The sequence below is a fragment of the Streptomyces sp. NPDC006430 genome, assembly GCF_040612395.1.
Lineage (GTDB): Bacteria > Actinomycetota > Actinomycetes > Streptomycetales > Streptomycetaceae > Streptomyces.
The window spans coordinates 11,359-66,428 of the sequence record NZ_JBEXQA010000017.1 but is presented as its reverse complement, the minus strand read 5'-3'; the positions used below and the strand labels follow the sequence as shown (position 1 = coordinate 66,428).

Annotated in this window: 55 protein-coding genes and 1 pseudogene (1 of these 56 running past the window's edge); 24 read left to right on the top strand and 32 right to left on the bottom strand. The window is 71.5% G+C overall.

What is annotated here, in order from left to right; all coding sequences use genetic code 11:
- The 3 genes from ABZZ20_RS23295 to ABZZ20_RS23285 form a co-directional block, all read right to left on the bottom strand.
- On the bottom strand, positions 1–135 hold the beginning of the coding sequence (locus ABZZ20_RS23295; RefSeq protein WP_356872496.1) for a nuclear transport factor 2 family protein. It extends 309 nt beyond the left edge of the window; the window shows 135 of its 444 coding nt (coding positions 1–135); its start codon is at positions 133–135; its stop codon lies beyond the left edge, outside the window.
- 43 nt (positions 136–178) lie between these two features.
- Positions 179–1,051 carry a dihydropteroate synthase gene (gene folP, locus ABZZ20_RS23290; protein ID WP_356872494.1) on the bottom strand — a complete coding sequence of 291 codons (873 nt, stop codon included), beginning with the start codon at positions 1,049–1,051 and terminating at the stop codon, positions 179–181.
- 154 nt (positions 1,052–1,205) lie between these two features.
- A complete protein-coding gene (locus ABZZ20_RS23285; protein WP_356872492.1) occupies positions 1,206–3,065 on the bottom strand; it encodes a phosphatidylglycerol lysyltransferase domain-containing protein in 1,860 nt (619 codons plus the stop codon).
- Positions 3,066–3,218: 153 nt separating this feature from the next.
- On the opposite strand from ABZZ20_RS23285, the gene ABZZ20_RS23280 reads away from it, so the two are divergent.
- The gene (locus ABZZ20_RS23280; protein ID WP_356872490.1) at positions 3,219–4,328 is read left to right on the top strand and encodes an alpha/beta hydrolase-fold protein; all 1,110 of its coding nucleotides are present in this window, start codon (positions 3,219–3,221) and stop codon (positions 4,326–4,328) included.
- A gap of 92 nt (positions 4,329–4,420) precedes the next feature.
- On the opposite strand, the gene ABZZ20_RS23275 is transcribed toward ABZZ20_RS23280, so the two are convergent.
- On the bottom strand, positions 4,421–5,383 hold the full coding sequence (locus ABZZ20_RS23275) for an ATP-binding cassette domain-containing protein (RefSeq protein ID WP_356872488.1): 963 nt from the start codon (positions 5,381–5,383) through the stop codon (positions 4,421–4,423).
- Between the two features lie 162 nt (positions 5,384–5,545).
- Here ABZZ20_RS23275 and ABZZ20_RS23270 point away from each other — a divergent pair.
- The 6 genes and pseudogenes from ABZZ20_RS23270 (at position 5,546) to ABZZ20_RS23245 (ending at position 11,453) form a co-directional block, all read left to right on the top strand.
- A pseudogene (locus ABZZ20_RS23270) lies at positions 5,546–6,120 on the top strand (IS607 family transposase).
- The gene (locus tag ABZZ20_RS23265; RefSeq protein WP_356872486.1) at positions 6,113–7,759 is read left to right on the top strand and encodes an IS200/IS605 family accessory protein TnpB-related protein; all 1,647 of its coding nucleotides are present in this window, start codon (positions 6,113–6,115) and stop codon (positions 7,757–7,759) included. The pseudogene ABZZ20_RS23270 and the gene ABZZ20_RS23265 overlap by 8 nt, the downstream one beginning before the upstream one ends.
- Before the next feature lie 69 nt (positions 7,760–7,828).
- The gene (locus ABZZ20_RS23260; protein ID WP_356872484.1) at positions 7,829–8,506 is read left to right on the top strand and encodes an ABC transporter permease; all 678 of its coding nucleotides are present in this window, start codon (positions 7,829–7,831) and stop codon (positions 8,504–8,506) included.
- Positions 8,507–8,510: 4 nt separating this feature from the next.
- Entirely contained in the window at positions 8,511–9,176 is a 666-nt protein-coding gene (locus tag ABZZ20_RS23255) for an ABC transporter permease (protein ID WP_356872482.1), read from the top strand.
- Positions 9,177–9,266: 90 nt separating this feature from the next.
- The gene (locus tag ABZZ20_RS23250; RefSeq protein WP_356872480.1) at positions 9,267–10,247 is read left to right on the top strand and encodes an ABC transporter substrate-binding protein; all 981 of its coding nucleotides are present in this window, start codon (positions 9,267–9,269) and stop codon (positions 10,245–10,247) included.
- Positions 10,248–10,379: 132 nt separating this feature from the next.
- Positions 10,380–11,453: a hypothetical protein gene (locus ABZZ20_RS23245; protein WP_356872478.1), complete on the top strand. Its 1,074-nt coding sequence runs from the start codon at positions 10,380–10,382 to the stop codon at positions 11,451–11,453.
- Positions 11,454–11,556: 103 nt separating this feature from the next.
- Here the strand turns inward: ABZZ20_RS23245 and ABZZ20_RS23240 are convergent, their stop codons facing one another.
- From ABZZ20_RS23240 to ABZZ20_RS23225, 4 genes are all read right to left on the bottom strand, one after another.
- Positions 11,557–11,901: a hypothetical protein gene (locus tag ABZZ20_RS23240; protein ID WP_356872476.1), complete on the bottom strand. Its 345-nt coding sequence runs from the start codon at positions 11,899–11,901 to the stop codon at positions 11,557–11,559.
- Between the two features lie 70 nt (positions 11,902–11,971).
- Positions 11,972–12,187: a hypothetical protein gene (locus ABZZ20_RS23235; RefSeq protein ID WP_356872475.1), complete on the bottom strand. Its 216-nt coding sequence runs from the start codon at positions 12,185–12,187 to the stop codon at positions 11,972–11,974.
- Positions 12,188–12,215: 28 nt separating this feature from the next.
- The gene (locus tag ABZZ20_RS23230) at positions 12,216–13,088 is read right to left on the bottom strand and encodes an arylamine N-acetyltransferase (RefSeq protein ID WP_356872474.1); all 873 of its coding nucleotides are present in this window, start codon (positions 13,086–13,088) and stop codon (positions 12,216–12,218) included.
- A 46-nt stretch (positions 13,089–13,134) separates the two neighbouring features.
- Positions 13,135–14,277, bottom strand: a complete 1,143-nt coding sequence (locus ABZZ20_RS23225; protein ID WP_356872473.1) for an NADH-quinone oxidoreductase subunit D — start codon at positions 14,275–14,277, stop codon at positions 13,135–13,137.
- 31 nt (positions 14,278–14,308) lie between these two features.
- Here ABZZ20_RS23225 and ABZZ20_RS23220 point away from each other — a divergent pair, with 31 nt between their 5' ends.
- Together ABZZ20_RS23220 and ABZZ20_RS23215 are read left to right on the top strand one after the other, a co-directional pair.
- Positions 14,309–14,800, top strand: a complete 492-nt coding sequence (locus ABZZ20_RS23220; protein ID WP_356872471.1) for a PH domain-containing protein — start codon at positions 14,309–14,311, stop codon at positions 14,798–14,800.
- 152 nt (positions 14,801–14,952) lie between these two features.
- Positions 14,953–16,227 carry a PH domain-containing protein gene (locus ABZZ20_RS23215; RefSeq protein WP_356872626.1) on the top strand — a complete coding sequence of 425 codons (1,275 nt, stop codon included), beginning with the start codon at positions 14,953–14,955 and terminating at the stop codon, positions 16,225–16,227.
- Positions 16,228–16,260: 33 nt separating this feature from the next.
- Here ABZZ20_RS23215 and ABZZ20_RS23210 read toward each other — a convergent pair whose 3' ends face one another.
- Complete coding sequence (locus tag ABZZ20_RS23210) at positions 16,261–16,929, bottom strand: response regulator transcription factor (protein WP_356872469.1); 669 nt, start codon at positions 16,927–16,929, stop codon at positions 16,261–16,263.
- Between the two features lie 17 nt (positions 16,930–16,946).
- The gene (locus ABZZ20_RS23205; RefSeq protein WP_356872467.1) at positions 16,947–18,149 is read right to left on the bottom strand and encodes a sensor histidine kinase; all 1,203 of its coding nucleotides are present in this window, start codon (positions 18,147–18,149) and stop codon (positions 16,947–16,949) included.
- Positions 18,150–18,256: 107 nt separating this feature from the next.
- On the opposite strand from ABZZ20_RS23205, the gene ABZZ20_RS23200 reads away from it, so the two are divergent.
- Positions 18,257–19,249: an SAM-dependent methyltransferase gene (locus tag ABZZ20_RS23200; RefSeq protein WP_356872465.1), complete on the top strand. Its 993-nt coding sequence runs from the start codon at positions 18,257–18,259 to the stop codon at positions 19,247–19,249.
- A 141-nt stretch (positions 19,250–19,390) separates the two neighbouring features.
- Here ABZZ20_RS23200 and ABZZ20_RS23195 read toward each other — a convergent pair whose 3' ends face one another.
- From ABZZ20_RS23195 to ABZZ20_RS23175, 5 genes are all read right to left on the bottom strand, one after another.
- Entirely contained in the window at positions 19,391–20,947 is a 1,557-nt protein-coding gene (locus tag ABZZ20_RS23195) for a M28 family metallopeptidase (RefSeq protein WP_356872463.1), read from the bottom strand.
- Positions 20,948–21,126: 179 nt separating this feature from the next.
- Positions 21,127–22,248: a DUF5937 family protein gene (locus ABZZ20_RS23190; RefSeq protein WP_356872461.1), complete on the bottom strand. Its 1,122-nt coding sequence runs from the start codon at positions 22,246–22,248 to the stop codon at positions 21,127–21,129.
- A complete protein-coding gene (locus tag ABZZ20_RS23185; protein WP_356872459.1) occupies positions 22,245–22,529 on the bottom strand; it encodes a DUF397 domain-containing protein in 285 nt (94 codons plus the stop codon). The genes ABZZ20_RS23190 and ABZZ20_RS23185 overlap by 4 nt, the downstream gene beginning before the upstream one ends.
- Positions 22,530–22,592: 63 nt before the next feature.
- On the bottom strand, positions 22,593–22,775 hold the full coding sequence (locus tag ABZZ20_RS23180) for a DUF397 domain-containing protein (RefSeq protein ID WP_356872457.1): 183 nt from the start codon (positions 22,773–22,775) through the stop codon (positions 22,593–22,595).
- 13 nt (positions 22,776–22,788) lie between these two features.
- Positions 22,789–23,640: a helix-turn-helix transcriptional regulator gene (locus ABZZ20_RS23175; protein WP_356872455.1), complete on the bottom strand. Its 852-nt coding sequence runs from the start codon at positions 23,638–23,640 to the stop codon at positions 22,789–22,791.
- 184 nt (positions 23,641–23,824) lie between these two features.
- On the opposite strand from ABZZ20_RS23175, the gene ABZZ20_RS23170 reads away from it, so the two are divergent.
- Entirely contained in the window at positions 23,825–24,262 is a 438-nt protein-coding gene (locus tag ABZZ20_RS23170; RefSeq protein ID WP_356872453.1) for an ATP-binding protein, read from the top strand.
- A gap of 90 nt (positions 24,263–24,352) precedes the next feature.
- On the opposite strand, the gene ABZZ20_RS23165 is transcribed toward ABZZ20_RS23170, so the two are convergent.
- Genes ABZZ20_RS23165 through ABZZ20_RS23145 form a run of 5 tightly spaced genes read right to left on the bottom strand, consistent with a single transcriptional unit; the run spans position 24,353 to position 29,838 of the window.
- On the bottom strand, positions 24,353–25,162 hold the full coding sequence (locus ABZZ20_RS23165) for a type III pantothenate kinase (protein WP_356872451.1): 810 nt from the start codon (positions 25,160–25,162) through the stop codon (positions 24,353–24,355).
- Positions 25,162–26,160 carry a carboxylating nicotinate-nucleotide diphosphorylase gene (nadC, locus tag ABZZ20_RS23160; RefSeq protein ID WP_356872449.1) on the bottom strand — a complete coding sequence of 333 codons (999 nt, stop codon included), beginning with the start codon at positions 26,158–26,160 and terminating at the stop codon, positions 25,162–25,164. The genes ABZZ20_RS23165 and nadC overlap by 1 nt, the downstream gene beginning before the upstream one ends.
- The gene (locus ABZZ20_RS23155; protein WP_356872447.1) at positions 26,157–27,890 is read right to left on the bottom strand and encodes an L-aspartate oxidase; all 1,734 of its coding nucleotides are present in this window, start codon (positions 27,888–27,890) and stop codon (positions 26,157–26,159) included. Before ABZZ20_RS23155 ends, nadC begins: the two co-directional genes overlap by 4 nt.
- Positions 27,887–28,891 carry a pantoate--beta-alanine ligase gene (panC, locus tag ABZZ20_RS23150; protein WP_356872445.1) on the bottom strand — a complete coding sequence of 335 codons (1,005 nt, stop codon included), beginning with the start codon at positions 28,889–28,891 and terminating at the stop codon, positions 27,887–27,889. The genes ABZZ20_RS23155 and panC overlap by 4 nt, the downstream gene beginning before the upstream one ends.
- A complete protein-coding gene (locus ABZZ20_RS23145) occupies positions 28,888–29,838 on the bottom strand; it encodes a DUF2520 domain-containing protein (RefSeq protein WP_356872443.1) in 951 nt (316 codons plus the stop codon). The genes panC and ABZZ20_RS23145 overlap by 4 nt, the downstream gene beginning before the upstream one ends.
- A gap of 96 nt (positions 29,839–29,934) precedes the next feature.
- On the opposite strand from ABZZ20_RS23145, the gene ABZZ20_RS23140 reads away from it, so the two are divergent.
- From ABZZ20_RS23140 to ABZZ20_RS23110, 7 genes are all read left to right on the top strand, one after another.
- Complete coding sequence (locus ABZZ20_RS23140; RefSeq protein ID WP_356872441.1) at positions 29,935–31,050, top strand: beta-eliminating lyase-related protein; 1,116 nt, start codon at positions 29,935–29,937, stop codon at positions 31,048–31,050.
- Positions 31,051–31,215: 165 nt separating this feature from the next.
- Positions 31,216–31,407, top strand: coding sequence for a DUF397 domain-containing protein (locus tag ABZZ20_RS23135; protein ID WP_356872439.1), 192 nt, complete (start codon positions 31,216–31,218; stop codon positions 31,405–31,407).
- 58 nt (positions 31,408–31,465) lie between these two features.
- On the top strand, positions 31,466–32,113 hold the full coding sequence (locus ABZZ20_RS23130) for a hypothetical protein (RefSeq protein ID WP_356872437.1): 648 nt from the start codon (positions 31,466–31,468) through the stop codon (positions 32,111–32,113).
- 13 nt (positions 32,114–32,126) lie between these two features.
- Positions 32,127–32,300 (top strand): hypothetical protein, encoded by a 174-nt coding sequence (locus ABZZ20_RS23125; protein ID WP_356872435.1) that lies wholly within the window; start codon positions 32,127–32,129, stop codon positions 32,298–32,300.
- 135 nt (positions 32,301–32,435) lie between these two features.
- Positions 32,436–32,990: a BlaI/MecI/CopY family transcriptional regulator gene (locus ABZZ20_RS23120; protein ID WP_356872433.1), complete on the top strand. Its 555-nt coding sequence runs from the start codon at positions 32,436–32,438 to the stop codon at positions 32,988–32,990.
- 9 nt (positions 32,991–32,999) lie between these two features.
- Positions 33,000–33,530, top strand: a complete 531-nt coding sequence (locus tag ABZZ20_RS23115) for an amino-acid N-acetyltransferase (protein WP_356872431.1) — start codon at positions 33,000–33,002, stop codon at positions 33,528–33,530.
- Between the two features lie 164 nt (positions 33,531–33,694).
- A complete protein-coding gene (locus ABZZ20_RS23110; protein ID WP_356872429.1) occupies positions 33,695–34,033 on the top strand; it encodes an Lsr2 family protein in 339 nt (112 codons plus the stop codon).
- Here the strand turns inward: ABZZ20_RS23110 and ABZZ20_RS23105 are convergent.
- Positions 34,012–34,605, bottom strand: coding sequence for an SCO3374 family protein (locus ABZZ20_RS23105; protein ID WP_356872427.1), 594 nt, complete (start codon positions 34,603–34,605; stop codon positions 34,012–34,014). The genes ABZZ20_RS23110 and ABZZ20_RS23105 overlap by 22 nt on opposite strands.
- 451 nt (positions 34,606–35,056) lie before the next feature.
- Between ABZZ20_RS23105 and ABZZ20_RS23100 the strand changes: the two genes are divergently transcribed.
- Positions 35,057–37,582, top strand: coding sequence for an ATP-dependent Clp protease ATP-binding subunit (locus tag ABZZ20_RS23100; protein ID WP_356872425.1), 2,526 nt, complete (start codon positions 35,057–35,059; stop codon positions 37,580–37,582).
- 435 nt (positions 37,583–38,017) lie between these two features.
- On the top strand, positions 38,018–38,668 hold the full coding sequence (locus ABZZ20_RS23095) for a M23 family metallopeptidase (RefSeq protein WP_356872423.1): 651 nt from the start codon (positions 38,018–38,020) through the stop codon (positions 38,666–38,668).
- Between the two features lie 70 nt (positions 38,669–38,738).
- On the opposite strand, the gene ABZZ20_RS23090 is transcribed toward ABZZ20_RS23095, so the two are convergent.
- The 7 genes from ABZZ20_RS23090 to ABZZ20_RS23060 form a co-directional block, all read right to left on the bottom strand.
- Positions 38,739–40,046, bottom strand: a complete 1,308-nt coding sequence (locus ABZZ20_RS23090; RefSeq protein WP_356872421.1) for a LamG-like jellyroll fold domain-containing protein — start codon at positions 40,044–40,046, stop codon at positions 38,739–38,741.
- Between the two features lie 180 nt (positions 40,047–40,226).
- Entirely contained in the window at positions 40,227–41,540 is a 1,314-nt protein-coding gene (gene cseC / locus ABZZ20_RS23085) for a two-component system sensor histidine kinase CseC (protein WP_356872419.1), read from the bottom strand.
- Positions 41,537–42,250 (bottom strand): two-component system response regulator CseB, encoded by a 714-nt coding sequence (gene cseB, locus ABZZ20_RS23080; RefSeq protein WP_356872417.1) that lies wholly within the window; start codon positions 42,248–42,250, stop codon positions 41,537–41,539. The genes cseC and cseB overlap by 4 nt, the downstream gene beginning before the upstream one ends.
- A 38-nt stretch (positions 42,251–42,288) precedes the next feature.
- Positions 42,289–42,921 carry a hypothetical protein gene (locus ABZZ20_RS23075; protein ID WP_356872624.1) on the bottom strand — a complete coding sequence of 211 codons (633 nt, stop codon included), beginning with the start codon at positions 42,919–42,921 and terminating at the stop codon, positions 42,289–42,291.
- Positions 42,922–42,986: 65 nt separating this feature from the next.
- A complete protein-coding gene (locus ABZZ20_RS23070) occupies positions 42,987–43,559 on the bottom strand; it encodes a SigE family RNA polymerase sigma factor (protein WP_356872415.1) in 573 nt (190 codons plus the stop codon).
- Between the two features lie 173 nt (positions 43,560–43,732).
- Positions 43,733–44,650, bottom strand: coding sequence for an A/G-specific adenine glycosylase (locus ABZZ20_RS23065; protein ID WP_356872413.1), 918 nt, complete (start codon positions 44,648–44,650; stop codon positions 43,733–43,735).
- On the bottom strand, positions 44,647–45,288 hold the full coding sequence (locus ABZZ20_RS23060) for a phosphatase PAP2 family protein (protein WP_356872411.1): 642 nt from the start codon (positions 45,286–45,288) through the stop codon (positions 44,647–44,649). Before ABZZ20_RS23060 ends, ABZZ20_RS23065 begins: the two co-directional genes overlap by 4 nt.
- Before the next feature lie 221 nt (positions 45,289–45,509).
- On the opposite strand from ABZZ20_RS23060, the gene ABZZ20_RS23055 reads away from it, so the two are divergent.
- Positions 45,510–46,256, top strand: a complete 747-nt coding sequence (locus tag ABZZ20_RS23055; protein WP_356872409.1) for a hypothetical protein — start codon at positions 45,510–45,512, stop codon at positions 46,254–46,256.
- 91 nt (positions 46,257–46,347) lie between these two features.
- On the opposite strand, the gene disA is transcribed toward ABZZ20_RS23055, so the two are convergent.
- Positions 46,348–47,472, bottom strand: a complete 1,125-nt coding sequence (disA, locus tag ABZZ20_RS23050) for a DNA integrity scanning diadenylate cyclase DisA (RefSeq protein ID WP_356872407.1) — start codon at positions 47,470–47,472, stop codon at positions 46,348–46,350.
- 340 nt (positions 47,473–47,812) lie between these two features.
- Positions 47,813–49,216 carry a DNA repair protein RadA gene (gene radA / locus ABZZ20_RS23045; protein ID WP_356872405.1) on the bottom strand — a complete coding sequence of 468 codons (1,404 nt, stop codon included), beginning with the start codon at positions 49,214–49,216 and terminating at the stop codon, positions 47,813–47,815.
- A gap of 361 nt (positions 49,217–49,577) precedes the next feature.
- Here radA and ABZZ20_RS23040 point away from each other — a divergent pair, with 361 nt between their 5' ends.
- A complete protein-coding gene (locus ABZZ20_RS23040; RefSeq protein ID WP_356872404.1) occupies positions 49,578–51,299 on the top strand; it encodes a hypothetical protein in 1,722 nt (573 codons plus the stop codon).
- Positions 51,300–51,535: 236 nt separating this feature from the next.
- Positions 51,536–52,462 carry a hypothetical protein gene (locus ABZZ20_RS23035; protein WP_356872402.1) on the top strand — a complete coding sequence of 309 codons (927 nt, stop codon included), beginning with the start codon at positions 51,536–51,538 and terminating at the stop codon, positions 52,460–52,462.
- Between the two features lie 200 nt (positions 52,463–52,662).
- On the opposite strand, the gene ABZZ20_RS23030 is transcribed toward ABZZ20_RS23035, so the two are convergent.
- Complete coding sequence (locus ABZZ20_RS23030; protein WP_356872400.1) at positions 52,663–53,490, bottom strand: hypothetical protein; 828 nt, start codon at positions 53,488–53,490, stop codon at positions 52,663–52,665.
- A gap of 63 nt (positions 53,491–53,553) precedes the next feature.
- On the opposite strand from ABZZ20_RS23030, the gene ABZZ20_RS23025 reads away from it, so the two are divergent.
- Complete coding sequence (locus tag ABZZ20_RS23025) at positions 53,554–54,501, top strand: Ppx/GppA phosphatase family protein (RefSeq protein WP_356872398.1); 948 nt, start codon at positions 53,554–53,556, stop codon at positions 54,499–54,501.
- 370 nt (positions 54,502–54,871) lie between these two features.
- Here ABZZ20_RS23025 and ABZZ20_RS23020 read toward each other — a convergent pair.
- A partial coding sequence (locus ABZZ20_RS23020) for a hypothetical protein (RefSeq protein ID WP_356872396.1) occupies positions 54,872–55,070 on the bottom strand: 199 nt, incomplete at its 5' end.

Genomic DNA, 55,070 nt, shown 5'->3' with positions numbered 1-55,070 from the left:
CGGCCAGCCCGGGTGCACGCAGGAGATCTCGTCGTTGAGCCAGAGCGCCGACAGCGCGTCGAAGTCCCCCCGCTCCATCGCCTCGTAGAAGGCCGTGTTGACCTCTTCGACCGCTTCGATGTCGGTACGGCTCACCGTGCCCCTTTCTCGGCTGTACGGACCCCGGGTGCGGGGCGGATCACAGGGCCCCTTCCACGGCGCGGGCCACCCGAACCGCGTCGGCGGTGGCCCGTACCTCGTGGACCCGTACGGCCCAGGCGCCCTGATGGGCGGCGATGGCGGAAACGGCAGCGGTGGCCGCGTCGCGCTCGCGGGCCGGGGGCGGGGCGGCGTCGGCGGCACCGGCCAGGACCCGGCCGAGGAATCGTTTGCGCGAGGCGGCGACCAGCAGCGGGAAGCCGAGGGCGCGCAGCTCGGGGAGGTGGGCGACGAGGGCCAGGTCGTGCTCGGCGTTCTTCGCGAAGCCGAGGCCGGGGTCGACGACGAGCCGTTCCGGGGCGATCCCGCCGGCGACGACGGCGTCGATGCGGGCTCGGAGCTCGGAGGTGACCTCCGCGAGGACGTCCCCGTAGACGGCGAGGCTGTTCATGCCGTCGCTGAAGCCGCGCCAGTGCATCACCACGAACGGCACCTCGGCGGCGGCGACGGCCGGGATCATCTCGGGGTCGGCGAGCCCGCCGCTGACGTCGTTGACCAGCAGGGCGCCGGCGGCGACGGCCCGTGCGGCGACGGAGGCGCGCATGGTGTCGACGGAGACGGTGACCCCTTCGGAGGCCAGACCGCGCACGACGGGGACGACGCGGCGCAGCTCCTCCTCCTCGTCGACGCGGGAGGCGCCGGGCCGGGTGGACTCGCCGCCGACGTCGACGAGGTCGGCGCCCTGGGCGACGAGGTCGAGGCCGCGCTTGACGGCGGCGGTGGTGTCGAACCAGCGGCCCCCGTCGGAGAAGGAGTCGGGGGTGACGTTGACGACGCCCATGACTCCGCAGCGGTCCCATTCCGGCAGGCCTGCGACCCGGCCCCTGCCGGCGGCCCCGTGCGTGATGTTCATGGTTCCAGGGTAGGGCCGTGGCCCTGGCCGGGCGGTACGAGGGGAACCGACCCTTGCCCAGGCCCGGGTCTCGGCCACCGCCGGCCCGTGGGCCGGGAGGGAGAACGGCAAAGCCCGGCACGTTCGTGCCGGGCTTCGGGGGGTGTGGTCGCGGTCAGGCGACCTGGACCTCGCGGTCGGGCTGGGCCTGGGCCGGGATGCTGGCCTTCACGTGGGTGTGGGCGCAGGTGCGGACCGGCTTGGGCGGGCGGCGGCTGGCGAACAGCCGCGGCAGGGCCAGGGTGACGAAGCCCTCGGCCTGCATCACGGCGAAGCCGATGCGGGGCAGGTCGCGGTGGGTGCGGTAGACCATGAAGCGAGGCTCCCAGCGGGGGCGGAACTTCGCGTTGAACTTGTAGAGCGACTCGATCTGGAACCAGCGCGACAGGAAGACCAGCAGGCCGCGCCACATCCGCAGGACCGGACCGGCGCCGATCTTCTCGCCGCGGGCGAGTGCGGAGCGGAACATCGCGAAGTTCAGGGAGACCTTCTCGATGCCCAGGCCCGGGCAGGCCTCCAGGGAGGCGACGATCAGGAGCTCGTTCATGCCGGGGTCGGCGGCGCGGTCGCGGCGCATCAGCTCCAGCGACATGCCGTCCTCACCCCAGGGGACGAAGTGCAGGACGGCCTTGAGGTCGCCGAAGGGGCTGGTGTCGCCCTCCTCGATCCGGTGGGCGGTGGCGATGAAGCAGTCGCCGTCGCCCTCCTCGCCGACCCGGCCCAGGGCCATGGAGAAGCCGCGCTCGGTGTCGGTGCCGCGCCACGCCTCGGCGGCGCCGCGGACCTGTTCCAGCTCCTCTTCGGTCAGCTCGCTGACGCGGCGGACCTTGGTGGTGTAGCCGTTGCGCTCGATGCGCTTCACCATCTGTCGGACGTTGCGCATGGGGCGTCCGGAGAGGGAGAAGTCTTTGACGTCGACGATCGCTTCGTCACCGAGCTCCAGAGCGTCCAGACCGGTCTCGCGGGTCCACACCTCGCCGCCGGTCTCGCTGCAGCCCACGACGGCGGGGGTCCAGGAGTGGGCCTTGGCCTCCTCCATGAACCGCTCGATGGCGCCGGGCCAGGCCTCGACGTCACCGATGGGGTCGCCGGAGGCGAGCATCACGCCGGAGACGACGCGGTAGGTGACGGCCGCCTTGCCGCTGGGGGAGAAGACGACGGCCTTGTCGCGGCGGAGCGCGAAGTGGCCGAGGGAGTCGCGACTGCCGTGCTTGGAGAGCAGGGCGCGCAGCTTGGCCTCGTCGTCGGCGGTGAGCTGAGCGGCCGGGTGCTCGGGGCGGAAGGCCAGGTAGGTCGTGGTGAGCGCGGTCAGCATGCCGAGGGCGCCGAGGGAGTAGCCCACGGTCCAGGACACCTGGCCGGCGTAGTCGACGGGCCCTTCGAAGCCGAAGAGGCCGTACACGACGTGGCTGATCTGTTCGTAAATACCCGGATGGCCGACGACGCGGCCGGGGTGGGAGTTGACGATGACGAGACCGAGCCCGATGGAGCCGGCGCTCATCAGCACGAAGTTGGCGAGGGCCTTCCAGCGGCTGCGCGGGTCCGGCAGCGCCTTGAATTCACCCTGGTGGCGCACGATCAGCGCGAGGAGGACCGCCGCGATGACGACGCCGATGACGGAGTGCCGGTACGTGAACTGCGCCACGGCACCCGCCGGGAGCAGGACGACCGCGGCCCGCCAGGCACGGCGCTTGCGGCGCTTGAGGCCGTGGGCGAGCAGCAGGAGCAGGACGCCCGCGCTGATGGCGAGGGCGGCTGCGAACGGGCCCAGCGAGCCGGGCAGCACCTCGGTGACCGCGTGGATCCGGCTGTGCCGGAACCGCGGGAACACGCCCGCCGCGATGTCCAGAAGGCCGACGATCGTGACGGCCGTACCTACCAGGCCGGGCACCGACTCCGGTCGTGGTCCGCGGAAGATTCGGCGGACCTGCTCCGGAACCTGTCCCGACTTATCGCCATCTATCCTGCTAGACATCGCTTCCCGTTGCTCCGCGAGAGATCATGTGGCCGAAGGCCGCGACAGCCTCCGGAGTGTGGTGCGTCCACTAGGACGACATCCGGGCCGAGCGGGTTCACTCTTTCGCCGAGAAAAAACTAGCCCTGCCATCAGAAAGTCGACTGACTGCTCATGGGTCTCACCAGTAATACGGTTCTGGCGCTGGCCATCATCGCCGGTGTGCTGCTGTTCGCAGCCACGGTGTGGTTCTGGCCCCGTCTCTCGGGCCGCACCTGGCGCGCGCTGCTCGGCCGGGTCGGGCTCCTGCTCGCGACCCAGCTGGCGCTGTTCTCGGCCGTCGGCCTCGCGGCGAACAAGTCCTTCTCCTTCTACGGCTCGTGGGCGGACCTGTTCGGCCAGCAGACCTCGGTCGGCAAGGTCGTGGACCACTCGATGAGCAGCAAGGACATCAAGGTCGTCGACAAGCAGAAGCTCGACGTGCCGGGTGGCGCCCAGCCCCAGGTGGGCGGGCAGATCCTGAAGGTCGCCATAACCGGGCAGAAGTCGAAGATAACGAGCCCCGGGTACGTGTGGCTGCCGCCGGAGTACTTCCAGCCCCAGCACAAGGACAAGAACTTCCCCGCGTCGATCGTGCTGACCGGGTATCCGGGCACCGCCGAGAACCTGATCAAAGGGCTGAACTACCCGATGACGGCCTTCAAGCAGGCCAAGTCGGGCAAGATGAAGCCGATGATCCTGGTGATGCTGCGCCCGACCATCGCGCCGCCGCGCGACACCGAGTGCGTGGACATACCCGGGGGGCCGCAGACGGAGACCTTCTTCGCGCAGGACCTGCCGCAGGCGATCCAGGACACCTTCCGGGTCGGCAAGAAGCCGCAGAACATGGGCTTCATCGGCAACTCCACGGGCGGCTACTGCGCCCTGAAGATCGCCGCGCACTACCCGCAGACCTTCGGTGCAGCCGCGGGTCTGTCCGCGTACTACGACGCCGCGAACGACGCGACGACCGGCAACCTGTTCCAGGGCGACGACAAGCTGAAGAAGCGCGCCGACATCCTGCACAGCATCGAGAACAAGAAGCCGACCGGTACCTCGTTCCTGGTCACCAGCAGCGAGCAGGGCGAGCCGAACCTCGGTGACACCAAGAAGTTCATCAAGCTGGTCAAGGGCCCGGACCGGGTCTCCTCGATCATCCTCGACAGCGGCGGCCACAACTTCAACACGTGGCGCCGCGAGATCCCGCCGATGCTGGTGTGGATGAGCAACCGGATGCAGGCCTGACCCCGCAGACCGACCCGACAGATGATCCGTGACCGGCCCGACGAGGCCGGTCACACGTCTTTCCGGGCCCGGTGCGCCGGGCCCCGGACCGCCTACGCCTCCTGCAACTGGGCCCGGCGCAGGGCCCGGTGGACCCCCTCCGGGGTCAGTACGCCGACCAGCGCCCCGGTGTCCGCATCCGTCACCCCGATCCGGCCCGAGTCCTCCTGGAGCAGCGCCGCCAGCGCCTCGCGCAGGGTGGCGCCCAGCGCCACCGTGGCAGCCGGGGCCGGCCCGTCCAGCGCCGTGAGGTCGGCAGCCCCGACGGGGGTGACCGCGAGCCGTTTGAGTCCCCGGTCCGCGCCGACGAAGGAGGCCACGTACTCGGTGGCCGGGGTGCCCAGCACGGCGGCCGGGCGGGCGAACTGCTCGATGGTGCCCGCCCCGTAGACGGCGATGCGGTCGCCGAGTCGGATGGCCTCTTCCAGGTCGTGCGTGACCAGCAGGATCGTCTTGCGCACCGTCTTCTGCAGGGCGAGGAACTCGTTCTGGAGGCGTTCGCGGACGACCGGGTCCACCGCCCCGAACGGTTCGTCCATCAGCAACACCGGTGGATCTGCGGCGAGCGCGCGGGCCACGCCGACGCGCTGGCGCTGCCCGCCGGACAGCTGCTCGGGGTAGCGGCTGCCGTGCACGGCCGGGTCCAGCCCCACCAGTTCGAGGAGTTCGGCGGCCCGGGCGCGGGCCTTGGCCCGGGGAGTGCCGATCAGCTGCGGCACGGTGGCGGTGTTCTCCAACACCGTCTTGTGCGGGAACAGTCCGACCTGCTGGATGACGTACCCGATGTGCCGGCGCAGCTCGACCGGATCGGCGGTCGCGATGTCCTCGCCGCCCAGCAGGATCCGGCCGGAGGTCGGCTCGATGAGCCGGTTGACCATCTTCATCGTGGTGGTCTTGCCGCACCCGGACGGGCCCACCAGCGTGACCAACTCGCCCTCCGCGACCTCGAAGGACAGCTCCTCGACGGCCGTGGTCCCGTCGGGGTAGCGCTTGGTCACATGCTCGAATCGGATCACACCGCCATCCTTCCCTACCCGCGGCGCGGTTGTGTGAAGGGCGTGTTGCCCGACTGCGGAGGATTGAGCCCAGCGTCGGTGCCGGGGGTGGTGGACTGCTGGCTTGTTGGTTCACTCTTGCGAGTTATGGTGCGTTTGGGTGAATATCGTTACGGTCGTGTGATGAACCTCAAGGAGTGGGCGAAAGCGCAGGGTGTGCATCCGCAGACTGCGTATCGCTGGTTCCGTGAGGGCACTTTGCCGGTGCCGGCCCAGAGGGTCGAAACACGCGTGATCCTGGTGAATGTGGCGGTCGACACCGCTCCTGAAGTGGTCGATGGTCGTGGACTGTATGCCGGTGTCTCCTCTGACGACCAGAAGCCGGATCTGGAACGCCAGGTCGCCAGGCTGTCGGCGTGGGCGGGGAAGGCCGGTCATCGGGTTGTGCGGGTCGAGTCGGAGATCGCTTCGGGTATGAACGGCTCGCGGTGCAAAGTCCGGCGGTTGCTTGCTGACCCGGGTGTGACCACGTGGTCGTGGAGCACAAGGACCGGCTCGGACGGATGAACGTGGAACTGGTCGAGGCCGCGTTGTCCGCACCCGGCCGCCGTCTGGTTGTTCTCGATGACGGCGAGGTCGAAGACGACGTGGTGCGGGACATGGTGGAGGTGCTGACCTCGTTCTGCGCCCGTCTGTGTGGGCGGCGCTTCGCGAAGAACCGGGCCCGCAGGGCGTTTGAGGCGGCCGAACATGGCTGAGCCCAAGAAGCAGCTCCGCGCCATCGACGCGCCGTTCGTGGCGCTCGGCCCGTCCGGTGTCGCGATACGTGACCGCCTCAAGGGCTTGACCGCCCAGGAGGAGACGGTTCTGCGTGGCGTGGGGGAGCACCTGGGCGTTCTCGCGTCCCGTGACCTCAAGCAGCGGTGCGCGGACGGCCTGGAGCACTCCACGCACACGTGGGCGGCCCGGAAGCGGGCGCTGACAGCCCAGTCGTCCTCGCGCTGGGCCGGGTCGATCACGAAGGCCACCCACGATCAGTGGGCGCTGTCCCGCCGCTGTCAGCTCGCGCACATCCAAAACCTTGAGGCTGGTGTCCGAACGCTGACGCACCGCCTGTCCCAGCCCATCGGGGAGAAGGGCAGCAAGCGGGCGCCGGGCGGATACCGCTCCAAGGGCGAGTGGTTCCACAAGTCCCGGCGTCTGCACATCCTGGAGCACCGTCTCGACGTCGCCCGGGCCGACCGGGACAACGGCGTCGTGCACGTCGTGCGCGGCGGCCGGCGGTTGCTCACCAACCGGCACAACCTCGAAAAGGCGCAGCTCACCGAGGCCGAGTGGCGCCAGCGGTGGGAAGCAGGACGCTGGTTTCTGGCCGCTGACGGTGAGTCCGGCAAACGCTTCGGCAACGAGACCATCCGAGTCACCCCCGGCGGTGAGGTGTCCCTCAAGCTGCCCGCGCCGCTGACACACCTGGCGAACGCCAAGCATGGCCGGTACGTGCTGAGCGCCCGTATCGCTTTCGCGCACCGGGGCCAGGAATGGCGGGACCGGATCGACGGCAACCGGGCCGTCGCCTACCGCATCCACTACGACGCCCCGCGCGGGCGCTGGTACCTCACCGCATCCTGGCAACGCCCCGTGGTCCAGACGATGCCGTTGGAGACGGCACGGGCCAAGGGCGTGATCGGCGTGGACACCAACGCCGACCATTTCGCCGCCTACCGGCTCGACGTGCACGGCAATCCGACCGGCGAACCGCGCCGCTTCTCCTATGACCTCAGCGGGTCGGCGGACCACCGGGACGCACAGATCCGGCACGCCATCACCCAAGTACTGCACTGGGCCAAGCGGGTCGGCGTCAACGCCATCGCGATCGAGGACCTGGACTTCACCGCCGAGAAGACCCGCGAGAAGCACGGCCGCAAGAAGCAGTTCCGGCAGCTCATCTCCGGTATGCCCACCGGCAAGCTCAAGGCCCGACTCGTCTCCATGGCCGCCGAGACCGGCCTTGTGATCGTCGCGGTCGATCCCGCCTACACCTCCAGGTGGGGCGCCCAGCACTGGCGCAAGCCGCTGGCCACCCCACGACGTGAGATGTCCCGTCACGATGCCGCTGGTATCGCGATCGGACGACGCGCCCTCGGGCACCCGATCCGGCGACGGACGGCACCGCCCCGCGACGACCAGAGTGATCGTCGCGGGCATCGGACCGTCCAGGCCGACCATGGTGCCCAAGAGCGTGAGGAAACCCGCCACCCCGTCACGGAGCGCGCACACGATGCACGTGCCCGAACGGGGACAACACAAAGAACGCGGGCGACCAGTGCACCCAACACCGTTCGGGATGCGCGCAGTGCCAGGACGTGGATCCAAGACCCACTCCTGCTCACTGATTAGGAACGGTTATGGTCGCCCTTGACCGCGCCCCTTCGGGCGGGTGTACGCATGGCGGCAGGGGGTGCGGGGATGGCCGGGCAGAACTGCCTGGTGGCGAACGACTGGATCTGCTGGGACTACGTCACCTCCCGGTCCCAGGAACTCACCGACGCCACGCTCGAACACGTCTGGATCACGGGCGCGTCCGTGTCCATCGGGCTGGTGGTGTCCCTCCCATTGGCGCTGCTGGCCCGCCGCGGACGGCACTGGGCCGCGCCCGTGCTGGGCCTGACCACCCTGCTCTACACCGTCCCCTCACTGGCCATGTTCTCCCTGCTACTTCCGCTGTTCGGCCTGTCGGCCTCACTGGTGGTGACCGGCCTGGTGCTGTACTCGCTGACCATCCTGGTCCGCAATGCGATGGCCGGCCTGGAAGCGGTCCCCGAGGACGTACGGGAGGCGGCGCGCGGCATGGGGTACGGGCCTGCGCGCCTGCTGTGGCAGGTCGAACTGCCCCTGGCGCTGCCCGCGCTGCTCGCCGGGGTGCGGATCGCCACCGTGTCCACGGTCGCGCTGACCACCGTCGGCTCCATCGTCGGCAAGGGTGGCCTCGGCAACCTCATCGCCCCTGCGGTCAACAGTTCCTTCAAGGCCCAGGTGCTCACCGCCTCCGTGCTGTGCGTGCTGCTCGCGCTGGTGGCGGACCTGCTGCTGCTCGGCCTCCAGCGCCTGCTCACGCCGTGGACGCGTACGACGAAGGAGGCGTGAGTCGATGGGCGTGCTGGGACAGGCCTGGGACTGGCTGGCGAACGGCGCCAACTGGGCCGGGGAGAACGGTGTGTGGCACCGGCTCGGCGAGCACGTGTACGTCAGCGGGATCTCCCTCGCCGTCGCCTGCGCGGTGGCGCTGCCGCTCGGCCTGTGGCTCGGCCATCTCGGTAGGGGCGGGGCGCTCGCCGTGAACGTCTCCAACGTCGGGCGGGCCGTCCCGGTCTTCGCCGTGCTGGCGCTGTTCATGGTCTCGCCGCTGCGCAGCGCGGGCTACCTGCCCACCGTCGCCGCGCTCGTGCTCTTCGCCGTGCCGCCGCTGTTGACCAACGCGTACGTCGGCATGCGCGAGGTGGACCGCGCGGTGGTGGAGGCCGCCCGGGGCATGGGCATGTCCGGCGGCCAGCTCTTCTGGCGGGTCGAACTGCCCCTGGCACGCGCACTGGTGATGACGGGTCTGCGCTCGGGCGCGGTCCAGGTGATCGCCACGGCCACGATCGCAGCCATGGTCGGTCAGGGCGGCCTCGGCCGCATCATCACCGCCGGTTTCAACACGTACAACACGCCACAGGTCGTCGCGGGAGCCCTGCTGGTGGCGGCGCTAGCCCTGCTGGTCGAGGGGGCCCTGGTGGCCGCGGACCGGCTGTTCCTGCGTCCGGCGGTGCGCTGATCCGTCGCCGGTCCGTCCGTCCGGGCGGCCGGACGATCCCGGCCCGTCCTTTCCCGTCGTTCGTCGTTCCCACTTCCTTGGAGGAGCAACATGAGCAAGTCCACGCGCGTCTTCGGCGCGGTACTGGGGGCGGTGGCCCTGACCGCTTCCCTCGCCGGGTGCAGCGGCGACAGCCTGGAGAAGAGCAAGGACGCCGGCGCGTCCGGGCCCGCTGCCGCCGGTGCGGACAAGGGCAAGGTGGTGATCGGCGCGGCCGGGTTCACCGAGTCCAACGTGCTGGCGGAGCTGTACGCGCAGGTGCTCCGGGACGCCGGCTACAGCACGTCGATCACGACGGTGAACAACCGCGAGCTGTACGAGCCCTCGCTGGAGAAGGGCGAGATCGACATCGTCCCGGAGTACGCGGCCACGCTGGCGGAGTTCCTCAACGCGAAGGTGAACGGGCCGAAGGCCCCGCAGGAGAAGCCGGTCGCGTCGAGCGACGTGGTGGCGACGACGGCGGCGCTGGAGAAGCTGGCGGGCCCCCTCGGCCTGAAGGTGCTGCCGGCCGGCCAGGCGGTCGACCAGAACGCGTTCGCGGTGTCGAAGGAATTCGCCCAGAAGAACAACCTGAAGACCCTCTCCGATCTTGGAAAGTCTGGACTGAAGGTGAAGATCGCGGCGGGTGACGAATGCGCCGTGCGGCCCTTCTGCGCACCGGGGTTGAAGACGACATACGGAATCGATGTTTCCGGTATTGACCCCAAGGGCGTCGGCACTCCGCAAGCCAAGCAGGCGGTCAAGGACGGGGTGGACCAGCTGGTGCTCACCACGACCACGGACGCCACGCTCGACAGCTTCGGCCTGGTCCTGCTGGAGGACGACAAGAAGCTCCAGAACGCCGACAACGTCCTGCCGGTGGTCAACGCCAAGGACGCCGGATCCCCAGAGGTGGCAGCCGCTCTGGACAAGGTGACCAAGGCCTTCACGACCGCCGAGCTAACGGATATGAACCACCGGGTGGACGCCCTGCGCGAGAAGCCGGCGGACGTCGCAAAGGCCTATCTCAAGGCGAAGGGCCTCACGAAGTAGGAGCGGTACGGGGTTTTTGGGTGGGGAAATGACGGGTGACTGCCATGGCGGTCCCTCCCGGCGGTAACGGGGGGACCACAGATTGCCGGTCAGTTACCCCACTGGACCGCCACGCCCTGTAAATTTCGGGCCATGCCCCGTGGACGCCACCGCAATCCCGAACCCCTGCACCGGCTGCTCACGCCGACGACCGTGGCCGGAGTCTCCGTCGCCAGTGCGGCCGCGGCCTGGCTGGTGGCGGAACCCGTTCCGCTACGCCTGCTCGTCGCCCTCGCGGCGACCGCGGGCGTGGCCGGCGCCGTGGTCATGCGCGCCTGGGACCGCGCGGCCGGGCGCCGTGTGGCGGAGCTCGCGCGCGAGCGGGTCAAGGACGAGTGGAAGACGGAAGAGCGAATAGCCGAGCTTGAGTCCGACCTCGAAGAGGCCCGGGTGCTGCGCGGCAAGCTCGATGCCAAGCTGCGGGCCAAGCGGGTCGAACTCGCGGGACTGCGCGGCGAACACGCCGCGCTGCTGCGGCGGTACGCGACCGCAGAGACCGAGCGGGCCAGTGCGCTGGAGCGCCGCCGGCTGCTCGCCATCGAGGCCGCCGCGGCCCCGGCCGCGGCGAAGGAGCTCCCGCCGGTGTCCGAGGAGCGCACGTCCAGCGGTGCGCCCACCTCGGTCGGCTACGCCCGGGCCCATGCGGCCCTGGTGGCGCTCGCCCGGAAGGCGGGGGCGGAAGCGGAGGCTGCCCGGCCGAAGGTGCTGGAGGGCACGGGCCCGGCGCCCAAGGCGCTGGAGGCCGGTACCCCGGCGGGGACTCCGGCCGGCGAGCCGCACGTCCGTACGGGCGCCGCCGCAGCCGGCCCGGCGTCCGCGCTCCCGGCACGTCGGCCGGCCGCGGCCGTGGCCCCGTACTCCGCCGCGCGGCGTCCGGCCTCCCGCGTCGAGGGCGGTTTCGACTTCTTCGGTACCAAGACCGCGGCCCAGGCCCGTGCGGTGATCGAGTCGGTCCAGAACGAGGACCTGGCCGACGTGGTCGGTGCGGAGGCCCTCGCGGTCCACAAGGCGGAGGCGGCCGGGCCCGCCACCGAGCCGCCGGTCAAGGAGCAGGGCTTCAAGCCGGCTACTCCCGAACAGCGCGCGGTCGGTCAGGTCATCGACCTGACGGCCCACGACGAGACCGAGCCGATCGACGTCGGCCGGCTGCGGACCGCCATCTCCTAACCGCGGAACCGCTGGGTCGCGGGGTCCCGGGGTCTTGGGGTCCCCGGGCCGTGAGATCCGGGGGCCGGCTCCTGACGCCGGCCCCGGGCGCAGCGCCGCCGGTTCACGGGTAGGCCAGGACGAGGCCCACGCCGACGGCCTCCAGCAGCAGTTGAGCGGTGAGTGCCGGGCCCTGGAACCGGCGGGGCGCGGCCATCGTCACCGCGAACGCCGCCACCGCGCCGACGATCAGCGCCACGAACAGCGCGAACGGGAAGGCCCTGCAGCCGCCGTACATCAGGCAACGGCTGCCGGTCTCCGACATGAGCACCAGGATCTTCGCCGCCACGAGGGCGGGCAGGAAGAGCACCGCGCCGATCCCAGCGCACCCGCGCATCCCCATCGAGGGGGCGAGCGCCGGCGCGGCGTCGGTGGTGTCGGTGGCATCGATCTGCGGGTTCCAGGACATGCCGCCATCGTGACCCGTGCCCCCGGTACGGCGGATCCGCTCAGGTGCTCAGACCTGCGGGCCGTGCTACTCAGAACAGCGGCAGCTGGCCGGGCAGATCCGCTAGGACGAACCCGTCCAGCGTCGGGGCCGATGCGCCGAGCACCACCCGTGCCCGGGATCCGGGACAGGACACCAGCTCGCCGCGGACCCGCCCGGAGGGCGGGTCGTGGCGGGCGATCCGGCCGGCGGTCACGGCGCAGTCGCGCCCACATGCGGGGCAGGCCCGTCGGGGGGAGTGGGACATAGCCCAAGTCTGCACTCCCGCACCGACATCAGGAGCCCGCCGCCGCCCCGTCCCGCTCCGGTCGGCCGGCCAGCCACGTCCGGTGCGCCTCGCACACCCGGTCCCACAGCGTCGCGCGGTCCGCAGGCGTCAGGTCGTCGAGGTCCCGCTCGAAGAGCCCGCCCGTCACCGCCCAGAACTCCCCGGGCGTGTCCAAGATCCGCTCGGTCGTCCCCTTCACGGGGTCGATCCGGCTCAGCACCCGGCCCCGCAGCGTGTCGACGCCGTCCGCGTCGCGCCGCAGCAGTGCGAGGGTCCGTACGAAGCCGGAGTCCTGCGCGGTGGACAGCCGCTGGTGCGTGGCCTCGAAATCGCCCGTCGTCGCCGGGGCCGAGCGGATGTTGACCGCCGGGCACGGGCCCTTCTCGTTGAGGTACCTCCAGCCGGTCTCCTCGCCTTCCAGCCGGGCGAGCCCGTAGGTGAATCCCCCCTGCCGGTGTGTTCCGACGCGCAGCGGCAGTGGTTCGTGCGGCCCGTCGCCGAGGCCCACGTCGACGAAGAACTCCTCCCCGCCGACCCGGACGGTCAGCGCGAGGTGGTCACCGCTGACGTCGCGGCGCTCACGGTCCGCCGGGCCGAGCACGCCCGCGACGTGCCGGGTCACCTCGTAGCCGAGGACCTCAAGGAGCAGGGCGAAGGCGCCGTTGAGGTGGAAGCAGTACCCGCCGCGACCGGCGGCGAAGCGGCGTACGGAGAGCTCCGGATCGATGCCGGGCGGCCGGCCGAGCTGGATGTCGATGTTCTCGTACGGGATGCGTTCGAGGTGGGCGCGCTGGAGCGCGAACAACGCGTCCACGGTGGGCTGGGGCGGCCGGGGGAAGCCGAGCCGCCGCAGGTAGCCGTCGTACATGCCTTGGGTCATCCCCGCACCCTAGGCACAAACGCCCCGTGGACTCCCGTGAGTTGCGCTACTTGTCGATGTCGCCGACGACGAAGAACAGCGAGCCCAGGATCGCCACCATGTCCGCGACCAGCTGGCCCGGAAGCAGCACCGCGAGCGCCTGGATGTTGTTGTAGGAGGCGGAGCGCAGCTTCAGCCGGTACGGGGTCTTCTCGCCCTTGGAGACCAGGTAGTAGCCGTTGATGCCGAGGGGGTTCTCGGTCCAGGCGTACGTGGCCCCCTCGGGCGCCTTCAGCACCTTCGGAAGGCGCTGGTTGATCGGCCCGGGCGGCAGTTCGGCCATCCGGTCCAGGCAGGCGACCGCGAGATCGAGGGAGTTGTGGGTCTGGTCCAGCAGGCACTCGAAGCGGGCCAGGCAGTCGCCGTCGGTCCGGGTGACCACCTCCAGGACGTCCTGGAGCTCTCCGTACGCCAGGTACGGCTCGTCGCGGCGCAGGTCGAAGTCGACGCCGGAGGCGCGGGCGATCGGGCCGGAGACCCCGTACGCGTGCACCGCCTCCGGGGACAGGACGCCGACTCCGCGGGTGCGGGCGCGGAAGATCTCGTTGCCGTGGACCAACTTGTCGTAGACGTCCATGCGGCTGCGGACGTCGGCGATCGCGGCGCGCGCCCGGCCGAGCCAGCCGGCCGGGAGGTCCTCCTTGAGGCCGCCGACGCGGTTGAACATGTAGTGCATGCGACCGCCGGAGATCTCCTCCATGACCGCCTGGAGCTCCTCGCGCTCGCGGAACGCGTGGAAGATCGGGGTGATCCCACCCAGTTCGAGCGGGTACGACCCGAGGAACATCAGGTGGTTGAGGACCCGGTTCAGCTCGGCGAGCAGGGTCCGCATCCACACGGCCCGCTCGGGGACCTCCATGCCGAGCATCCGCTCGACCGCCATGACCACGCCCAGCTCGTTGGAGAACGCGGACAGCCAGTCGTGCCGGTTCGCGAGCATCACGATCTGGCGGTAGTCGCGCGCCTCGAAGAGCTTCTCGGCGCCGCGGTGCATGTAGCCGACGACCGGCTCGGCGCTGACGATCCGCTCGCCGTCCAGGACGAGGCGCAGGCGCAGCACGCCGTGCGTGGAAGGGTGCTGCGGTCCGATGTTGAGCACCATGTCGGTGCTCTCCGCCGCACCGCCGATGCCGACCGTGGTCTCCGTCATGCGCGCATTCTCGCAGCCCTAGGCTGAACGCATGGAAACGGGGACGATGGGCGGGACGGGCCGACCCGAGTGGGTGGGGTTGCCGGGTGGGCTGCTGACCCTGCGGCGGCTGCTGCTACTGATCTGGACGGTGCCGCTCGCCGCCGGCACGTCCCTCGTGCTGGGGCTGGCGGTCGGACCGGTCTGGTCTGCCGTGGGGCTGTTCTGGCTCGCAGTCCTGGCCTGGGGCTGGGTGCTGCTCGGACGTAACTGGCGGTCCTGGCGGTACGCCGAGCGCGCCGATGACCTGCTGATCAGCCGCGGGGTGCTGTGGCGGGCGCAGACCGTGGTCCCGTACGGACGGATGCAACTGGTCGAGGTGACCTCCGGGCCGCTGGAACGTCGCTTCGGGCTGGCCTCGGTACAACTGCACACGGCGGCAGCAGCGACGGACGCCAAGATTCCGGGGCTGGTCCCGGGCGAGGCGGAACGGCTGCGGGACCGGCTGACCGAGCTCGGCGAGGCAAGGTCGGCGGGCCTGTGAGCGACGACGTGTCCGTGGGCGCCGACGATCCGCCGGGCACCGCTGCTTCGGCCGCCCCCGCCGCCCCACGGCCCGCCGGGGCCGCCGGGGCCGCCGGGTCCGCCGGGCCGTGGGACGGCGACCGCGGCCCGGGCGCGTCCGCGGAGCGCCGACTGCACCTGTTCACGCCGCTGCGCCGCGCCTGGGTGCCGATCGCCGCGACCGTCGGCGTGATCGCCCAGCAGGGCGAGAACCTGGCGCAGTGGATCGCGGACGTCTCCACCGGCCTGCGGGTCCTGGCGTCGCTCGCGCTGGTCCTCGTCTTCGCCGTGTACGGCTTCCTGAGCTGGTGGTTCACCCACTTCGCGGTGACCGACACCGAGCTGCGCATCCGCAGCGGGCTGGTCTTCCGGCGGACCGCGCACATCCGGCTCGACCGGATCCAGGCGGTGGACGTCACCCGGCCGCTGCTTGCCCGGCTGGCCGGGGTCGCCAAACTCCGGCTCGACGTCATCGGCACCGAGGACAAGGACGAGCTGGCTTTCCTCGGCGAGGAGGAGGCCGTGGCGCTGCGCGCCGAGCTGCTGGCCCGAGCAGCCGGCTTCGCCCCGGCGCAGGCCGTCGCGCTCGGCGAGGCCCCGCAGCGCGAACTGCTGCGGGTGGGCCCCCGCGACCTCGTGGTGTCGCTCGCGCTCACGCTCTCGGCCTGGGCCGCGCTGCCCGTCGCCCTGGCCGCCCCGGTCGTCGTCTGGTGGTTCAGCGACAACCCGTGGGCGGTGCTCGGCGTCCTGCTGCCCGCTCTGGGCGGGGCCTGGGCGGGTACCGCCGGCCGGTTCCTCGCCGAGTACGACTGGCGGGTCGCCGAGTCCCCGGACGGGCTGCGCCTGGACCACGGGCTGCTGGACCGGGCCCACGAGACCGTACCGCCGGGGCGGGTGCAGACCGTACGGATCGTGGAGCCGTTGCTGTGGCGGCGCCGGAACTGGGTGCGGGTGGAGCTGGCGGTGGCCGGCTCGAAGAACGAGGTCCTGGTCCCGGTGGCCTCGCGGGCCGCAGCCCAGGCCGTGGTCGCGCGGGTGCTGCCGGGCGTCGACCTCGCCGCCCTCGCCTTCGGCCCGTCCCCGAAGGCCGGGTCGCCGTGGGTGGTCCCGGTGTGGTGGAAGGGCTACGCCCTGGCCGTCTCCGCGGACGTGTTCGCCGCACGCAAGGGCCTGCTGTGCCGCCGTACCGAGATCGTCCCGCACGCCAAGGTCCAGAGCGTCCGCCTCACCCAGGGGCCGTGGGAGCGCGCCCGCGGCCTGGCCGACGTCCACGTGGACACCGGAGCGAACGGTACGGTCACGGCCCGCCTGCGGGCGGCGGCCGAAGCCGCCGACCTGCTCGACGCCCAGGCGGCCCGCTCCCGCACCTCGCGGGCCGACGCCCGCCCGGACCGCTGGATGGCCTGAGCCACCCGACGGCCCCTCACCCTCCGGGAGGGGTCAGGCGCCGCCGGCCCTGACCAGGCCCGTCTCGTACGCGAGGACCACCACCTGCACGCGGTCGCGTAGGCTCAGCTTGGTCAGGATCCGACCCACGTGCGTCTTCACCGTCGCCTCGGAGAGGACGAGGCGGCCCGCGATCTCGCCGTTCGACAGGCCTTGGGCCACCAGCAGCATGACCTCGCGCTCGCGTTCCGTCAGACGCTCGATCTCCTTGTTCTGCGGCTCCTGCGTGCTCGTCGGCAGCATCGGTGCGAAACGGTCCAGCAGGCGCCGGGTCGTGGACGGGGCCACCACCGCGTCACCGCTGTGCACGGAGCGGATGGCGGCCAGCAGTTCCGCTGGCGGGACGTCCTTCAGCATGAAACCGCTCGCGCCCGCCTTCAGGCCCGAGAAGGCGTACTCGTCCAGGTCGAAGGTGGTCAGGATGATCACGTCGGGGTGCTCGTCCCGCTCACAGATCCGCCGCGTGGCCTCGACCCCGTCGAGCTTCGGCATCCGGACGTCCATCAGCACCACGTCCACCTTCGTGGACCGCAGCACCTCCAGCGCCTCCAGGCCGTCGCCGGCCTCGGCGACGACCTCCATGTCCGGCTGGGCGGCGAGCACCATGCGGAAGCCCGTGCGCAGCAGTACCTGGTCGTCGACCAGCATTACTCGGATGGACATCAGTTACCTCGACCTCGTCATGTCTTCTTCAGGGGGAGCAGTGCGCTGATCCGGAAGCCGCCGCCCGGGCGCGGGCCCGCGTCCAGGGTGCCGCCGACCATGCCGATCCGCTCGCGCATGCCGATCAGCCCGTGCCCGGCGCCGTCGGCGCCGCCGTCCTCGTACAGTTCGTGGGCAGCCCCCCGCCCGTCGTCCTCGACGAGCAGGCCGAGCCCGTCGTCGAAGTAGACCAGTCGGACGCTCGCCTTGGCGTCCGGGCCGCCGTGCTTGCGGGTGTTCGTCAGCGCCTCCTGCACGATCCGGTACGCGGTGAGCTCGACGCCGCTGGGCAGCCGACGCGGCGTGCCCTCGACCTCGAAGTCCACCGCGAGGCCCGCCGCCCGCACCTGCTCGACCAGGACTTCGATCTGCTCGACGTCCGGCTGGGGCACGTAGTCCTCGGACTCCTGCGGCTCCCCGGTGCGCAGCACGCCCAGCAGCCGGCGCATCTCGGCCAGGGCCTGGCGGCCGGTGCCGGAGATGGTGTGCAGGGCTTCCTTGGCCTGTTCCGGGGCCACATCCATGACGTACGCCGCCCCGTCCGCCTGGACCACCATCACCGAGACGTTGTGCGCGACGACGTCGTGCAGCTCGCGGGCGATCCGTGCGCGCTCGGCGGCCACGGCCACCTTCGCCTGGGCCTCGCGCTCCTTCTCCAGGCGCTGGTTCCGCTCGATGAGCTGGGCGTAGTAGGCCCGGCGGGTGCGCAGGGAGTCGCCGAGCACCCAGGCGAGCGCGAAGGGGACGATGGCGAAGACCAGGAAGAGGAGGTTGTTGGTGGAGTCGCCCTTGTCCACGGGGAAGCGCAGTGCGTAGAGGGGCGCGGCCAGCAGGCCGACGGCGAGCGCCGTACGGGACATCCGGCGCGAGATGTCGGCCGAGGCGGCCACCGTGTACAGGATGATCAGCATGGCGAGGTCGGCGTTCTGGACCTCGGTGCCGGTGACCAGCTGGTAGGCGCCGGTGCCGACGGCCAGCCAGAACATCTGCTGCGTCCACTTGCGGCGCAGCGCCACGACCGCGCCCATCGCGAGCACCGCGGGGACGGCGATCAGTCGCGCGGCGGTGCTGTTGTATCCGTCGTCGGCGACCTGCACCATCCCGACCCCGACCAGGAGGACAGCCCAGAAGCTGTCGACGCCCGTCGGGTGTCTGCGGAGGAAGTCGTAGAGGCGCTGCACGTAACCCAGAGTAGGCAAAGACGATAGGTGCTGGAGTCAACCACAGGTGCGATCCGGGCAACGGGGGTGTACTCCCCAAGGTGGAGGCCAAGCCTAACCTTTCATGGATGAGCACTCAGGGAGAAGTCGCAGATCCGGTTCCGGTTCCGGTTCGGTGGCGGACGGCGATGGAGGCCGCGCTCTACGGGCCGGACGGTTTCTACGTGCGCCCCGGCGGGTCGGGACCGGCCGGGCACTTCCGCACCTCCGTGCACGTCTCGCCGCTGTACGCGGGGGCGGTCGCCCGTCTCCTGTGCCGGGTGGACGAGCAGCTCGGGCACCCGGCGGAGCTGGACCTCGTCGACGTCGGCGCCGGGCGGGGGGAACTGCTGGCGGGGGTGCTGGCCGCGCTCCCGCCGCCGACGGCGGCCCGGGTGCGCCCGTACGCGGTGGAGCGGGCCGAGCGGCCGGACGGCCTCGACCCGCGGATCCGCTGGGTTCCCGAACCGCCCCCCGGGACGACGGGGCTGCTGTTCGCCAACGAGTGGTTGGACAACGTCCCACTGGAGATCGCGGAGGACGGGCGGTACGTCCTGGTCGCCCCGGACGGTACGGAGAGCCGCGGCCCCGTGGTGGACGCCGCGGACCGGGCCTGGCTGGAGCGCTGGTGGCCCGGCGCGGGGCGCGCCGAGATCGGGCGCGCGCGGGACGAGGCCTGGGCGGCGGCCGTGGCGACGGTGGACCGGGGCCTGGCGGTGGCGGTGGACTACGCCCACACCCGCGAGGCCCGCCCCCCGTACGGCACGCTGACCGGATTCCGGGAGGGGCGGGAGGTCCGCCCGGTCCCGGACGGGAGCTGCGACGTCACCGCCCACGTGGCACTGGACGCCTGTGCGGGTGCGGGTGCGGTGCTGCTGAGTCAGCGCGAGGCCCTGAGCGAACTCGGTGTCTCGGGGGCCAGGCCGCCCCTGGCACTGGCCGCGTCGGACCCGGCGGCGTACGTGCGGGGGCTCGTGGCGGCGGGGGAGGCGGCCGAGCTGACCGCCCGCGGAGGGCTCGGCGACTTCGGCTGGCTGGTGCAGCCCGTCGGTATCGAGGCCTGGCCGGGAGCCGCCGGTTGAGGCGGGCACCGCGGGCGTCCCGCTCGGGTACGCCCCGGACGCCCCGCCGCGGCTCGGCACGCCGCGGCTCGGTGTGCTGTGACGCCGGTGGGGGCGAACGTCGCCCCCACCGGCGCCGGAGTGCGGGCGCCAGGTGCCCGGTTACTCCGTCACGTCGTGGTCGTGGCCCTCGCGGAGGCCGCCGCCGCTGCCCGCGCCGCCGTCCGTCGGCTTCGGTCCGACCGGCTGCGACAGCGGGGCCAGGTCGAACGCGTAGTGGCCGACCGCGTTCGCGATGACGTCGACGTTGATGTCGAGCGCCTTCTGGTCGATGTTCGCGATCGTGTCGCCCTTGCCGTGGTAGTTCACGTCGTACGCGACGCCCGCCTGGCCGCCGAACTTCGCCGCCTGCGCCGCCGTCTTGATGCCCTCGGCGCCCGTGTCCGTACCACCGGACGCGATGCCCGCCTCGATGAAGGGGCCGTAGTCCGAGCGGCCGGTGAAGTCCGAGCCCTCGTGCGGGATGTTCTGCGCGTCGAGGAAGTCCGTGATGCCCTTCTCCAGCTGGGCCGAGCCCTCCGGGCCGGGGCCCGAACCGACGTGGTCGGAGTCGTCGCCGTCGTAGACGAAGTACGCGGCGTTGGGCGAAGCGATCATGTCGAAGTTCAGGTACAGCTTGATCTGCTTCTTCTGTGCGTCGCTCAGCCCGCCGACGTACGCCTCGGAGCCGAGCAGGCCGAACTCCTCCGCCGACCACCAGGCGAACTTGACCTTGTTCTTGATCTTGTTCTGGCTGCTCGCGAGGCGTTGCGCGACCTGGAGGATGCCCGCCGAGCCCGAGCCGTTGTCGTTGATGCCGGGGCCCGCCGCGACCGAGTCGAGGTGGGCCCCGAGGAAGACGGTGTTGTTCTCGTCGCCGCCCCGCGTCTCCGCGATGACGTTGTACGTCGTGCGGTTCTCGCGGAGTTCGCGGATGTCGAGGGTGACCTCGACCGGGCCGGCCGCGGCCTCGGCGGCGAGCCGCTCGCCCTCGGCCTTGGTGACGCCTCCGGTCGGGATCTTGCCGGCGTTCGGGTCGCCCAGGGTGCCGTTGAGGGCGCCCTCGGTGTTGTTGTAGATGATCGCTCCGACCGCGCCGGCCGCGGCGGCGTTGGCCTGCTTGGTCGCGAAGGTGCAGCCGCCGCGCTTGACCAGCGCGATCTTGCCGGTGAAGGCGCCCGCGGCGAAGTCGCCCGGCTCGCAGCCGTTCGTACCGTCCGCGTCCACGGGCGCGACGGAGACCTGCGCCGTCGCTCCGCCTTCCGGACCGCTCGCCGTGTACGTCATCAGCTTGATCGGGACGTCCCGCCCGCCCGCGCCGTTGACCTTCAGCGTCTCGGCGATCGTCTCGACGTACACGAAGTCGAACTCGTTCTTGGAGACCTTGTAGCCGGCTGCCTTCATCACGGCCTCGACGTACTGCGCGGACTGGACGTGGCCCTTGGAACCGGCCACGCGCGTGCCGTTGTTGTAGTCGGCGATGGACTGGAAGACCTTCAGGTGCTTGTTGGCACCCTTGCCGGTCGAGTCCTTGACCAACTTCCTGGCCAGTGCGTCGCCCCGCGCGGCGTCGCTCTGGGGGCTACCGGTGGCTCCGGCCGGCCCGGCCAGGAGCAGCGGCGAGGCGAGGGCCATCGCCGCCAGGGCGGCGGTTGCTGCGGCTATACGACGTGAGGGCATAAGGGTCCTTCCACGGCTGATGCGAACAGACATACGGACACGGATGCGGTGCGCGGTACGTGGGGGAGCGGTGGACGCACGGTATAGAAGCAGGAGCCGATCTGGCCAGAGGTGTTGCTGATTCCGGGTGGTGGACTCCGCATATCGGTGAATCGCGCCGTCCCAAACCGGCCAGCGCTCTAACGGAGGATGCCTTCGATGAAGTCCGACCCGATCCTGGAGACCACCGACAGGTCCAACTGGTGCTGCACATAGCGTCCTTGGCGCCGCGTGTGCAGCAGACCGGCCTTCTTCAACGCCGACAGGTGCCGGGACACCTCCGGTGCGGTGATTCCGTGTACGGTCGCCAGCTCGCTCGTGGTGTACGGCGCCCGGGCCAGGCTCCGGCACAGGTTCATCCGCATCGGATGGGCGAGCGCCTCCATCCGTCGCTGGAGCAGCTCCACGGAGCCGGGTTCGGGGAGTTCGGATGAGCCCAGCGGATAGTGGACCACCGGCGTCCAGCCGGGTGCGTGCAGGACGAGCAGGTGCGGCCAGCCGAAGTGTGTCGGTACGAAGACCAGTCCGGGCCCGGTCTCCGGGCCGGTGGCGGTCGCCGTGCCGTGGACCATCTTGTCGGCGGTGATGGTGGTGGCGGCCTCATCGACGCTCAGCGCCGAGGAGACCTCCTTCAGTACGGCAACCAGCCCCTTGCGCCGGAGCACCTCGGCCTTGTGCCGGGCATCGGCGCTCTGGCGGGGTTCTATCCGCTGCCAGGTCTCCGCGAAGAACGCCTCGTCGCAGTCCTCCAGGAGCCGGCGCAGCCACACCCGTACCGCGGCCGTGTCGTCCAGCAGCCGCAGGGAGAAGGCCAGCGGGCGGGGACCGCGGGCGGCGGCGGTCTCCAGCGCCCTGGCGCGGGCTGCCGGGTCGGTCAGCGGGGAGGGTCCGCCGCCCTCGTTGTAGAGGGCCAGCCAGCAGTGCTCCAGGGCGGCCATCACGAACCGCTCGTCGTCCATCCGGTCGAGTACGTCGAGCTCCTCGGCCAGGGTCGCGGCCGGGCGCCCCGTCCCGCCTCGGACACCGGCGAAGGCCATGAAGATGTCGGAGAAGGAGCTGCGCCACATGAATTCGCCTTCGAGCAGCCGGTCCGCGAGGCAAGGGTCGAGCGCGGCGGCCGTGGCGGTGGTCCAGGAAGCGAGCCCGGGATGGTGGGCGGGCTGGGAGAGCGCGTGCAGGGTCATGCAGAGCTCTGCGAGCGGCGAGGGGGAGAAGGTGATGCGCTCGGTGGGCAGCCCGGCGATGTCGATGGTGACGCTCATCGGGCCATTCTGCCGGTGCTCCGCTTGCCCCGAGCGGCCGTGGCGTGCGGCCCTCCACCGCCTCCCGACCCACCCCGCTCCCGCGGAGGTGACTTCAGATGCCGGCCTCCTTGAGCGCCCGCAGGAACACCGACCAGGCGGCCGTGGTGACGGGTGAGGTGGGCGTCGCCGGGATCTGCGCTCCCGGCCACCTTCACGGCCGTGCCCGGGCCGGTGGCGACGTGCACGCAGGCTTCGCCCTCCTGGCAGAACGACGACTTCTTCCAGCTGAGCTGAGTCATGGGGGCTCCTTCGTTCACAGGCTGCGCAGGATGTTGTGGATGAGCCGCGGGCTGGGCGACCAGTCAGGCGCCGCCCTGCCGGAGTGCCCGCAGGAACACCGACCAGGCGGCCGTGGTGACGGTGAGGTGGGCGTCGCCGGGATCTGCGCTGCCGGCCACCTTCACGGCCGCGGGTTCGGTGGCGACGTGCACGCAGGCTTCGCCGGTGCCGCAGTAGGACGACTTGCGCCAGCTGAGCTCGGACATCGAGGTCTTCCCTTCACAGGCTGCGCAGGATGCTGATGACGAACTGGCTGCTCTCCTCGCGGTCGAGGGCCATGGCCTCCATTCGGTCGAGGAGGAGCCGGTATCCGCCCAGTCGAGCTTCGGCATCCACCAGGGCCGGTCCGTGGGACTGGTCCAGGTGGACCGTGTCGAGCTGTGGCACCGGCCCGCGGGCGTAATAGATCGACTGGCCGGCCCCGGGGAAGGATCCGGCGTTGAACGGGATCACCAGGATGCGGACATGCTTCCGTTCTCCCATCTCCACGAGATGGGAGAGCTGACCCTTCACGATGGCAGGCCCGCCGAACTGCATCCGCAGCGCCGCCTCGTGGATGATCGCGGTATACGGAATGGGGTTGCTCCGGTAGAGCACTTCCTGCCGCTTGATCCGGTGGGACACCCGGTGCTCGACCTCGGGTGGGGTCAGTTCCGGCAGCACCTGCCGGAAGACTTCTCGCGCGTGGTCGGGTGTCTGCAAGAGGCCTGGGATATGGGCCGTGTACGCGGCGCGCAGCGTCAACGCGTGGTGCTCCAGCTCGGCGAGGTCCAGGAGGCTGGGTGGCAGGACTCCCCGGTACTGCTCCCACCAGCCGTTCGTGCGATCAGTGGCCATCGCGGCCAGTGCATCGACGAGTTGGGGGTCGCAGACGGAGTAGACGCGCGCCATCGCGCGAACGCGCTCAGGACTCACCCCGAACCGGGCCGTCTCCACATTGCTCAGCTGCCCCGAGCTCGTGCCGATCGCAGCAGCGGCCTCCGTCGCGGTCATACCGGCCCGCTCGCGGAGTTTGCGCAGTTCAGCCGCCAGCCGGGCACGACGGGCCGTCGGGACGGGTCGAGCGACCACGCTCACTCCTCACTCACACGAGGGAATTCCGGATCGAAGACCTTGGATTCTCACAAAGAATCTTTGAGTGCCCCCTAGTCTGGGAAGCAGGCCACCCGCCCGGAAGTACCCCGCTCGACGGAGCGGCACTGTCACCGGGCAGTCCGTGCAACGACACAACACCCCTCCCCGATCGGAGACTTCCTTGGGTCTCACCGTATCCCCGTCGTGGGCCTACAGCCTGCAACTCCCACAGGATCCCCGCGCACCCGGCATCGCACGCGGAACCCTGCGCGCGGTGCTCGCCACCCACGCCATGAGCGAGCACCGCGAAGCCGCCGAGCTGCTGGCCGGGGAACTCGCCACCAATGCCTACCTGTACTCCGATGGCCCGTACACGCTGCGGGTGCGGGCGATGGACACCGGACGCCTGCGGATCAGTGTCTGGGACAACAACCCGCACATCCCAGCACCCTTCGGCCCCGCCTGCGGCCCGCACGAAACCGCGTGGGACGCCGAGAGGGGGCGCGGGCTGTTCCTCGTATGCGCCTACGCCGACAACTGGGGCGGGTATCCGCTCGGCGGAACGGGTCTGTACGGCAACGCCGGGGGAAAGCTGCTGTGGGCGGAGGTCGGCCCCTGATGCGCGCCGCCCGCCCGGCCACCGCCCGGCCGGGCCGTACGCAGTGCATACGGCGGCGACCGGGCGGGGCGGAGACTGAACCCGGCTCGGTCAGTCGAAGTTGGGCGCGTTGCGCTCGTAGACCAGGCGCAGCCCGATCAGCGTCAGCCACGGTTCGTGGTCGTCGATGACCGAGGCCTCGCCGAGGACGATCGGGGCCAGGCCGCCGGTGGCGATGACGCGGACATCGTCCGGATCCCCGTGCGGACCGGCGAGCTCCTTGGCCATGCGGGTGACGATCCCGTCGACCTGCCCCGCGAAGCCGTAGACCACGCCCGACTGCATCGCCTCGACCGTGGACTTGCCGATCACGTTGCGCGGCCGGGCCAGCTCGATCTTGCGGAGCTGCGCGCCCCGGACGCCGAGGGCCTCCATCGAGATCTCGATGCCCGGGGAGATCACCCCGCCCACGTACTCGCCCTTCGCGGACACCGCGTCGAAGGTGGTCGCCGTCCCGAAGTCGACCACGATCGCGGGGCCGCCGTAGAGCTCGACGGCCGCGACCGCGTTGATGATGCGGTCCGCGCCGACCTCCTTGGGGTTGTCCATGAGGATCGGCACGCCCGTCTTGATGCCCGGCTCGACCAGCACCGCCGGCACGTCGCCGTAGTAGCGGCGCGTCACCTCGCGCAGCTCGTGCAGCACCGACGGCACCGTCGAGCAGATCGCGATGCCGTGGATGCCGTCGCCCAGTTCGCTGCCGAGCATCGGGTGCATGCCCATCAGGCCCTGCATCAGGACGGCCATCTCGTCGGCGGTGCGGCGCGGGTCCGTGGAGATGCGCCAGTGCTCCACGATCTCGTCGCTGTCGAACAGGCCCAGCACGGTGTGGGTGTTGCCGACGTCGATGGTCAGCAGCATTACCGCTCCTCGCGCAGGTCCAGGCCGATGTCGAGGATCGGGGACGAGTGCGTGAGTCCGCCGACCGCGAGGTAGTCGACGCCCGTCTCCGCGTACACGCGGGCGTTGGCCATGGTGAGGCGGCCCGAGGACTCCAGCAGCGCGCGGCCGTGGACCAGCGCGACGGCCTCCTCGGTCTCCATCGGCGTGAAGTTGTCCAGCAGGATCAGGTCCGCGCCCGCGTCCAGGGCCTCGCGCACCTGCTGGAGGGTGTCCACCTCGACCTCGATCGGCAGGTCGGGGAACTGCTCGCGCACGGCCTTGAACGCCTCCGCGACACCGCCCGCGGCGATGACGTGGTTGTCCTTCACCAGCGCCGCGTCCGACAGCGACATCCGGTGGTTGACGCCGCCGCCGCAGCGCACCGCGTACTTCTCCAGGGAGCGCAGGCCCGGCGTGGTCTTGCGGGTGTCGCGGACCTTCGCCTTGGTGCCCTCCAGTTCGTCGGCCCACGTGCGGGTCGCCGTCGCGATGCCCGACATCAGGCAGAGCAGGTTCAGCGCGCTGCGCTCACCGGTGAGCAGGTCCCGGGTGCGGGCCTTGACCGTCAGCAGCACCTGGCCGGGCTCTACGCGGTCGCCGTCCTCGACGTGCCGCTCGACCTCGAACTCGTCCTCGCAGACGACCGACAGGACGGCCTCGGCGACCCGCAGACCGGCGACCGTGCCCGCCTCGCGCGCAGTGAAGTCGGCGTGCGCGACGGCGTCCTCGGGGACGGTGGCGACCGTGGTCACGTCAACCCCGCCGTCCAGGTCCTCGGAGATCGCCATGTGGGCGATGTCCTCGACCTCGATGGGGTCCAGGCCCGCGTCGGCCAGCAGCTGGGCCAGCGCCGGGTCCAGGCCGCTCTCCTCGCCGTCGCCGCAGCCGCAGCCGTCGCCGCAGCCGCCCGCGGACTCGTCGAGGAGCGGAAGCTCCGCGTGCTCGTGCTCGTGGTCGTGCTGTTCGGGGGTGCTCACGATGACTGCTCCTGGCTCAGGGGGTGCTGTACGGGCGGAAAGCCCGCGGAGTCGGTGGGGGTGACGACCAGGGCCCGCTTCTCGGTGGCGGACAGCCGGACCACGAGGTGGCGGCGCCAGGCCGCGTCGTCCCGGTCGGGGTGGTCCTCGCGCCAGTGGCAGCCGCGGGTCTCCTCGCGCCGCTGGGCGGCGGCGACCAGGACCCGGGCGACGCACAGCAGGTTCGTGGCCTCCCAGGTCTCGGTACCGGGCACGGCGGTCTTGCCGTCCGTCTCCAGCGTGGTGAGGGCCGTCGTGTACAGCTCCTCAAGGGCGGCGGCGGCCGTGCGCAGGGACTCGGCGGAGCGGAGCACGCCCGCGCCGTCCGTCATGATGCGCTGGATCTCGTACCGCGCCCCGGCGGGCTGGAGCGGGCCGGTCGCGGGGACCGGGATGCCCGGGCCGCTGCCGGAGGGCTCGCTACTGATGATGTCGTCGGCGATCCGCTCGGCGAAGACCAGGCCCTCCAGCAGGGAGTTGGAGGCGAGCCGGTTCGCGCCGTGCACGCCGGTGCAGGCCACCTCGCCGCACGCGTACAGGCCGGGGACGGTGGTGCGGCCGTGCAGGTCGGTCCGTACACCGCCGGACGCGTAGTGCGCGGCGGGCGCGACCGGGACGGGCTCGGTCACCGGGTCGATGCCGTGGGCGCGGCAGGCCGCCAGGATCGTCGGGAAGCGCTGCTCCCACATCTCGGCACCGAAGTGCCGGGCGTCCAGGTACATGTGCTGCGCGCCCTGCTCCTGCATGCGGCGCGTGATGGCCTTCGCGACGATGTCGCGCGGGGCCAGCTCCGCCAGCTCGTGCTGCCCGACCATGAAGCGCACGCCGTCGCCGTCGACCAGGTACGCGCCCTCGCCCCGGACCGCCTCCGACACCAGCGGCTGCTGGCCCTCGGCGTCCGGGCCCAGGAAGAGCACCGTCGGGTGGAACTGGACGAACTCCAGGTCGGAGACCTCGGCCCCGGCCCGCAGGGCGAGCGCCACGCCGTCGCCGGTGGACACCGACGGGTTGGTGGTGGCCGAGAAGACCTGGCCCATGCCGCCGGTCGCGAGGATCACGGCGGGTGCGTGCACGGCGCCGACGCCGTCGTGCTGGCCCTCGCCCATGACGTGCAGGGTGACGCCGGCCGTACGGCCCTGCGCGTCCTGGAGGAGGTCCAGGACGAGCGCGTTCTCGACGGTCTCGATGCCGGCTTCCTGGACCGCTTCGACCAGGGCCCGGGAGATCTCGGCGCCGGTGGCGTCGCCGCCCGCGTGCGCGATCCGGCGGCGGTGGTGGCCGCCCTCGCGGGTCAGCTCTATCTCGCCGGTCTCGGCGGAGGTGTCGAAGACGGCGCCGGTGGCGATGAGGCGGCGCACGGCGTCCGGCCCCTCGGTGACGAGCAGCCGCACGGCAGCCTCGTCGCACAGGCCCGCGCCCGCGACCAGGGTGTCGTCCAGGTGCTGCTCGGGCGTGTCGCCGTCGCCGATGGCCGCGGCGATGCCGCCCTGTGCCCAGCGGGTGGAGCCGTCGTCGAGGCGGGCCTTGGTGACCACGACCGTACGGCGTCCCGCGGCGGCGCAGCGCAGTGCTGCGGTCAGGCCGGCGACGCCGGAGCCGACGACCACGACGTCGGCGTCGACGGCCCAGCCGGGGGCGGGGGCGTGCAGCCGTATGCCGGTACCGGCGGTGCCTGTGCCTGGGGTGCTCACGTGTGTGCTCCGAACTCCAATGGGATGTTGTCGATCAGCCGGGTCGTCCCCACCTTCGCGGCGACGGCCAGCACGGCCTGCCCGGTGAAGTCGGGGCCGACGTCGGTGAAGTCCTGCGGGTCCACCAGCGCCAGGTAGTCCAGCAGCAGCGGCGGCTCGTGCCGGCCCGCCTCCTCCAGGACGTGCAGCGCGGCGGCCCGTACGGCGTCCGGCAGCCCGGCGTTCGCGGCGGACACGGCGTGCGCGTCGGCGGAGGCCCGGATCTCGCCGAGCCGGGCCAGGGCGGTGGCCCGCTCGTCGCTGGCCGGGGAGGCCTCGGCCCGGGCGCGCAGCGCGGCCTGGGCGGCGAGCCGGTCCTGCCCGGCGAACAGGGCGCGCGAGAGGGCCAGCGCGGTCCGGCGCTCCTGGACGGAGAGGTACCGGTTGCGGGACGAGAGCGCGAGCCCGTCCTCCTCGCGGACGGTGGGTACGCCGACCACCTCGACGGGGAAGTTCAGGTCGGTCACCATCCGCCGGATCAGGGCGAGCTGCTGCGCGTCCTTCTGGCCGAAGAGGGCCAGATCGGGGCGGGTGAGGTGGAGCAGCTTGGCGACGACGGTGAGCATGCCGTCGAAGTGGCCGGGACGGGTGGCCCCTTCGAGGCGCTCGCCCATCGGGCCGGCGCTGACCCGGACCTGGGGGGCGCCGCCGGGATAGACCTCGTCGACGGCCGGTGCGAACAACGCGTCCGCGCCCGCCTCCCGGGCGATCTCCAAGTCGGAGTCGAGGGTCCGGGGGTAGCGGTCGAGGTCCTCGTTCACCCCGAACTGGAGCGGGTTGACGAACACGGTGACCACGACCTGGCCTTCCGCTCCGGCCCGCTCGCGCGCCGTACGGATCAAGGTGGCGTGGCCGTCGTGCAGGGCCCCCATGGTCATCACCACGGCGCGCGGGCCGGTCGCGGTGCGCGGGAGCTCGTACAGCTTCTCCGCGGTGTCGATCAGCAGCAGGTCGTGGCTCACCGGCCGTCGCCCCCCTCGGTGCCGTTGACGCGGTCCGCGCCGTCGGCGAGCACCACGAGCAGGTCCTCGGCGAGCTCGGGCTTGAGGAGACCGTGCGCGAGGGCCCGGTCGGCGGTGGTGCGGGCCATCGCCAGGTACCCGGCGACGGCGGCGGGGGAGTGCTTGCGCAGCTCCGAGACGTGCGCGGCGACCGTGCCGGCGTCGCCGCGGGCCACCGGGCCGGTCAGTGCGGCGTCACCGGAGCGCAGGGCGTTGTCGAGGGCCGCGCCGAGCAGCGGGCCGAGCATTCGGTCGGGGTGCTCGACGCCCGCCTTGCGCAGCAGTTCCATGGCCTGGGCGACCAGGGTGACCAGGTGGTTCGCGCCGAGGGCGAGGGCCGCGTGGTAGAGCGGACGGTTCTCCTCCGCGATCCACTCGGGCTCTCCGCCCATCTCGATCACCAGGGCCTCCGCCGCGAGCCGCAGCTCCACGGGGGCCGTGACGCCGAACGGGCAGCCGGCGAGCCGCTGGACGTCGACCTCGGTACCGGTGAACGTCATCGCCGGGTGGAGGGCCAGCGGGAGGGCGCCCGCGCGACGGGCCGGGTCCAGCACGGCGGCCCCGTACCGCCCGGAGGTGTGCACCAGCAGCTGTCCGGGCCGGATCGCGCCGGTCTCCGCGAGTCCCTCGACCAGGGACGGCAGCACGTCGTCGGGGACGGTCAGCATGACGAGGTCGGCCAGCTCCAGCACCTGCGCGGGCGGTACGAGCGGCACCTCGGGCAGCATCCGCGCGGCGCGGCGGCGGGAGGCGTCGGAGACGCCGGACACGGCGACCGGCCGGTGCCCGGCTTGCTGGAGCGCGCGCGCCAGCGCGGGGCCGACACGGCCGGCGCCGACGACGCCGACGGAGAGTCGGGCAGGGCGGTCGGACGGATCCCGTGGCTCCGTCTGATGGGGTGCGTTCACGCGGGGAGGGCCTTCCGTTCCAGTCCGCGGGGGTACCGGACGATACGCCGCCATGCTAGCCCCTGGGCGTGTCGCCCGGTCGGCGATGATCGGGGCATGACTGCTGACGAGGATCTGACGAAGCGGCTGGTGGCAGCGGGGCGCAGGGCCGAGCGGACGCTCTCCCGCGGCCTGCACGAGGCGACGGTGGGGGAGCTGCTGTCGGATCTGGAGACCTCGGATCCCGACGAGCCGGCGGACCTGTACGGGGACGGCGTGGTGACCCGGCTGGAGCGGCGGGTCGCCGAGCTGCTGGGCACGCAGGACGCGGCGTTCTTCCCGTCGGGGACGATGGCCCAGCAGATCGCGCTGCGCTGCTGGGCGGGGCGGACCGGGAACCCGGTGGTCGCGCTGCACCCCATGAGCCATCCGGAGCTGTGGGAGGGCGGTGCGCTGTCGCTGGTCTCGGGCCTGCGCACGGTGCACCCGACGAGTGACCCGCGCCAGCCGACGGCGGAGGAGGTCGCCGACCTGCCGGAGCCCTTCGGCACGCTGATGCTGGAGCTCCCGCTGCGGGACGCCGGCTTCCTGCTCCCGTCGTGGGAGGAGCTGGAGGCCCTGGTCTGCGCGGCCCGGGAGCGGGACGCGGTGGTGCACTTCGACGGGGCCCGGCTGTGGGAGTCGACGGTGCACTTCGGGCGTCCGCTGCCGGAGATCGCGGGGCTCGCCGACTCGGTGTACGTCTCGTTCTACAAGTCGCTCGGCGGCCTCAGCGGCGCCGCCCTGGCGGGCCCCGCCTCCCTGATCTCGGAGGCGAAGGTCTGGCGCCACCGGTACGGGGGCCAGGTCTTCCGCCAGTTCCCGCAGGCGCTGTCGGCGCTGACCGGACTGGACCGGGAACTGCCGCGCCTGCCGTCGTACGTGGCCCAGGCCCGCACGGTCGCGGCGGCACTGGGCGAGGCCCTGGCCTCGTCGGGCGTCTCCTGGTTCCGCATCCACCCGGAGGTCCCGCACACGCACCAGTTCCAGGTGTGGCTGCCGTACGAGGCGGACCGTCTGACGGAGGCCGGGGTCCGCCTCGCGGAGGAGACGGGAACGGTCCTCTTCCGTAGCTGGTCCCCGGCCCCGGTCCCGGGCCTCTCGATGACGGAACTGCAGGTCACGGCCCCCGGCCTCGACTGGACCGCGGAGGACGTCCACCAGGCCGTCGAGGCCTTCACGGCCCGCCTGTGACACCCCGCCCGCGGCTGCGCGGAGCCGGCTGCGCGCAGCCTTGGGCGATGTGGTCCGTGCAACGGCAACGCACCGAATTCCGCCGAAGTCGTCGGAGTAGCGCCCGCTCGGAGTTACCGTCCCTCCACGGGAAGCAACGGAGCCGTTCACCGGAGGAGAGAAACCATGACCGCTCACCCCGCCTGGCAGAAGTCCTCGTACTGCGGCGAAGGCGATGCCTGCGTCTACGTTTCCGCGGCCCCCGGGCACCTCGTCCGCGTGGCCGACCGGGCCGACCCGGCCCATCTGGTTCTGGCCACCACGCAGGCCGCCTGGGCCGACTTCCTCGACGCGGTGAAGGCACAGTCACACGGCTGACGCGCCCGGAATCACGCCCATCAGGGGATTTTGTCCGATTAGCGCGTATCTTCGGCCCATGCCCACGCCCTACGGATCCCGCGGCGGCATGGCGTTCAGTGCCGCCGAGCTGCACGTGCTCAGGCGAACGCTCGCCCACGCCCTCCAGACCTCCACGGCCCCCCTGACGACCTCCGAGGTCCAGGACTGCCTGTGCCTCGCGCAGTCGGTGGACGACGCGGTCCAGGAGGCGGAGCGGCTCAGAGAGTTCCTCCTCGCCGACCTCGCCCGCTACCGCGGCGCCCTGCCCGGCAGCCTCTCCGGCTACCTGGAACTGCTCCAGGACGCCCTGGCCGCGGGCTACGAGCCCGCATCCGACGACCTCGCCGCCCTGCGCGCCCTGCGGGCCAACCCGGTCGCGGCGGCGCTGCTGGAGCGATCCCGGACCATCGCCGAGCGCGCGGTGCGGCGGAGGTTCTCCGCAACGTCCTCCCAGCTGCCACTGGGGACGGCCCCGGCGCCCAGGACCCGGCTACTGGCCCTGGCCGGTGGCAAGGAGGAGCGGCCTCCCCGGCCCGCGCCGGCGCCCAAGGAGCCGCAGCGCCCCGAACGTCCCGCGGAGCGCCCCGAGCGGCCCGGAGAGCGCCCCATCCCGACGCCCGGCGAGGTGTTCCCGCCGCGCCGCAAGCCCTCCCCGCCCCCGGCGGCCGGGCTGGCCGTCGGGTAGCTACGCTGGGGGCATGGACTACGTCTCCGCGCTCGTGCCCCCCGTAGTGATGGCCGCGTTCTTCATCGCACTCGTCGTGACGATCGTGAAGAGCCAGGGCGGTGCCAACAAGGCCAAGGAAGACGCGGCGGTCGATGCCGTGATCGCCCGCGCCGAGGCCTCCCAGCAGGCGCAGCCCGGAAAGTAGCAGGTCAGGCAGGGCGTGCGGACGGTTCCGGAAGGCCGTACGCCCCCTGACCTCGCCGGAGCGGACCCCCGATTTGTTGCGCGTTCCGCTTCGAATAGCCGGGCAATTCAGTACATTCCGCACTATCGTGCTGTTGTGCCTCGCCCCTTGGGAGAACTCGAAGACGCCGTCATGACGCGGGTGTGGCAGTGGAACCGCCCGGTCACCGTTCGGGAAGTCCTGGAAGACCTCCAGCAGGAACGGTCCATCGCCTACACCACGGTCATGACGGTTATGGACAATCTCCATCAGAAGGGCTGGGTCCGCCGGGAAGCCGAAGGCCGCGCCTATCGATATACCGCGGTCTCCACCCGCGCCGCCTACTCGGCCGCACTGATGAACGAAGCCTGGTCGACGAGTGACAGTCCCGCGGCTGCTCTCGTGGCCTTCTTCGGCATGATGTCCGCGGAACAGCGCGAAGCCCTCCGGGACGCCATCCGGATCGTCCAGCACGACGAGGAGTCGGCCGCCGAGGCCGCCGCCGGGTCCGCTACGCCCCCCACCGGGTCCGCTACGCCCCCCGCCGGGTCCGCTGAGCCGGCCGCGCCGGCGCCCACCGCAACGGCTACCGGAGCCGCCCCCGGAGCCGCCCCCGAAGCCGCTCCCGCCGAAGGGGACTCCGCCGAGCGGGGGACCGAGCCGGGGCGATAGCGTCCGGGCATGGGTGAGTTTTCCGCTGCACACGCAAAAACAGTGACGATCCGCCGAGCCCGCACCAGCGATGTTCCCGCACTGCGCCGCCTGCTCGACCAGTACGTGCAGCAGCGGATCCTCCTCGACAAAGCCCCGGTCGTCCTTTACGAGGACATCCAGGAGTTCTGGGTCGCGGAACGCGACAGTGACCGCCAGGTGGTGGGCTGCGGCGCTCTCCACGTCATGTGGGAAGACCTCGCCGAAGTGCGCACTCTCGCGGTCGACCGCGAGTTGAAGGGCGCCGGAGTCGGCCATCAGCTGCTCCAGCAGTTGTTGCACACCGCCCGCACGCTGGGCGTGCGGAGAGTTTTCTGCCTGACCTTCGAAGTGGACTTCTTCACGAAGCACGGCTTCGTCGAGATCGGCGAGACGCCCGTCGAGACCGACGTCTACATGGAGCTCCTGCGTTCCTATGACGAGGGTGTAGCCGAGTTCCTCGGTCTCGAACGGGTGAAGCCGAACACCTTGGGCAACAGTCGGATGCTTCTGCACCTCTGAACGATCACGGCGGCTTTTCCCGTCTCCGCGCACCTGTGGCCTATGTCCGAATCGCGCACGTTTCCCGCCCCGTTGCGGTCTCGAACCTCTCCAGGGGGGTTTGTGTTTTCCAGGCAAAAGCGGTTTCCTTTCCGCGTACTGCTTTTCGATGAAAGGAAATCCCGGTGGCACAGAAGGTTCAGGTCCTTCTTGTCGACGACCTCGACGGTGGCGAGGCGGACGAGACCGTGACGTTCGCTCTGGATGGCAAGACCTACGAGATCGACCTCACCACCGCCAACGCGGAAAAGCTTCGTGGTCTGCTCGAGCCCTACACCAAGGGCGGTCGCCGCACCGGTGGCCGTGCCGGCGCGGGCCGCGCCAAGGGTCGGGCCGCAGCGACGTCCGGCCACCCGGACACCGCCGAGATCCGCGCGTGGGCCAAGGCCCAGGGGATGAGCGTCAACGACCGCGGGCGCGTCCCGCAGGACATCCGCGAGGCCTACGAGAACGCCAAGGGCTGACCCGCGGCCTCTCGTGCTCGTGGGGGCGTACGCCGCCGCAGGCGCGCCCGGTGGCATTCCGTCGCCGCCGCGGCGACGAGGCGTACGAGATCCGGCCCGGCAGCTCCCTGCCGGGGACCGGCGCCCTGCCCCGGACCGGGCAGGGACGGCAGCAGTGCCTCACACCCCTGCTCGGGGGGTCGCAACCACACGGCGGCCCCCCGGGAACTTTCCTCCAGGGGGTGTCCCGGGGGTGCCGGGGCCGTGATCCGGCCGCCCACTCCCACTGCGGTGAGATCCAGGGCGACCCCGCCCCACTCCAGCCAGTCGAGCAACCCGTCCAGCTCGGCCGCGCTCCCCGCGGCCACCAGGAACCGCATCTTGCGCCCCATGCGCGCCACCGGACCCGTGGAGACGGGCCGGCGCAGCAGTTCCGTCCCGGCGTCGCTCGGCAGCTCCAGTACGTCGAACCGCGTTCCGGTGACCAGTTGGGCCGGGGACCCACCCGCGACGCTCCAGCCCAACACCCCCTCGTACCAGGACGCGTACGAGTCCTCGGGCGCGATGCGGGGGAGCGGAACGGTGACGGCCATGCCCGGAGCAACTCCGAACCCGGCACGGAGTTACGCAGCGCGCCGGAGGCGATGCGGAACGTAGAGGTCCAGCGGGACGGAGTCCCGGATTCGAGTCGGAAACTTGTTCGCCCGTAGCGGAGGGAACGGGTGTCGCCGGCATGGAGTCCCAGTCCTTACGGGTAAGACATTCCTAGTGGAGCGGGGCGACACGCGGATTTGAGCGGCGTGCGTTCGCCATCGGCGTACACGTGTGACGGGTATCTGCCTGGCCTGCGGGAACATCGTCTCGCACCATCGGGTTGGAGCAGTTGTCGGCTCTGCAAGCCGGTTTTCCCTACGAAGGTGGGGGTGAGCCGTGGAGGGATGTCGGCAGTTGGAATGAGCTGTCCCGCCTCACGGGACTAGCATGCGGAAGGACAGGGCGGGGACCGACCCCGAACTGCCCGACCGCTCTGAGGAGCGATAAACGATGTTCGAGAGGTTCACCGACCGCGCGCGGCGGGTTGTCGTCCTGGCTCAGGAAGAAGCCCGGATGCTCAACCACAACTACATCGGCACCGAGCACATCCTCCTGGGCTTGATCCACGAGGGTGAGGGTGTCGCCGCTAAGGCCCTGGAGAGCCTCGGGATTTCGCTCGAGGCTGTTCGCCAGCAGGTTGAGGAGATCATCGGTCAGGGGCAGCAGGCCCCGTCCGGCCACATCCCCTTCACCCCGCGGGCGAAGAAGGTCCTGGAGCTGTCGCTCCGAGAGGCCCTCCAGCTCGGCCACAACTACATCGGCACCGAGCACATCCTGCTCGGCCTCATTCGCGAGGGCGAGGGCGTCGCCGCCCAGGTCCTGGTGAAGCTGGGCGCCGATCTCAACCGAGTCCGGCAGCAGGTCATCCAGCTGCTCTCCGGCTACTCCGGCGGAGGCAAGGAGTCGGCCACGGCCGGCGGCCCGGCCGAGGGTACCCCCTCGACCTCGCTCGTCCTGGACCAGTTCGGCCGCAACCTCACGCAGGCCGCCCGCGAATCCAAGCTCGACCCGGTCATCGGGCGCGAGAAGGAGATCGAGCGGGTCATGCAGGTCCTGTCCCGCCGCACCAAGAACAACCCGGTCCTCATCGGCGAGCCCGGCGTCGGCAAGACCGCCGTCGTCGAGGGCCTGGCCCAGGCGATCGTCAAGGGCGAGGTGCCCGAGACCCTCAAGGACAAGCACCTCTACACCCTGGACCTCGGCGCCCTGGTCGCGGGCTCCCGCTACCGCGGTGACTTCGAGGAGCGCCTGAAGAAGGTGCTCAAGGAGATCCGCACCCGCGGCGACATCATCCTGTTCATCGACGAGCTCCACACCCTCGTGGGTGCGGGCGCCGCCGAAGGCGCGATCGACGCCGCCAGCATCCTCAAGCCCATGCTGGCCCGTGGTGAGCTCCAGACCATCGGTGCCACGACCCTGGACGAGTACCGCAAGCACCTTGAGAAGGACGCGGCCCTTGAGCGCCGCTTCCAGCCGATCCAGGTGGCGGAGCCTTCCCTCCCCCACACGATCGAGATCCTCAAGGGCCTGCGCGACCGCTACGAGGCCCACCACCGCGTCTCCATCACGGACGAGGCCCTCGTGCAGGCGGCCACCCTGGCCGACCGGTACATCTCGGACCGCTTCCTCCCGGACAAGGCGATCGACCTGATCGACGAGGCCGGTTCCCGGATGCGCATCCGCCGGATGACCGCGCCGCCGGACCTCCGCGAGTTCGACGAGAAGATCGCGGGCGTGCGCCGCGACAAGGAGTCGGCCATCGACTCCCAGGACTTCGAGAAGGCAGCGTCTCTGCGCGACAAGGAGAAGCAGCTGCTGGCGGCGAAGGCCAAGCGCGAGAAGGAATGGAAGGCCGGCGACATGGACGTCGTGGCCGAGGTCGACGGCGAGCTCATCGCCGAGGTCCTCGCGACGGCGACCGGCATTCCCGTCTTCAAGCTCACCGAGGAGGAGTCCTCGCGACTGCTCCGCATGGAGGACGAGCTCCACAAGCGGGTCATCGGCCAGAAGGACGCCATCAGGGCGCTCTCCCAGGCGATCCGCCGTACCCGTGCGGGTCTGAAGGACCCGAAGCGCCCGGGTGGCTCGTTCATCTTCGCCGGCCCGTCCGGTGTCGGTAAGACCGAGCTCTCCAAGACGCTCGCCGAATTCCTCTTCGGCGACGAGGACGCGCTGATCTCCCTCGACATGTCGGAGTTCAGCGAGAAGCACACGGTTTCCCGTCTCTTCGGTTCGCCCCCCGGCTACGTGGGCTACGAAGAGGGCGGCCAGCTCACCGAGAAGGTGCGCCGCAAGCCGTTCTCCGTCGTCCTCTTCGACGAGGTCGAGAAGGCCCACCCGGATATCTTCAATTCCCTTCTCCAGATCCTGGAGGACGGTCGCCTGACCGACTCCCAGGGCCGGGTCGTGGACTTCAAGAACACGGTCATCATCATGACGACCAACCTGGGTACCCGGGACATCTCGAAGGGCTTCAACCTGGGCTTCGCGGCCCAGGGCGACGTCAAGTCCGGATACGACCGGATGAAGGCGAAGGTCAACGAAGAGCTCAAGCAGCACTTCCGGCCGGAGTTCCTCAACCGCGTCGACGACACGGTCGTCTTCCACCAGCTGTCGCAGGAAGACATCATCCAGATCGTCGACCTGATGATCGCCAAGGTCGACGAGCGCCTGAAGGACCGCGACATGGGCATCGAGCTGAGCGGCGACGCGAAGCTCCTGCTCGCCAAGCGGGGCTACGACCCGATCCTGGGCGCCCGCCCGCTGCGCCGGACCATCCAGCGCGAGATCGAGGACATCCTGTCGGAGAAGATCCTCTTCGGCGAGCTGCGTCCCGGTCACATCGTGGTCGTGGGCAAGGAGGGTGAGGGCGAAGAAGCCAAGTTCACCTTCCGCGGCGAGGAGAAGTCCGCTCTGCCGGACCTCCCCCCGATCGAGGCGTCGGGCTCGGGCCCGGACCTCTCGAAGGGCGCGTAACGCGATAGGCGGTTAGGCAAAAGGGGCGGCCCCGGAACCGAAAGGTTCCGGGGCCGCCCCTTTGCTGTGGGCCGTCGTGGGCCGTCGTGGGCCGTCGTGGGCCGTCGTGGGCCGTGGTCGTGGCCGGCCGTGGCCGGGGACCCAGGGCCCTCCGTAGGCCCCGCGCCGGTGACAAGCCACACAGGACAAATCGGACCTACTAGGAGATCTCGTAGATCCAGTGTCCGTTTTGTCCCAGCCCTCACCCCAGTGGTGAGGCGGTCAACCGGCTACGTCACACCGCCTGCACTTACGAGTCCCGGTAGTAATCGGGAGGTTTGGGGATGTGGTGGGACACGGGTTACCAAGGATGGGCAAGCCCGGCACCCGCTTCCCAGCACGCCGGGTGGCTTCATGCCCGTCCCGTCCTTGTCCCCGGCCCCGGAGGTCCCCTTCATGTTCGCGAAGCGCGTCAGCACCCGTCGTACCCGTATAGCCATCGGCGCCACCGCCCTCGGCGCGGCTCTGACTCTCGGGGCCGGGACGACCGCCGCCTTCGCCGACGAGGCCCCCCGGACTGCCCTCACCGGTACCGCCCAGCTGGTCGCCGCGCAGGCTTCCGCCCAGGCCGCCGCCGCGAAGACCGCAGCAGCCAAGGACGCGGCGGCCAAGGCCGCCGCGAACGCCGTCACCTGGCAGAAGCCGGTCGCGAGCTACACGCTCTCCGCGACCTTCGGCAGGGGCGGCACCATGTGGTCCCACAAGCACTCGGGTCAGGACTTCGCCTGCCCCGTCGGCACCCCGGTCAAGGCCGTTCACAGCGGCATCGTCGTCAAGGCCGGCCCGAACGGCGGCGGCGACGGCCCGGCCTACGGCAACGCCATCGTGATCAAGCACGCGAACAAGACGTACTCGCAGTACGCGCACCTCTCGAAGATCAAGGTCCGGATCGGCCAGAAGGTCGCCAAGGGCTCCAAGATCGCGCTGTCCGGCAACACCGGAAACTCCAGCGGCCCGCACCTCCACTTCGAGATCCGGACCACCCCGAACTACGGCTCGGCCGTGAACCCGGTCGTGTTCCTGCGCAACGCCGGCGTCACCGTCTGACCCGGGCCGCAGACCGGGCCGCAGACCGGGCCGCGGCCCGAGCAGCGGCCCGAGTTCGGCCCGCAGCCGGTCAGAACAGCAGCCAGGAGCCCGTCGGCTTGGTCGACGGGTCGACCTTGCCGGCCTTGAGGGTGTCGATCTGGGCCGGCGACAGCATCACGTCGTACGTCTGCACGCTGTCCATGGCGCCGCTCCACGGCGCGGTCCACTTGTCCTCGTGGCGGGAGCGGGCCAGTTCCAGCGGTCCTTGGGCCTGGAAGACGCCGGGGACGGGGGCCTCGCCCGCCTTCTTCCCGTTGACGTACAGGGCGATCTGCTTGCGTTCGGCGTCGTAGGTCCCCGTCAACAAAGCGAAGGTCTTCTCCATCTTGGGACTTTCACCGCTGACCGTCACCGTGGTCGCCTCGGCCCCCTGGTCGCCCGTCTGGACGCGGAAGACCCAGGCCGACTTGCCGTTCACCTGGTCCAGGCCCAGCTCGAACGAGAAGGACTTCTCGTTGCCCTGGCTGACGGCCATCTGGCGGCCCTTGGCGGCGCGGTTCCAGACGCGGGCCGAGACGGTGAAGCTCTTGGACGTGTCCACGACGCGCTTCTCGGACTCGGCGTACGAGTTCTCGTTGCCCTTCGTCCGCACCTCGAAGCGCTTGTCGATCGGGAACACCCCGGCGTCCGGGCCCATCTTCAGCGGGGCCTTGCCGCTGCGGTCACGGATCTGGGTCGGGTCGTCCTTGACGGTCGGAGTGTTGTCGACGGGGGCCTTGCTCTTCGACCCGCTGGGGGAGGGGGAGGCCGACACGGACGGGGACGGGGACTGCTTGTCGTCCGCCTCGTCCTTGCCCTGGTCGCCGCCCACCAGCAGGAACGCTCCTCCGCCGGCGAGCAGCGCCAGTACGGTCACCGCGCCGCCGATCATCCACAGCCGCTTCTTGCGCCGCTCGGCCGCCGAGCGGTCGGCCATGGCCTCCCAGTCGGGCTGGTCCGACTGGGGAACGAACTGCCCCGGGATCCCGGGTCCCGGACCGCCGGGTGCCGTCGGCGCGCCCATGTTCGGGAGCCCTTGGGCCCACTGCTGCGGTGACGGACCCGCCGGGGGCGGCCCGTACTGGTTCGGGTTCGGCTGGGCGCCCGGCTGCGGATAGCCGTAGCCACCGCCCTCCGCGGGCGGGACCTGCGGCGGTGGGCCGAAGCCTCCGCCGCCGCCCGGCGCCGGTGGGCCGGGCGGGTAGCCGTAGCCTCCGCCGCCGCCCGGCGCTGGTGGGCCGGGCGGGTAGCCGTAGCCGGCTCCGGGGGCCGGCGGGACCGGCGGGAACCCGTAGCCCCCGTTCCCCGGGGCGGGCTCGGGCTGCGGGTTGCTGGGGGGATTCGTACCGTCGGTCATGCCAGGGATGCTAAAACACGGGCCCGCTCAGCCGTACGGCCCGGTCCCGATCGGTTGCCGCAACAGGGGGCCCGCCCGCCGGGGCGAGCCGCACCAGCCGGGCACCGTGGACCGCGGCTGCGAGACCGCGGACGCTGGCCGCGGGGGGTGGGCCGGGCGGGACCCCCGCCCGCCCGCGGCCTACCCCGGGAGCGTGATGGTCGGGAAGCTTCCCGTCGCTGTCGGGGCGTGCTCCGGCAGCCACAGCACCGCCACGGCGCCGGCCGCCGCGCCCTCGCGGGTAGCGACGCCGGGGGCAGCCACGTTGCGGAACGTCAGCCGGGCGCCCAGCACCCGCGCCTGCCCCTCCGCGATGGTCAGCCCCAGTCCGTGTCCCACCCCGGCGCGGTCCGTCGATCCGGTCCTGAACCGGCTCGGCCCCTCGCGCAGCAGAGCCTCGGGGAAGCCCGGCCCGTGGTCCCGGACCCGGACGACCCGGCCCTCGACATCGACCTGCACCGGCGGCTGCCCGTACCGCGAGGCGTTCGCGAGGAGGTTGCCGAGGATCCGCTCCAGGCGCCGCGGGTCGGTGCTGACGATCTCGTCCGCGACGATCCGTACGGTGGCCTCGGGCATCAGGGCGCGTGCCCGCCGGCTCACGAACTCGCCCAGCGCCACGTCCTGTAGCTCCGCCCGCTCGGACGCGCTGTCCAGCCGGGCCACCTCCAGTACGTCCTCGACCAGCGCACGCAGCGCCTGTGCCCGGTCCCGCACGAGTTCGGTCGGCCGGCCCGGAGGCAGCAGCTCTGCCGCCGTGAGCAGGCCCGTCACCGGGGTCCGCAGCTCGTGCGCGATGTCCGCGGTCACCCGTCGCTCGGCCTCCAGCCGCTGCTGGAGCGCATCGGCCATGGCGTCCACGGCCCGCGCGAGGTCGTCGGTCTCGTCCCGTACGACGCCGCCGACCGCGTCCCGCACCCGTACGTCGGGGTCCCCGTGCGCCACCCGCTGCGCGGCGGCTGCGGCCTTGCGCAGCCGGCTCGAAATCTGCCCGCCGATGAGTACGCCCAGCGCCGAGCCGCCCATCACGACGGCCAGTGAGCCGACGACCAGGGCCCGGTCCAGGTCGCGCACCATGTTGACGCTCTCCTTGAACGGCAGGTGCAAGGACAGCACCTGGCCGTTGCCGAGCGGTACGGCAGCCCAGACCTCCGGAATTCCGCGCCGGGTCTCCTGCACGTACGTTCCGCGCCGCCCGGACCGTGCCTTCTCCCGCAGTTCGGCCGGCAGGTCGGGATCGTTGAGCTTGACCCCCATGGGGGGCTTGCGCCCTGTCTCGGCGGTGCGCGCGAAGTACTGCACCCGTTCCAGTTGCGTATCGCGGGCGCTCTCCAGCATCGACACGCGGGCGGCGCTGTGCACCACCAGGCTCAGCGCTACGGCGGTGAGCGCGCCCACGCAGGCGATGGCGAGCGTGATCTTCCAGCGGATCCCCGTGCGCAGGGTGACGCGTCTCATCCCTTGAGCTTGTATCCGAAGCCCCGGACCGTTTCGATCCGGTCCTGTCCGATCTTGGTGCGCAGCCGCTGGACGTGGACGTCCACGACGCGGGTGTCGCCGCCCCAGTCGTAGTCCCAGACGCGTTCCAGGAGCCGGTCGCGGGACAGCACGGTGCCGGGTGCGGAGGAGAATTCCAGCAGCAGCCGCATCTCGGTCGGCGTGAGCGCGACCGGCGTACCGGCCTTGCGGACCTCCATGCCCTCGGTATCGACCTCCAGGTCGCCGAAGACGAGCACGCCGCGCTCTTCGGACCCCTCTTCGCCGTTCGCGCCCGGGCCGCCGTTCTGGGGGCCGCCGGCGTGGCCGAAGCGACGGAGCACCGCACGGATGCGTGCGACGAGGACCGAGCCGTCGAAGGGCTTGGTGACGTAGTCGTCGGCGCCGGCCTCCAGGCCCAGCACCACGTCGATGGAGTCGGCGCGCGCCGACAGCATGATCACCGGGACGGTGGACTCGTCACGGATCCGGCGGCACAGGCTCACCCCGTCCATGCCGGGCACCATCACGTCGAGCAGCGCGATGTCCGGCCGGTTGGACCGGAAGGACTCCAGGCCGGAGAGGCCGTCGGGCATGGCGGTGACCACGAACCCGTCGCGCTCCAGCGCCAGGGTCGTGGCCTCACGGATGACGTCGTCGTCCTCCACGAACAGGACATGGGTCTCGGCCATGCGGAAGCCTCGCCTCGGTTCTTCGCTACTTCGGTCCGTCAGTTCTTGGTGGTGCTGGCCGGAGCGGGCTGTCCCCCGTCGATGTTGCTGTAGTCGGTGTGCACCCGGTCCTGCTCGGTGAACTTCTCCCCGTTCCAGCGGTACGTGATCACGTCCTCGCCGGACGGGTAGGCGAGGGCGTCGCTCTTCGCGTACACGGGCTTGGTGACCACCAGGTCACCCCGGTCGATCTCGGCGTAGACGGGGGGTTGTTCGTCCGAGAACACATTCTCGTACTTCCCGCCGTCCTCCCGGTACACGTACGAGCCGACCCCGAGTGCGTCGGCGCAGGAGAGCACGTTGACGACGATGTCGACGACGGCGCTTCCGGTGATCTTCCCGTAGCTCACGTCGACCGGGTACTCCTTGCCCGTGCAGGGCTTGAGGCCCCGCTTGACCTCGGCGCTGACCTTGGGGTCGGCCTGGAGCAGTGCGACGGGGTCGACCGCCTTGAGCGCCTTGCCCGAGGGCGAGGCGGAGGCCGGGGCGTGGCCGGGCGGGGTGGTCACCGAGCCGCTCTTGGACACCGGTTCGGTGCGGGCTGGGCCGCCGTCGCGCAGACCGGTCCCGCCGGTGGCGCAGCCGGCCGCGAACAGCACGGTGCCGACGAGGACGACCGTCCCCGCCGACATCAACACAAGGGGCCCCCTCCAAGGGGTCCCCGGGGGAGAACTTCTGCCGTTCAGGCTTTGGCCGTTCAGGCCGCGCACCGCTCACGCCCCTCGTACCGGATGGTGTGGTCACCGCGGTGGTCACCGCGCTCCAACGCGCGCATGTCCAGGTCCCGGCTCTCCAGCTCCTGCCGGAGTCGGGCCAACGCGCGGTGCAGGGTGCTCTTCACAGTACCCGCCGACATGCCGAGCGCCGCAGCCGTCTCCTCGGTGCTCATCTGCTCCCAGTGTCGCAGCACGACCACGCTGCGCTGCTTGGGTGCGAGCACCTTGAGGATGTCCATCAGCAGGGCGCGGTCGGCACGCTGTTCGGTGCCGTCCTCGACGGAGGCGTCCGGGAGCTGCTCGGTGGGGACCTCTTCGAGTTTGCGGGCACGCCACCACTCGGTACGGGTGTTGATCATGACGCGGCGCAGGTAGGCATCGGCCAGGGACTTGTCGGCGATGCCGTCCCAGCGGCCGTACGTGCGGACCAGGGCGGTCTGCAGGAGGTCCTGCGCGTCGGTGGGGTCCGGGACCAGGCGCCGGGCACTGCGCAGCAGCGCGTCCTGCCGAGTGCGTACGTACTCCTCGAATCCGAGTACCTCGCCGTGCGCCATCTCTGACCGCCTCCGTTTCGTGCAACCGCTCGTCCGCTCCCCTACGGATTCGAAAGTACGGAGGCGTTGTCACGGGCCTGTGCGGGTCAGCCTTCGGTGGGCGCACGGACACCCATAGGTTGTGTAACAGCGTCGTGAGCTGGGGTTTCGTCGAGATAAACGGAATCTGGGAGTCAGTTTGTGGCGGGGCCCTGCGGCAGCCGGTACATCCCAGCGGCGAGCGGTTCGACCAGCCCGTCGGACACCAGCCCGTCCAGCGCCCGGGCCCGCTGCACGGGCTCGTCCCAGACGGTGTCGAGTACGGCCTGCGGGACCGGTCCGACCGCTTCCCGGAGCACGGCGAGCAGCTTGCCGCGCACCTGCCGGTCCGTCCCGGCGTACGTCTGACCGCGCCGGGGCGGACCCTCGTGCGCCGGCTTACCCGCGAGCCGCCACGCGCACAGCCCGGCGACCGGGCAGCGCGCGCAGTCCGGAGACTTGGCCGTGCACACCAGCGCGCCGAGTTCCATCGAGGCCGCCGCCCAGCGGGCCGCGGTGCCCTCGTCCTCGGGCAACAGGGTCCGGGCCAGGCGTCGCTCGGCGGCAGTGGTGGCGTTCGGCGGGTACTCGACCCCCGTCGTGGTGCGGGCGAAGACCCGACGGACGTTGGTGTCCAGCACGGCGTGCCGCTGCCCGTACGCGAACGAGGCCACCGCAGCCGCGGTGTACTCGCCGATCCCGGGCAGCGCGAGCAGCTGCGTGTGGTCCCGCGGTACGTCGCCACCGTGCCGCTCCGTTATCGCGACGGCCGCCCCGTGCAGGCGCAGGGCGCGCCGGGGATAGCCGAGCCGCCCCCAAGCCCGTACGGCCTCGCCGGGGGCCTCGGCGGCCAGGTCGGCGGGGCGGGGCCAGCGGGTGAGCCACTGCTCGTACACGGGCAGGACCCGGCTGACGGGGGTCTGCTGGAGCATGAACTCGCTGACCATGACCCCCCAGGGGCCGGCCTCGGGGCGGCGCCAGGGAAGGTCGCGGGCGTGCTCCTCGAACCAGGCGATGACCGGGGAGTGCAGCGCGTGGGAGACGTCGGGGGAAGGGCTGGTGGATGCAGTCATGGCAGACGGCATCCTGGCATGTTTCCGGCCTGCCGCGCGGGGCCCGGGCCGGTGAACCAGACAGCGGCGCGCCCGCCGCTCGCCCGCATGGCGGTGGTGATCGTGGTGAGCGGACCTGTGAGGGCGAGGACGACCAACGCGGCGAGCGAACCACCGAGCAGCAGGCCCATCGCCACGTCGTGGGGGTAGTGGACACCGACGAAGACCCGAGAGAAGGCCATCAGCAGCGCCATCGGAACGGTCAGCAGCGCGAGGCGGCGCACCGCGAGGGTCAAGGCCACCGCGGCGGCTCCCGCGAGGGCCGAGTGGTTGCTGGGGAAGGACCAGTCTCCTGGGGCGGGGCACGGGACGAGGGAGGCGACTGCCCCGACCACGGCCCGGCAGGGCCGCTCCTCGGCCACACCGGACTTCACCGCCTCGGACGCGACGTACGCCACGGCGGTCGCGAGCGGCGCGAGGACGGCGAGGGCGACGGCCCGAGGGTCGTGGCGTGCCCGCGAACGCCACCAGACGACGGCGAAGAGCACGCCGAAGAGCAGCAGTCCGTACTCCGTCCAGACCTCGAACGCCGACTGCACCCAGCCGGGTGCCCAGTGGGCGGAGTCGGTGATGTCGCGGTACAGGTCGGAGGTGCTCATGATCACCGACCGTACCCAAAGGGCCGGGCCCCAGGCGAGACCGTTGGCCGATTCTCTACGCTCCGACGTCCACCCGCAGGATGATCATCGGCAAAACAAGCCGCTTGCGCGGCATGTGGGGCGCGGAACGGGCCGCGGCTTCTCGTAAAGTTCCGTCCGTGGGATCTATGCGCAATCCGGTCGGGCCGCTCCCCTCCTCCATCTATTGGCGACGGAGGGCTGTGTTGGCGTCCGTTGTCGCGCTGCTCGCGCTCCTCGCCGTATGGACCGTCAGTTCCGGTGGGGGAAAGTCGAGTACGAGCGGCAAGGGTCCGAAAGGGCCCGATCCCGTCACCTCGATCACCCCGGGACCGTCGGGCACCGGGCCGGCGATCAGTCAGGCGCCGGGCGGACGTGCGGAGTCGGGTGCCGGAGCGGGCAAGAACGGCGAGCAGGGCGGCAGTCCGGGCGCGACTCCCGGTTCCGGTTCTGCTTCCGGTTCTGCTTCCGGCGGCAGCAACACCGGCAGCAGTGGCGGCGGCGCCGGCGGCGCGGCTGCCCAGGTCCCGGCGGACTCCCCGCTTCCCACCTGTGCCCCGAGCGGGCTCCAGTGGGAGGTCAAGAGCGTGAAGAACGAGTACGAGACCAACGAGAAGCCGCGCCTCGAACTGGTCGCGCGCAACGTCTCCGGAACGACCTGCAAGATCGACCTCGGCCCGAAGCAGGCGGTCCTGACCATCCTCCAGGCGAGCAGCAGCAAGGCCGTCTGGTCCTCGGCGGACTGCCCGACGGGCGCGGGCAACGCGTTCTTCCGGGTGCCGGCCCAGGGCGAGACGAAGCAGTTGCTGGAGTGGGACAGGAAGTTCAGCGCAGCGGACCAGTGCCAGACGCCCCCGGCGGGCAGCGCGGCCCCGGACACGTACGTGGTGGAGGTCAAGTCCCCCGGCATGCCGGTGGCCCGGACGTCCTTCGTCCTGAAGCAGGACTAGCTGTATTGCCCCGGGCCGTCCCGAAAGGGACGGCCCAGTAGCTAGTGCTGTGACCGGAAGGGTTCACCGGCAAACCCTTCCGGCCACAGCACTAGACGTAGCGTTCGAGGATCGAGGACTCGGCCAGACGCGACAGGCCCTCGCGGACGCTTCGCGCCCGGGCCTCGCCGACCCCGTCGACCGTCTGCAGGTCGTCGACGCTCGCGGCCAGCAGCTTCTGCAGGCCCCCGAAGTGCTCCACCAGCCGCTCGATGATCGCCCCCGGCAGCCGCGGAACCTTCGCCAGCAGCCGGTAGCCGCGCGGGGACACCGCCGAGTCCAAGGTCTCCGGCGAGCCCGTGTACCCCAACGCCCTCGCCACGATGGCGAGCTCCAGCAGCTCCGGATGCGTCAGTGCGTCCAGTGCCGGCAGGGCTTCCTCCACCGTGCGGGAGCGCTTCGCGGTCGGCTCCGGAACGTAGTCCCGGACCACGAGCTCCCGCTCCTGCTCGATCCCCACCGTCAGCTCGTCCAGCTGGAGCGACAGCAGTCGCCCGTCCGTGCCCAGCTCGACCACGTATTCCGCGATTTCCGTGGCGATGCGACGCACCATTTCCAGCCGCTGCGCGACCGCCGTGACGTCGCGCACCGTGACCAGGTCCTCGATCTCCAGCGCGGACAGCGTGCCGGCGACCTCGTCCAGGCGCAGCTTGTAGCGCTCCAGCGTGGCCAGGGCCTGGTTCGCCCGCGACAGGATCGCCCCGGACTCCTCCAGGACGCGCCGCTCCCCGTCCACGTACAGCGCGATCAGCCGCATCGACTGGGACACCGACACGACGGGGAACCCGCACTGCTTCGAGACGCGGTCCGCCGTGCGGTGACGGGTGCCCGTCTCCTCCGTCGGGATCGACGCGTCCGGGACCAGCTGCACCCCGGCCCGCAGGATCTTGCTGATGTCCTTGTCCAGGATCAACGCACCGTCGAGCTTGCACAGCTCGCGCAGCCGGGTGGCGGTGAACTCCACGTCCAGCACGAAACCGCCCGTGCACATCGACTCGACGGTCTTGTCCATCCCGAGGACGATGAGGCCGCCGGTGTTGCCGCGGACGATCCGTTCCAGACCGTCGCGCAGGGGCTGACCAGGTGCGACCGCGCTCAGCGAGGCACGCATCATGGCCTCCTGCTTGGAGCTCGCGCCCGACTTGCCGGATGCTGCTGCCCCGTCCTTGGCTGCCACTGCACTCCTCCGGTCGCGGGTTGCGCCGCCTGCGTACGGCCGGGCGGACCAGCACAAAGTCTACCGGCGCGCGCTGCGCGCCCGCCGTGGCTTGGCCAGGTGCGCCCGTGAGGGGCCCCGTACAGGCCCCCTCACCAGGCGCTCGGCGGCCCGCCGGCGCCTCGTCGGCGGGCTGTTGACGGCGGATGTTGGCGGATGTTGGTGGGCTCGGGTGGCCCGTTGGCTCGGTGGCTCGGTGGCTCTGTGCCGGCTGCTCGGGGCTTGGGTGCCCGTTGCCTCGGTGGCCGTTCGCCGGCTCCTCCTCTGCTACTCCTTGACCGCCGCTACTCCTTGGGCGCCGCTACTCCTTGGCCGCCGCCCGCGACCGCCCGCGCGGCAGGACCCGCAGCGCGTCGCCCACGTCCGCCACCTCGATGACCTTCATCCCCACCGGCACCCTCCCGGGATCGACGGGCACCAGGGCGTGCGTGAAACCGAGCCGGTGCGCCTCCGCGAGACGCCGCTGCACACCGGTCACGCGCCGCACTTCGCCCGCGAGTCCGACCTCGCCGATCGCCACGAGGTTCTTCGGTAGGGGGACGTCGCTGGCGGCCGACGCCAGCGCGAGCGCGATCGCCAGGTCGGCGGCGGGCTCGGTGAGCTTCACCCCGCCCACGGTGGCGCTGTAGATGTCGCGCTTGCCGAGCGCGGTGATGCGTCCGCGCTGTTCCAGCACCGCCAGCATCATCGAGACGCGGGAGGTCTCCAGGCCCGAGGTGGTCCGGCGGGGCGAGGGGATCTGCGAGTCAACGGTCAGCGCCTGCACTTCGGCGACCAGCGGGCGCTTGCCCTCAAGGGTCACCGTCAGACAGGTCCCGGGAACGGCTTCCGCACGCCGTGTGAGGAACAGCCCGCTCGGGTCGGCGAGCCCGGTGATCCCCTCGTCGTGCAGTTCGAAGCAGCCGACCTCATCGGTGGCCCCGTAGCGGTTCTTGATGCCGCGCACCAGGCGCAGCCGGGCGTGCCGGTCGCCCTCGAAGCTCAGGACGACGTCCACCAGGTGTTCGAGGAGGCGCGGACCGGCGATCGCCCCGTCCTTGGTGACGTGCCCGACCAACAGCGTGGCCATCCCGCGCTCCTTGGAGGCCCGGATCAGCGCCCCGGCCACCTCGCGCACCTGGGCCATGCCGCCGGGCGCGCCGTCGATCTCGGGGGAGGCCACGGTCTGGACGGAGTCCAGGACCAGCAGCGAGGGCTGCACGGCGTCGAGGTGGCCCAGTACGGCGGACAGGTCCGTCTCGGCCGCGAGGTAGAGGTGGTCGTTCAGGGCGTTGATCCGGTCGGCCCGCAGCCGCACCTGGCTCGCCGACTCCTCGCCCGTGACGTACAGGGTGCGGTGGGCCTCGCCGGCCGCCTTGGCCGCCACGTCCAGCAGCAGCGTCGACTTCCCGACGCCCGGCTCGCCGGCGAGCAGCACCACGGCCCCCGGTACGAGCCCGCCGCCGAGGACCCGGTCCAGTTCGTCCACGCCGGTGCTGCGGGCGGTCGCCGTCCGGCCGTCTACCTGCGCGATCGGGAGCGCGGGCGCCGACACCCGCCCGGCTGCGGTGGTCCGTACGGCGGGTGCGCCGCCCATTTCCTCCACGGTGCCCCACGCCTGGCATTCGGGGCACCGCCCGAGCCACTTCGCGGTGGTGTATCCGCACTCGGAGCAGCGGTAGGACGGCCGGTCCTTGGCGGATGAACGAGATGTACGGGCAGCCATGCGGCCCACGGTATCCGGCCCCTATGACAACCCCCCGGCCAGCAGCCCATTCCCACCCTGCGCCCTGCGCCCTGCGCCCTGCGCCCTGCGCCCCCTCTTTGGTCCGCCCCCAGCCCGCGGCCCTCCCCGGTCCGGCCCCCGGTCCTCCCGGGTCTGGCCGGGCCCCCGGTCTGACTGGGCCCCGGGCCTGGCCCGGCCCCGGGGCCTGGCGCCCGGCCTCGGCCCTACCCGGTCTGGCCGGGCCCCCGGTCTGCCCGGCGTCAGGGCCGCGGTCAGCGGGTGCCCGATCTGTTCACCCGTAAGGGCTAAAACAGCTGAAGGCTTCACGGCCGTCACCGGCGTGCGGCCTACCTTCGCCAGGGTGAGCAGCAGCGACCAGGAACACCTCGCCCCGTGCACCGGCGCACACCGGGCGCACGGGCGCATGCCCGCCGAGGGCCCCGAAAGAGAACAACCGCCTCCCTTCCGGCACGAGCCGTACCTGGACGGCCTGTTCACGTACTGCCTCTCGGTCCTGTGCGACCACGACACCGCCACCGAGGTCCTCGCCGAGGTCCTCGCCTTGGCGGAGCGGCATTCCGGGCGCTGCCCGGACGAGGGGGACCGGCGGGCTTGGCTGTATGCCCTCGCCCGGTGGGGTTGCCTGCGGCAGCTGGCAGAGCATCGGCGGGTCCGGCAGGGGGCGCATTCCGCCCGGCGCACGCCGGAGCACACCCCCGCCGAGCCCCCGCCGGAGGCGCACCGCTCCCTGGACGTGAGCGCGTACCGGCGCACCGAGCTGGCCCGGCTCGCCTGGCCCGAGGCCGCCGGGACCACCCCCGCACAGCGCGAGGCCCTCGAACTCGCCGTCCGCCACCGTCTCGGCGTCCCCGAACTCGCCTCGGTCCTCGGTACGCCCCCCGCCGCCGCCCGGGAGCTGCTGTCCGGCGCGGCCTGCGAGGTGGAGCGGACCCGCGCCGCCCTCGCCGTCGTCGAAGCCGGCAACTGCCCCTCCGTGTCGCGGCTCACCGGCGACGGGCAGGTGCTCCTGTCCACCACCCTGCGGGCCGAGCTCGTGCGCCACGTCGACGACTGTCCGCGGTGCCGGCGCGTCGCCGAACGCGTCGATGCCGCCTCCCCCTGGCCCGGCACGGGTGGCATCGAAGCCGCCCTCCCGCTGGTCCCGGCCCCGCGCACCGCCGTCCGCGCAGCCATGCTCGGCTCCGGCGGGCGCGGCCGGCGCCGGCCCGGCCCGCGCTTCGACCGGGCCGGCTTCCCGATCGATCCCAGGGACCGTGCGGCCCGCCGCGACCGGTTGCGCGCCCGGGCCGTGACCACCACCGTCGTCGCTACCGTCGTCGCGGCTCCGATCCTCGCGCTCTGGGCGGCGTACCGCGGCGCCCCAGACACCGGTGAACCCGTAGGCGCGGAGTCCACCCGGATCTCCGCGAGCGAGTCCGAGATCCCGCCCCCGCACCCGGGCGGGCTGCCGCTGCGTACCTACGAGAACGCCGGCAACACCGCCCGCACCACGAGCGAGCCCGGCGTCGCCACCGGCGGCAACTCCCCGGACGCCCCGGACGCCCCGGACGTCTCCGTCGAGGTGATCAGCAGCGGGGCGCCGGTCACCTCCGACCGGGCGGGCGCTCCCGGCCGGCTCGGCGTCACTGCGTCCTCGCACGGGAGCACCACCGTGCTCACCCTCACCGCCTCCGGCGGAGCCCCCGTGGACTGGCGGCTCTGGTCCGACGCGCCGTGGCTGCGCGCGAGCCGGACGGCGGGCACCCTGGCCCCGGGAGAATCGGTCACTCTGTGGATCACGGTGGACGCCGAGGCACAGCCCGTGGGTGCCTGGTCCGCCCGGGTCGGGGTGGACCCCGGCGGCGCGGTGGTCTCCATCCAGGGCCGAGGCCGCCCGGCGCCCACGCCGACGAAGCCGGAACCGGAGCACCCGACGCCCGCTCCCACGCACACACCCGCGCCCACGCACACGCCCACGGAGTCACCCACGCCGACTCCGACCCCGACGCCGACCCCGACCACGTCTGAAGGAACGGTTTCCCCGCCTGCGGACCCGAGCGCCCCGGCACCGGCTTCGCCGTAGGGACGCACCCGCTCCGTCCGGGGCCCGAGGGTCCCCTCGGGAACTGTCGATCGGGCGTGCGGACGCCGGCGTCGCGGCCGTCTTGGGCGTGGCCGAAATCGAAGCCAACTCCTTTGTGGAATGCGTCAGTTCGGGCGTCGGTTTTTTTGATCGAAACCGTAGTGTGCGTGGCTGACGCCGCCCGGGCTCCACAGGTGCCGCCCTGGTTCGGGGGGCCATTCCACGACAGGAGACCCATGCGTACCGCACTGCTCAAGCACGGGGTGCGAGCGGCGGCCTCAGCCGCGCTCGTCCTCGCCACCTCCCTCGGCGGTCCGGCCGTCGCCAGCACGACGGACCATGACGACGCCCAGGAGCAGGCCGGTCTCGACCGGCGTGCGCCGAGGCCGGTCGACGTGCGGATCACGGCGTCCGGCATCGAGGCGCCCCAGTTCGCGCAGGCCGGCCTGGTGACCTTCCGTGTCAGGACCGACGACCCTAACGGTCACTTCCTCCAGGCCTTCCGGCCGCACGCCGGCGTGACGGTGGACCAGGTGCTGGCCGACCTCGCCAAGGCCGTCAGCCACCAGCCCGTCCCCACCGTCGAGGGCATAGCCGCGGTGCGCGACGAGGCGGAGCTGTTCGGCGGGGCCCAGGTCACCCCATCGGTCTCGGAGACGTTCACCACCCCGATCACCGCGGGTGAGATCGTCCTGCTCGACTTCGGCGCCTTCCTCGCGGACCCGGCGCACCCGATCACCCGCACGCTGCAGCTGCGCGGCTACGGGAGGTCGGGGGACCTGACGGACTTCGCCGACAGCCTGGTGATCGAACGGGACACCCCCGACGGCCCCCGCTTCGACGTCCACGGACTCGACCGGGCCGAGGACAGCATCCTGGTGCACAACTCCTCGAACGAGCTGCACGAGATGGCGGTGCAGCCCGTCGCGCCCGGCACCACGGACGCCCAGATCCAGGCCGTCTTCGACCGCACCGCTTCCGGTCCCCTGCCCTTCACCGGGCGGCCCGTCGGCCTCGGAGTTGTTTCCCCCGGCCGGTCCGCACTGCTGGAGACCCGGAACCTGCCCCCGGGCACGTACGTGCTCCTCTGCTTCGTCCCGGACGACCGGATCGGCCTCCCGCACGCGGTCAAGGGCATGCACAAGGTCGTCGTCTTGACCTGACCGACCTGACCGACCTGACCGACCTGACCGACCTGACCGACCTGACCGACCTGACCGACCTGACGGTCCTGACGGTCCTGACGGTCCTGAGCTGACCGTGCTGACCTGAGGCCACCACGAGCAACGAGGTCACAGCCAGACCGTTGAGCTGTGACCTCGTCGTCACTACGAACGCACGGGCCGTGCCGGGCCGACCCGTACTAGACGACCGGGTCCGCGGGGTGCGGGGCCATCGGCAGCAGCGAGGCCAGCCGTGCCTCGCACAGCTTCACGAGGGCGTCGTACCCCTCCTTGCCCATCAGCTCGGTCAGCTCGGGGCGGTACGACACGTACACGGGCTCGCCGGCGCCGTGGGCGGACGTCGCCGACGTGCACCACCAGTGCAGGTCGTGCCCGCCCGGACCCCAGCCGCGCCGGTCGTACTCGCCGATCGACACCTGGAGTACGCGGGTGTCGTCGGGCCGGTCGATCCACTCGTACGTCCTGCGGATCGGCAACTGCCAGCACACGTCGGGCTTGGTCTCCAGCGGCTCCTGGCCGTTCTTCAGTGCCAGGATGTGCAGGGAGCAGCCGGCGCCGGCCGGGAAGCCGGGCCGGTTCAGGAAGATGCAGGCACCGTCCCAGCGCCGGGTCTGGCGCTCCCCGTCGTCGTCCTTCTGCACCCAGCCCGACTCGGTGCCGACGTCGTGGAACTGCCACAGCTCGGGCGTCAGCCGCGCCACGTTCTCAGCCACCCGCTTCTGGTCGTCCTCGTCCGAGAAGTGCGCGCCGAGGGTGCAGCAGCCGTCATCGGCCCGACCGGCCTGGATGCCCTGGCAGCCGCTGCCGAAGATGCACGTCCAGCGGGAGGTCAGCCAGGTCAGGTCGCAGCGGAAGACCTGCTCGTCATCGGCGGGGTCGGGGAATTCCACCCAGGCCCGCGGGAAGTCGAGACCCTTCTCGTCCTCGTCGCGGGCGACCGAGGTTTTGGCCTTGGCCTTGGCCTTCTTGATGGTCTTGGACTTGTTGGCCTTCTTCGTATTGGGCACATACCCAAGCCTAAGCGCCCCTTACTCCACCCATACTCCAGCGGCACAGTAGCGTTTCCTCGTATGAGACTCGGTGTCCTTGACGTGGGTTCGAACACGATCCATCTGCTGGTGGTGGACGCGCACCCCGGCGCGCGCCCGCAGCCGGCGCACTCGCACAAGGTGGAATTGCGGCTGGCGGAGCTGCTCGATGAGCACGGAGCGGTCACGCCGGAGGGCGTCGAGCGCCTCCTCGCGGTCATCGGCGACGCCGTGCAGGCCGCCGAGGACAAGGGCTGCGAGGACGTCTTGCCCTTCGCGACCAGCGCCGTGCGCGAGGCCACGAACGCGGACGAGGTACTGGCCCGCGTGAAGCTTGAGACCGGCATCGACCTCTCCATCCTCAGTGGCGAGGACGAAGCGCGGCTCACCTTCCTCGCCGCCCGCCGCTGGTTCGGCTGGTCCGCGGGCAAACTGCTGGTCCTCGACATCGGCGGCGGCTCGCTGGAGATCGCGTACGGCATCGACGAGGACCCCGACGCAGCCGTCTCCCTCCCGCTCGGTGCGGGCCGGCTCACCGCGGGCTGGCTCCCCGGCGACCCGCCGGACGCGGGCGACGTCCGGGCCCTGCGCCGCCACGCACGGGCGCAGATCGCCCGCTCGGTCGGTGTGTTCACCCGCTTCGGGGCACCGGACCACGTGGTGGCGACGTCCAAGACCTTCAAGCAGCTGGCGCGCATCGCGGGTGCCGCGCGTTCGGCAGACGGCCTGTACGTACAGCGGGACCTGACCCGCAAGTCCCTGGAGGAATGGGTCCCCCGGCTCGCGGCGATGACGACCGCGCAGCGGTGCGCCCTCCCGGGGGTCTCGGAGGGCCGCGCCACCCAGCTCCTGGCGGGGGCGCTCGTCGCCGAGGGCGCGATGGACCTCTTCGGCGTCGACGCGCTGGAGATCTGCCCGTGGGCCCTGCGTGAGGGCGTCATCCTGAACCGCCTGGACCACTTGCCCTCCCAGGTCCACTTGCCCTCATAGATCTGCCTGGGCTGCTCGGTCCACTTGGCTTTGTTGTCTTGCCGGTCGGGGTGGGGTGGGGGCGGGAGCTCGGTTGGGCGGTATCGGGGTGGGCTTGGGGGTTTCCCGTCAGTCCGATCGTCTGTCCGTGTCGTGCCGGGCCCTCAAGGGCGCTCCCTTCGGTCGCGTCGCTGCGCGATGGCCTGCGGCCACCCTTGACCGCCCGTCCCGCCCCGGAAAGACAGGACTGTCGGGAAGCCCCCAAAAGAACGGTCACCGGGGACCGACCCCTGCCCGGCCCATCAGGGAAGCAGGGCCGGACCTCTGGTCTTCGGGGGCGGGGTGCGGGCCCGTCTGCCCGTCCTCCGAGGCGGGCCGGCGGGCCCGCGCGTCAGATCGCTACGCGCTTCTCTCTGATCAGCGTCCGACGGCGGTCCGGGGCTGGGCATGGGCCGCTCACAGACCAGGAGGCATCGGCTTCGAACCGGCCCGTATCGAACCGGCCCGTATCGAACCGGCCCGTATCGAACCGGCCCGTATCGAACCGGCCCGTATCGAACCGGCCCGTATCGAACCGGCCCGTATCGAAC

What these genes read in the sequence shown, in the direction of transcription:
- folP (WP_356872494.1), bottom strand. Translation starts at nt 1,051, where the DNA reads ATGAACATCACGCACGGGGCCGCCGGCAGGGGCCGGGTCGCAGGCCTG.
- ABZZ20_RS23285 (WP_356872492.1), bottom strand. Translation starts at nt 3,065, where the DNA reads ATGTCTAGCAGGATAGATGGCGATAAGTCGGGACAGGTTCCGGAGCAG.
- ABZZ20_RS23280 (WP_356872490.1), top strand. Translation starts at nt 3,219, where the DNA reads ATGGGTCTCACCAGTAATACGGTTCTGGCGCTGGCCATCATCGCCGGT.
- ABZZ20_RS23265 (WP_356872486.1), top strand. Translation starts at nt 6,113, where the DNA reads ATGGCTGAGCCCAAGAAGCAGCTCCGCGCCATCGACGCGCCGTTCGTG.
- ABZZ20_RS23260 (WP_356872484.1), top strand. Translation starts at nt 7,829, where the DNA reads ATGGCCGGGCAGAACTGCCTGGTGGCGAACGACTGGATCTGCTGGGAC.
- ABZZ20_RS23255 (WP_356872482.1), top strand. Translation starts at nt 8,511, where the DNA reads ATGGGCGTGCTGGGACAGGCCTGGGACTGGCTGGCGAACGGCGCCAAC.
- ABZZ20_RS23250 (WP_356872480.1), top strand. Translation starts at nt 9,267, where the DNA reads ATGAGCAAGTCCACGCGCGTCTTCGGCGCGGTACTGGGGGCGGTGGCC.
- ABZZ20_RS23245 (WP_356872478.1), top strand. Translation starts at nt 10,380, where the DNA reads ATGCCCCGTGGACGCCACCGCAATCCCGAACCCCTGCACCGGCTGCTC.
- ABZZ20_RS23240 (WP_356872476.1), bottom strand. Translation starts at nt 11,901, where the DNA reads ATGTCCTGGAACCCGCAGATCGATGCCACCGACACCACCGACGCCGCG.
- ABZZ20_RS23235 (WP_356872475.1), bottom strand. Translation starts at nt 12,187, where the DNA reads ATGTCCCACTCCCCCCGACGGGCCTGCCCCGCATGTGGGCGCGACTGC.
- ABZZ20_RS23230 (WP_356872474.1), bottom strand. Translation starts at nt 13,088, where the DNA reads ATGACCCAAGGCATGTACGACGGCTACCTGCGGCGGCTCGGCTTCCCC.
- ABZZ20_RS23225 (WP_356872473.1), bottom strand. Translation starts at nt 14,277, where the DNA reads ATGACGGAGACCACGGTCGGCATCGGCGGTGCGGCGGAGAGCACCGAC.
- ABZZ20_RS23220 (WP_356872471.1), top strand. Translation starts at nt 14,309, where the DNA reads ATGGAAACGGGGACGATGGGCGGGACGGGCCGACCCGAGTGGGTGGGG.
- ABZZ20_RS23210 (WP_356872469.1), bottom strand. Translation starts at nt 16,929, where the DNA reads ATGTCCATCCGAGTAATGCTGGTCGACGACCAGGTACTGCTGCGCACG.
- ABZZ20_RS23200 (WP_356872465.1), top strand. Translation starts at nt 18,257, where the DNA reads ATGAGCACTCAGGGAGAAGTCGCAGATCCGGTTCCGGTTCCGGTTCGG.
- ABZZ20_RS23195 (WP_356872463.1), bottom strand. Translation starts at nt 20,947, where the DNA reads ATGCCCTCACGTCGTATAGCCGCAGCAACCGCCGCCCTGGCGGCGATG.
- ABZZ20_RS23190 (WP_356872461.1), bottom strand. Translation starts at nt 22,248, where the DNA reads ATGAGCGTCACCATCGACATCGCCGGGCTGCCCACCGAGCGCATCACC.
- ABZZ20_RS23185 (WP_356872459.1), bottom strand. Translation starts at nt 22,529, where the DNA reads ATGACTCAGCTCAGCTGGAAGAAGTCGTCGTTCTGCCAGGAGGGCGAA.
- ABZZ20_RS23180 (WP_356872457.1), bottom strand. Translation starts at nt 22,775, where the DNA reads ATGTCCGAGCTCAGCTGGCGCAAGTCGTCCTACTGCGGCACCGGCGAA.
- ABZZ20_RS23165 (WP_356872451.1), bottom strand. Translation starts at nt 25,162, where the DNA reads ATGCTGCTGACCATCGACGTCGGCAACACCCACACCGTGCTGGGCCTG.
- ABZZ20_RS23140 (WP_356872441.1), top strand. Translation starts at nt 29,935, where the DNA reads ATGACTGCTGACGAGGATCTGACGAAGCGGCTGGTGGCAGCGGGGCGC.
- ABZZ20_RS23135 (WP_356872439.1), top strand. Translation starts at nt 31,216, where the DNA reads ATGACCGCTCACCCCGCCTGGCAGAAGTCCTCGTACTGCGGCGAAGGC.
- ABZZ20_RS23130 (WP_356872437.1), top strand. Translation starts at nt 31,466, where the DNA reads ATGCCCACGCCCTACGGATCCCGCGGCGGCATGGCGTTCAGTGCCGCC.
- ABZZ20_RS23125 (WP_356872435.1), top strand. Translation starts at nt 32,127, where the DNA reads ATGGACTACGTCTCCGCGCTCGTGCCCCCCGTAGTGATGGCCGCGTTC.
- ABZZ20_RS23115 (WP_356872431.1), top strand. Translation starts at nt 33,000, where the DNA reads ATGGGTGAGTTTTCCGCTGCACACGCAAAAACAGTGACGATCCGCCGA.
- ABZZ20_RS23105 (WP_356872427.1), bottom strand. Translation starts at nt 34,605, where the DNA reads ATGGCCGTCACCGTTCCGCTCCCCCGCATCGCGCCCGAGGACTCGTAC.
- ABZZ20_RS23100 (WP_356872425.1), top strand. Translation starts at nt 35,057, where the DNA reads ATGTTCGAGAGGTTCACCGACCGCGCGCGGCGGGTTGTCGTCCTGGCT.
- ABZZ20_RS23095 (WP_356872423.1), top strand. Translation starts at nt 38,018, where the DNA reads ATGTTCGCGAAGCGCGTCAGCACCCGTCGTACCCGTATAGCCATCGGC.
- ABZZ20_RS23090 (WP_356872421.1), bottom strand. Translation starts at nt 40,046, where the DNA reads ATGACCGACGGTACGAATCCCCCCAGCAACCCGCAGCCCGAGCCCGCC.
- cseC (WP_356872419.1), bottom strand. Translation starts at nt 41,540, where the DNA reads ATGAGACGCGTCACCCTGCGCACGGGGATCCGCTGGAAGATCACGCTC.
- cseB (WP_356872417.1), bottom strand. Translation starts at nt 42,250, where the DNA reads ATGGCCGAGACCCATGTCCTGTTCGTGGAGGACGACGACGTCATCCGT.
- ABZZ20_RS23075 (WP_356872624.1), bottom strand. Translation starts at nt 42,921, where the DNA reads ATGTCGGCGGGGACGGTCGTCCTCGTCGGCACCGTGCTGTTCGCGGCC.
- ABZZ20_RS23070 (WP_356872415.1), bottom strand. Translation starts at nt 43,559, where the DNA reads ATGGCGCACGGCGAGGTACTCGGATTCGAGGAGTACGTACGCACTCGG.
- ABZZ20_RS23065 (WP_356872413.1), bottom strand. Translation starts at nt 44,650, where the DNA reads ATGACTGCATCCACCAGCCCTTCCCCCGACGTCTCCCACGCGCTGCAC.
- ABZZ20_RS23060 (WP_356872411.1), bottom strand. Translation starts at nt 45,288, where the DNA reads ATGAGCACCTCCGACCTGTACCGCGACATCACCGACTCCGCCCACTGG.
- radA (WP_356872405.1), bottom strand. Translation starts at nt 49,216, where the DNA reads ATGGCTGCCCGTACATCTCGTTCATCCGCCAAGGACCGGCCGTCCTAC.
- ABZZ20_RS23035 (WP_356872402.1), top strand. Translation starts at nt 51,536, where the DNA reads ATGCGTACCGCACTGCTCAAGCACGGGGTGCGAGCGGCGGCCTCAGCC.
- ABZZ20_RS23025 (WP_356872398.1), top strand. Translation starts at nt 53,554, where the DNA reads ATGAGACTCGGTGTCCTTGACGTGGGTTCGAACACGATCCATCTGCTG.